The 56,867-nt window shown below is 69.1% G+C and carries 54 protein-coding genes (1 of these 54 running past the window's edge); 23 read left to right on the top strand and 31 right to left on the bottom strand.

What is annotated here, in order from left to right; genetic code table 11:
• A protein-coding gene (locus tag A5760_RS02840; RefSeq protein WP_064877594.1) for a class I SAM-dependent methyltransferase crosses the window boundary here: on the top strand, positions 1-1,355 show its 3' portion. 220 nt of this gene lie to the left of the window's left edge; the window shows 1,355 of its 1,575 coding nt (coding positions 221-1,575); its start codon lies beyond the left edge, outside the window; its stop codon occupies positions 1,353-1,355.
• Complete coding sequence (locus tag A5760_RS02835) at positions 1,352-1,888, top strand: NUDIX hydrolase (protein ID WP_064877593.1); 537 nt, start codon at positions 1,352-1,354, stop codon at positions 1,886-1,888. Before A5760_RS02840 ends, A5760_RS02835 begins: the two co-directional genes overlap by 4 nt.
• Positions 1,889-1,898: 10 nt before the next feature.
• On the opposite strand, the gene A5760_RS02830 is transcribed toward A5760_RS02835, so the two are convergent.
• The 3 genes from A5760_RS02830 to rfbD are packed head-to-tail and all read right to left on the bottom strand — an operon-like array spanning position 1,899 to position 4,768.
• A complete protein-coding gene (locus A5760_RS02830; RefSeq protein ID WP_064877592.1) occupies positions 1,899-2,978 on the bottom strand; it encodes a sugar phosphate nucleotidyltransferase in 1,080 nt (359 codons plus the stop codon).
• Between the two features lies 1 nt (position 2,979).
• Positions 2,980-3,909: a glycosyltransferase family 2 protein gene (locus A5760_RS02825; RefSeq protein WP_155764181.1), complete on the bottom strand. Its 930-nt coding sequence runs from the start codon at positions 3,907-3,909 to the stop codon at positions 2,980-2,982.
• Entirely contained in the window at positions 3,863-4,768 is a 906-nt protein-coding gene (gene rfbD, locus A5760_RS02820) for a dTDP-4-dehydrorhamnose reductase (protein WP_064877590.1), read from the bottom strand. The genes A5760_RS02825 and rfbD overlap by 47 nt, the downstream gene beginning before the upstream one ends.
• Positions 4,769-4,866: 98 nt before the next feature.
• On the opposite strand from rfbD, the gene A5760_RS02815 reads away from it, so the two are divergent.
• The 4 genes from A5760_RS02815 (at position 4,867) to ctpC (ending at position 9,692) form a co-directional block, all read left to right on the top strand.
• Entirely contained in the window at positions 4,867-6,339 is a 1,473-nt protein-coding gene (locus A5760_RS02815) for an LCP family protein (RefSeq protein ID WP_064877589.1), read from the top strand.
• A complete protein-coding gene (locus A5760_RS02810; RefSeq protein WP_196771964.1) occupies positions 6,327-7,055 on the top strand; it encodes a TIGR03089 family protein in 729 nt (242 codons plus the stop codon). Before A5760_RS02815 ends, A5760_RS02810 begins: the two co-directional genes overlap by 13 nt.
• A 113-nt stretch (positions 7,056-7,168) precedes the next feature.
• Positions 7,169-7,450: a DUF1490 family protein gene (locus A5760_RS02805; RefSeq protein WP_064877588.1), complete on the top strand. Its 282-nt coding sequence runs from the start codon at positions 7,169-7,171 to the stop codon at positions 7,448-7,450.
• A 10-nt stretch (positions 7,451-7,460) separates the two neighbouring features.
• Positions 7,461-9,692, top strand: coding sequence for a manganese-exporting P-type ATPase CtpC (gene ctpC / locus A5760_RS02800; protein ID WP_064877587.1), 2,232 nt, complete (start codon positions 7,461-7,463; stop codon positions 9,690-9,692).
• A 4-nt stretch (positions 9,693-9,696) separates the two neighbouring features.
• On the opposite strand, the gene A5760_RS02795 is transcribed toward ctpC, so the two are convergent.
• Positions 9,697-10,353 carry a cation transporter gene (locus A5760_RS02795; RefSeq protein WP_064877586.1) on the bottom strand — a complete coding sequence of 219 codons (657 nt, stop codon included), beginning with the start codon at positions 10,351-10,353 and terminating at the stop codon, positions 9,697-9,699.
• A gap of 137 nt (positions 10,354-10,490) precedes the next feature.
• Between A5760_RS02795 and A5760_RS02790 the strand changes: the two genes are divergently transcribed.
• Both A5760_RS02790 and A5760_RS02785 read left to right on the top strand, forming a co-directional pair.
• Positions 10,491-11,408, top strand: a complete 918-nt coding sequence (locus tag A5760_RS02790) for a class I SAM-dependent methyltransferase (protein WP_064877585.1) — start codon at positions 10,491-10,493, stop codon at positions 11,406-11,408.
• A gap of 14 nt (positions 11,409-11,422) precedes the next feature.
• Positions 11,423-12,628, top strand: a complete 1,206-nt coding sequence (locus A5760_RS02785; RefSeq protein WP_064877584.1) for a CaiB/BaiF CoA transferase family protein — start codon at positions 11,423-11,425, stop codon at positions 12,626-12,628.
• A gap of 3 nt (positions 12,629-12,631) precedes the next feature.
• Here A5760_RS02785 and A5760_RS02780 read toward each other — a convergent pair whose 3' ends face one another.
• From A5760_RS02780 to A5760_RS02745, 8 genes are all read right to left on the bottom strand, one after another.
• Positions 12,632-14,626 carry a serine/threonine-protein kinase PknD gene (locus A5760_RS02780; RefSeq protein WP_064877583.1) on the bottom strand — a complete coding sequence of 665 codons (1,995 nt, stop codon included), beginning with the start codon at positions 14,624-14,626 and terminating at the stop codon, positions 12,632-12,634.
• A gap of 21 nt (positions 14,627-14,647) precedes the next feature.
• The gene (gene pstS / locus A5760_RS02775; protein WP_064877582.1) at positions 14,648-15,751 is read right to left on the bottom strand and encodes a phosphate ABC transporter substrate-binding protein PstS; all 1,104 of its coding nucleotides are present in this window, start codon (positions 15,749-15,751) and stop codon (positions 14,648-14,650) included.
• 322 nt (positions 15,752-16,073) lie between these two features.
• On the bottom strand, positions 16,074-16,523 hold the full coding sequence (locus tag A5760_RS02770; RefSeq protein ID WP_064877581.1) for a response regulator: 450 nt from the start codon (positions 16,521-16,523) through the stop codon (positions 16,074-16,076).
• Positions 16,520-18,121, bottom strand: a complete 1,602-nt coding sequence (locus A5760_RS02765; RefSeq protein ID WP_064877580.1) for a sensor histidine kinase — start codon at positions 18,119-18,121, stop codon at positions 16,520-16,522. Before A5760_RS02765 ends, A5760_RS02770 begins: the two co-directional genes overlap by 4 nt.
• Positions 18,118-19,302: a PP2C family protein-serine/threonine phosphatase gene (locus tag A5760_RS02760; protein ID WP_064877579.1), complete on the bottom strand. Its 1,185-nt coding sequence runs from the start codon at positions 19,300-19,302 to the stop codon at positions 18,118-18,120. The genes A5760_RS02765 and A5760_RS02760 overlap by 4 nt, the downstream gene beginning before the upstream one ends.
• Positions 19,303-19,511: 209 nt before the next feature.
• Positions 19,512-20,681, bottom strand: a complete 1,170-nt coding sequence (locus A5760_RS02755; protein WP_064877578.1) for an acyl-CoA dehydrogenase — start codon at positions 20,679-20,681, stop codon at positions 19,512-19,514.
• A 15-nt stretch (positions 20,682-20,696) separates the two neighbouring features.
• Complete coding sequence (gene purE, locus A5760_RS02750; protein ID WP_064877577.1) at positions 20,697-21,224, bottom strand: 5-(carboxyamino)imidazole ribonucleotide mutase; 528 nt, start codon at positions 21,222-21,224, stop codon at positions 20,697-20,699.
• Positions 21,211-22,536, bottom strand: coding sequence for a 5-(carboxyamino)imidazole ribonucleotide synthase (locus A5760_RS02745; RefSeq protein WP_082279314.1), 1,326 nt, complete (start codon positions 22,534-22,536; stop codon positions 21,211-21,213). The genes purE and A5760_RS02745 overlap by 14 nt, the downstream gene beginning before the upstream one ends.
• Positions 22,537-22,646: 110 nt before the next feature.
• On the opposite strand from A5760_RS02745, the gene A5760_RS02740 reads away from it, so the two are divergent.
• Complete coding sequence (locus tag A5760_RS02740; RefSeq protein ID WP_064877575.1) at positions 22,647-23,306, top strand: GtrA family protein; 660 nt, start codon at positions 22,647-22,649, stop codon at positions 23,304-23,306.
• On the opposite strand, the gene A5760_RS02735 is transcribed toward A5760_RS02740, so the two are convergent.
• From A5760_RS02735 to A5760_RS02725, 3 genes are all read right to left on the bottom strand, one after another.
• Positions 23,261-23,779: a PH domain-containing protein gene (locus A5760_RS02735; RefSeq protein ID WP_064877609.1), complete on the bottom strand. Its 519-nt coding sequence runs from the start codon at positions 23,777-23,779 to the stop codon at positions 23,261-23,263. The two genes, A5760_RS02740 and A5760_RS02735, sit on opposite strands and share 46 nt — an antisense overlap.
• 97 nt (positions 23,780-23,876) lie before the next feature.
• Complete coding sequence (locus A5760_RS02730; protein WP_064877574.1) at positions 23,877-24,701, bottom strand: biotin--[acetyl-CoA-carboxylase] ligase; 825 nt, start codon at positions 24,699-24,701, stop codon at positions 23,877-23,879.
• Positions 24,702-24,718: 17 nt separating this feature from the next.
• A complete protein-coding gene (locus tag A5760_RS02725) occupies positions 24,719-26,617 on the bottom strand; it encodes an FAD-binding protein (RefSeq protein ID WP_196771963.1) in 1,899 nt (632 codons plus the stop codon).
• Between the two features lie 120 nt (positions 26,618-26,737).
• Here A5760_RS02725 and A5760_RS02720 point away from each other — a divergent pair, with 120 nt between their 5' ends.
• From A5760_RS02720 to A5760_RS02690, 7 genes are all read left to right on the top strand, one after another.
• A complete protein-coding gene (locus A5760_RS02720) occupies positions 26,738-28,378 on the top strand; it encodes an acyl-CoA carboxylase subunit beta (RefSeq protein ID WP_064877572.1) in 1,641 nt (546 codons plus the stop codon).
• The gene (locus tag A5760_RS02715) at positions 28,375-28,632 is read left to right on the top strand and encodes an acyl-CoA carboxylase subunit epsilon (protein WP_064877571.1); all 258 of its coding nucleotides are present in this window, start codon (positions 28,375-28,377) and stop codon (positions 28,630-28,632) included. The genes A5760_RS02720 and A5760_RS02715 overlap by 4 nt, the downstream gene beginning before the upstream one ends.
• Positions 28,629-29,261 (top strand): Maf family protein, encoded by a 633-nt coding sequence (locus tag A5760_RS02710; protein WP_064877570.1) that lies wholly within the window; start codon positions 28,629-28,631, stop codon positions 29,259-29,261. The genes A5760_RS02715 and A5760_RS02710 overlap by 4 nt, the downstream gene beginning before the upstream one ends.
• A gap of 22 nt (positions 29,262-29,283) precedes the next feature.
• A complete protein-coding gene (locus tag A5760_RS02705) occupies positions 29,284-30,174 on the top strand; it encodes a sulfurtransferase (RefSeq protein ID WP_064877569.1) in 891 nt (296 codons plus the stop codon).
• A 10-nt stretch (positions 30,175-30,184) separates the two neighbouring features.
• The gene (locus tag A5760_RS02700) at positions 30,185-30,604 is read left to right on the top strand and encodes a SufE family protein (RefSeq protein WP_064877568.1); all 420 of its coding nucleotides are present in this window, start codon (positions 30,185-30,187) and stop codon (positions 30,602-30,604) included.
• 125 nt (positions 30,605-30,729) lie between these two features.
• Positions 30,730-32,526, top strand: a complete 1,797-nt coding sequence (locus tag A5760_RS02695; protein ID WP_064877567.1) for an acetyl/propionyl/methylcrotonyl-CoA carboxylase subunit alpha — start codon at positions 30,730-30,732, stop codon at positions 32,524-32,526.
• A gap of 183 nt (positions 32,527-32,709) precedes the next feature.
• Entirely contained in the window at positions 32,710-33,138 is a 429-nt protein-coding gene (locus A5760_RS02690) for an STAS domain-containing protein (protein WP_064877566.1), read from the top strand.
• Here A5760_RS02690 and A5760_RS02685 read toward each other — a convergent pair.
• The 6 genes from A5760_RS02685 to A5760_RS02660 all read right to left on the bottom strand — a co-directional run bounded on the left by A5760_RS02685 (position 33,109) and on the right by A5760_RS02660 (position 37,508).
• Positions 33,109-33,897, bottom strand: coding sequence for an RNA polymerase sigma factor SigF (locus A5760_RS02685; RefSeq protein ID WP_064877565.1), 789 nt, complete (start codon positions 33,895-33,897; stop codon positions 33,109-33,111). The two genes, A5760_RS02690 and A5760_RS02685, sit on opposite strands and share 30 nt — an antisense overlap.
• Positions 33,894-34,331, bottom strand: coding sequence for an ATP-binding protein (locus A5760_RS02680; RefSeq protein WP_064877564.1), 438 nt, complete (start codon positions 34,329-34,331; stop codon positions 33,894-33,896). Before A5760_RS02680 ends, A5760_RS02685 begins: the two co-directional genes overlap by 4 nt.
• Positions 34,332-34,765: 434 nt before the next feature.
• Entirely contained in the window at positions 34,766-35,077 is a 312-nt protein-coding gene (gene usfY, locus A5760_RS02675; protein WP_064877563.1) for a protein UsfY, read from the bottom strand.
• 47 nt (positions 35,078-35,124) lie between these two features.
• A complete protein-coding gene (locus A5760_RS02670; protein ID WP_064877562.1) occupies positions 35,125-35,508 on the bottom strand; it encodes a hypothetical protein in 384 nt (127 codons plus the stop codon).
• Between the two features lie 157 nt (positions 35,509-35,665).
• A complete protein-coding gene (gene lat, locus A5760_RS02665; RefSeq protein WP_419538211.1) occupies positions 35,666-37,003 on the bottom strand; it encodes an L-lysine 6-transaminase in 1,338 nt (445 codons plus the stop codon).
• Between the two features lie 52 nt (positions 37,004-37,055).
• Entirely contained in the window at positions 37,056-37,508 is a 453-nt protein-coding gene (locus A5760_RS02660) for an Lrp/AsnC family transcriptional regulator (protein WP_064877560.1), read from the bottom strand.
• Positions 37,509-37,538: 30 nt separating this feature from the next.
• Between A5760_RS02660 and A5760_RS02655 the strand changes: the two genes are divergently transcribed.
• The 5 genes from A5760_RS02655 to nei2 all read left to right on the top strand — a co-directional run bounded on the left by A5760_RS02655 (position 37,539) and on the right by nei2 (position 46,558).
• A complete protein-coding gene (locus A5760_RS02655) occupies positions 37,539-38,792 on the top strand; it encodes a VOC family protein (protein ID WP_064877559.1) in 1,254 nt (417 codons plus the stop codon).
• Between the two features lie 155 nt (positions 38,793-38,947).
• The gene (locus tag A5760_RS02650) at positions 38,948-40,420 is read left to right on the top strand and encodes an aldehyde dehydrogenase family protein (protein WP_064877558.1); all 1,473 of its coding nucleotides are present in this window, start codon (positions 38,948-38,950) and stop codon (positions 40,418-40,420) included.
• Between the two features lie 46 nt (positions 40,421-40,466).
• Positions 40,467-41,138, top strand: coding sequence for a TetR/AcrR family transcriptional regulator (locus A5760_RS02645; RefSeq protein WP_064877557.1), 672 nt, complete (start codon positions 40,467-40,469; stop codon positions 41,136-41,138).
• Positions 41,139-41,175: 37 nt separating this feature from the next.
• A complete protein-coding gene (locus tag A5760_RS02640; RefSeq protein ID WP_064877556.1) occupies positions 41,176-45,801 on the top strand; it encodes an ATP-dependent helicase in 4,626 nt (1,541 codons plus the stop codon).
• Between the two features lies 1 nt (position 45,802).
• Positions 45,803-46,558 carry an endonuclease VIII Nei2 gene (nei2, locus tag A5760_RS02635; protein ID WP_064877555.1) on the top strand — a complete coding sequence of 252 codons (756 nt, stop codon included), beginning with the start codon at positions 45,803-45,805 and terminating at the stop codon, positions 46,556-46,558.
• A 72-nt stretch (positions 46,559-46,630) separates the two neighbouring features.
• Here nei2 and A5760_RS02630 read toward each other — a convergent pair whose 3' ends face one another.
• Positions 46,631-47,548 (bottom strand): alpha/beta hydrolase family esterase, encoded by a 918-nt coding sequence (locus A5760_RS02630; RefSeq protein WP_064877554.1) that lies wholly within the window; start codon positions 47,546-47,548, stop codon positions 46,631-46,633.
• A gap of 191 nt (positions 47,549-47,739) precedes the next feature.
• Between A5760_RS02630 and A5760_RS02625 the strand changes: the two genes are divergently transcribed.
• Positions 47,740-48,105 carry a DUF732 domain-containing protein gene (locus A5760_RS02625; RefSeq protein ID WP_064877553.1) on the top strand — a complete coding sequence of 122 codons (366 nt, stop codon included), beginning with the start codon at positions 47,740-47,742 and terminating at the stop codon, positions 48,103-48,105.
• A gap of 3 nt (positions 48,106-48,108) precedes the next feature.
• Here A5760_RS02625 and A5760_RS26510 read toward each other — a convergent pair whose 3' ends face one another.
• Both A5760_RS26510 and A5760_RS02620 read right to left on the bottom strand, forming a co-directional pair.
• Positions 48,109-48,270 (bottom strand): hypothetical protein, encoded by a 162-nt coding sequence (locus tag A5760_RS26510; RefSeq protein ID WP_155764179.1) that lies wholly within the window; start codon positions 48,268-48,270, stop codon positions 48,109-48,111.
• 141 nt (positions 48,271-48,411) lie between these two features.
• Positions 48,412-49,410 (bottom strand): magnesium transporter CorA family protein, encoded by a 999-nt coding sequence (locus tag A5760_RS02620; protein WP_064877552.1) that lies wholly within the window; start codon positions 49,408-49,410, stop codon positions 48,412-48,414.
• 145 nt (positions 49,411-49,555) lie between these two features.
• On the opposite strand from A5760_RS02620, the gene A5760_RS02615 reads away from it, so the two are divergent.
• A complete protein-coding gene (locus tag A5760_RS02615; protein ID WP_064877551.1) occupies positions 49,556-50,215 on the top strand; it encodes a DUF5994 family protein in 660 nt (219 codons plus the stop codon).
• Here A5760_RS02615 and A5760_RS02610 read toward each other — a convergent pair.
• The 7 genes from A5760_RS02610 to A5760_RS02580 form a co-directional block, all read right to left on the bottom strand.
• Complete coding sequence (locus A5760_RS02610; RefSeq protein ID WP_064877550.1) at positions 50,146-51,294, bottom strand: PPE family protein; 1,149 nt, start codon at positions 51,292-51,294, stop codon at positions 50,146-50,148. The genes A5760_RS02615 and A5760_RS02610 overlap by 70 nt on opposite strands.
• Positions 51,295-51,452: 158 nt before the next feature.
• Entirely contained in the window at positions 51,453-52,595 is a 1,143-nt protein-coding gene (locus A5760_RS02605; protein ID WP_064877549.1) for a PPE family protein, read from the bottom strand.
• A gap of 208 nt (positions 52,596-52,803) precedes the next feature.
• The gene (locus A5760_RS02600) at positions 52,804-53,610 is read right to left on the bottom strand and encodes an MBL fold metallo-hydrolase (protein WP_064877548.1); all 807 of its coding nucleotides are present in this window, start codon (positions 53,608-53,610) and stop codon (positions 52,804-52,806) included.
• A gap of 47 nt (positions 53,611-53,657) precedes the next feature.
• The gene (locus A5760_RS02595; RefSeq protein WP_064877547.1) at positions 53,658-54,689 is read right to left on the bottom strand and encodes a methyltransferase; all 1,032 of its coding nucleotides are present in this window, start codon (positions 54,687-54,689) and stop codon (positions 53,658-53,660) included.
• 127 nt (positions 54,690-54,816) lie between these two features.
• Positions 54,817-56,040, bottom strand: coding sequence for a DUF6545 domain-containing protein (locus tag A5760_RS02590; protein ID WP_082279307.1), 1,224 nt, complete (start codon positions 56,038-56,040; stop codon positions 54,817-54,819).
• The gene (locus tag A5760_RS02585) at positions 56,037-56,522 is read right to left on the bottom strand and encodes a hypothetical protein (RefSeq protein WP_064877546.1); all 486 of its coding nucleotides are present in this window, start codon (positions 56,520-56,522) and stop codon (positions 56,037-56,039) included. Before A5760_RS02585 ends, A5760_RS02590 begins: the two co-directional genes overlap by 4 nt.
• On the bottom strand, positions 56,523-56,867 hold a 345-nt coding region (locus A5760_RS02580; RefSeq protein ID WP_064877545.1), incomplete at its 5' end, for a helix-turn-helix domain-containing protein.

The raw sequence follows: 56,867 nt of genomic DNA, 5'->3' as shown, positions 1-56,867 counted from the left end.
GCCGGTTCGCGCCCGTCGACGCCGAGAGCCTGTTCGCCTGGCTCGCCACCGCCGACGCCGGCGGCTGGGACGGCGTCGCCGGCAACCCGCCCTACATCCGCTTCGGCAACTGGTGTGCGCAGCAGCGCGATCCGGCGCTGGACCTGATGCGGCGCGAGGGTCTGCGCCCCACCCGGCTGACCAACGCCTGGGTCCCGTTCGTAGTGGCGAGCACCGTGCTGGCGCGCGACGGCGGACGGGTGGGACTGGTGCTGCCGGCCGAGCTGCTGCAGGTCACCTACGCCGCGCAGCTGCGTGACTTCCTGCTGAGCCGCTTCCACGAGATCACCCTGCTGACCTTCGAGCGCCTCGTGTTCGACGGCATCCTGCAGGAGGTCGTGTTGTTCTGCGGTGTCGTCGGCACCGGCCCCGCGCGCATCCGCACCGTCCACCTCAGGGACGCCGACGCCCTGGCCGAGGCCGAACTCGACGTCGAATCGGCGCCGACGCTGCTGCACGAGGACGAGAAGTGGACCAAGTACTTTCTCGACCCGGCCGCGATCCGGCTGCTGCGCGCGCTCAAAGGCTCGGGCAGCCTGACCCGGCTCGGGTCGGTCGCCGAGGTCGACGTCGGCATCGTGACCGGGCGCAACGCCTTCTTCACGTTCACCGACGCCCAGGCCGACGAGCTGGGATTGCGGCCGCACTGCGTCCCGCTCGTCTCGCGCAGCGCCCAGCTGTCCGGGTTGGTATACGACACCGATTGCCGGGCAAGCGATCTCGCCGCCGGGCAGCGCAGCTGGCTGCTCAACGCGCCGCGGGAACCGGCCGATCCAGCGCTGATCGCCCACGTCCGCGCCGGCGAAGCCGCCGGGGTGCACCGCGGCTACAAGTGCTCGATCCGCAAGCCGTGGTGGGCCACGCCGTCGCTGTGGATGCCCGACCTGTTCCTGCTGCGCCAGATCCACCGGGCGCCGCGGCTGACCGTCAACGCCGCCGCGGCCACGAGCACCGACACCGTGCACCGGGTGCGCCTCACCGCCCGGGTCGAGCCGGCCGCGCTGGCCGCCGCGTTCCACAACAGCGTGACGTTCGCCTTCGCCGAGATCATGGGCCGCAGCTACGGCGGCGGCGTCCTGGAGCTCGAGCCCCGCGAGGCCGAGCAGCTGCCCATCCCCCCGCCGGCGCTCGCCGATGCCGAACTCGCCTGCGATGTGGACCTGCTGCTGAAGGCCAACGAGATCGAGAAGGCGCTCGACGTCGTCGACCGCCGCGTGCTGATCGACGGCCTGGGCTTGCCCGCCGACGCGGTGGCGGACTGCCGCGCGGCGTGGGTGTCGCTGCGGGATCGGCGGAAACGGCGGGGGTCACGATGAGCGTTCGGGAATCGGCGATCGCCGTGCTGTCGGACTGGGAGCCCCCCGACCCGGCCCAGGATTCGTTGCGGCACGCCGTGCTGGCCTTCGTGCACGCCCGCGCCGACGCATGCCTGCGCGAGTGCGTGCCCGGCCACGTCACCGCGTCGGCGCTGGTGCTCGACCACGCCGGCAGGCAGGTGCTGCTGACCCTACATCGCCGCCTGGGCCGGTGGGTGCAGCTGGGCGGCCATTGCGATGATGACGACGCCGACGTCCTCGCGGCGGCGCTGCGCGAGGCCACCGAGGAGTCCGGGATCGACGGGCTGCGCATCGAGCCCCGACTGGCCGCGGTGCACGTGCATCCGGTGACCTGCTCGCTGGGCGTGCCGACCCGCCATCTGGATCTGCAGTTCGTCGCGCACGCGCCGGCCGGCGCGCAGATCGCGATCAGCGACGAGTCGGAGGACCTGCGATGGTGGCCCGCCGACGCCCTGCCGGAGGGGACGGATCACGCGCTGGCCTATCTGGTCGCCCAGGCCACGCGCGCCTAACCCAGTACACCTAGACGTCGGACGAGTAGCGGATGCCGCCGTCGGGAATCGACACACCGGGCCATACCCGGGCGCCGCGCAACAACTCGCAGCGCGCCCCGATGTCGGCGCCGTCGCCGATCACGCCGTCGCGGATCAGCGCCCGCGGGCCGATGCGCACGCCGAAGCCGATGATCGAGCGCTCGATCACGCTGCCGGCCTCGACCTTGACGCCGTCGAAGATCACCGCGCCGTCCAGCCGGACGCCCGGGCCGATCTCGGCGCCGCGCCCGACCACCGTGCCGCCGATCAGCACCGCGCCCGGCGACACCGCGGCGCCGTCGTGCACCAACTTCTCGCCGCGGTGGCCGCGCAGCGCGGGCGACGGGGCGATGCCGCGCACCAGATCCGCCGAGCCGCGGACGAAGTCCTCGGGCGTGCCCATGTCGCGCCAGTAGCTGGCGTCGACGTAGCCGCACACCTTCACGCCGGCGTCGGACAGCAGCGCGGGGAACACCTCACGCTCCACCGAGACCTCCCGGCCGCGCGGAATCCGGTCGACGATCTCGCGCGAGAAGACGTAGGTGCCGGCGTTGATCTGGTCGGTCGGCGGGTCCTGCGTCTTCTCCACGAATGCGGTGACGCGGCCGTTGTCGTCGGTGGTCACACAGCCGTACGCCCGCGGGTCGCCCACCCGCACCAGGTGCAGGGTGACGTCGGACTGCTGGGCGGAGTGGAAGTCGAGCATCTGGCCCAGGTCGGCCCCGGAGAGCACGTCGCCGTTGAACACCATCACGGTGTCGTGCCGCAGGTGCCCGGCGACGTTGGCGATACCGCCGCCGGTGCCCAGCGGGTGCTCCTCGGTGACGTAGTCGATCTGCAGGCCCAGCTTGGAGCCGTCGCCGAACTCCGCCTCGAACACCGCGGCCTGATACGACGTGCTGAGGATGACGTGCTCAATGCCGGCCGCGGCGACGCGCGACAGCAGATGCGTGAGGAACGGTAGCCCCGCGGTGGGCAGCATGGGCTTGGGCGCCGACAGGGTCAGCGGCCGCAGCCGGGTGCCCTTGCCGCCGACCAGGATCACCACATCTACTTGTGGAGTTGCCACCTCAGTGTCGCCCTTCTACCAGTTTCCGCCGTCCGGAGGCGCGCAGCGCGCTGCGCACCATCAGGCGGGACCGCACCGCCAGCGAGGCGCGCAGGGTCCAGCGCAGCGGCGCGCGCAACCAACCGGAATGCCGATCGGCCAGAAACATATATGTGCTCTTGTGGTGGGCGGCCAGATGGTTGGCCGGATCCCCGCCGGTGGAGTGGCCCTTGTGGTGCAGCACCTCCGCCGACGGGACGTAGACGGACAGCCACCCGGCCTTGCCGAGCCGGTCGCCGAGGTCGACGTCTTCCATGTACATGAAGTAGCGCTCGTCGAACCCGCCGATCTGGCCGAACGCCGAGCGGCGCACCAGCAGGCACGACCCCGACAGCCAGCCCACCGGCCGCTCGCTGGGTTCCAGCCGCTCCTGGCGGTACGCCGCCGACCACGGGTTGCGCTTCCAGAACGGCCCGACGACCGCGTGCATGCCGCCGCGGATCAGGCTGGGCAGGTGCCGCGCCGACGGATACACCGAACCGTCGGGATCGCGGACCAGCGGGCCCAGCGCGCCGGCACGCGGCCAGCGCGAGGCGGCGTCCAGCAGTTCGTCGATGCTGCCCGGGCCCCACTGCACGTCCGGGTTCGCGACGATGACCCAGTCGTCGTCGCGGTCCAGCTGTGCGATGGCGCGATTCACCGCGGTCCCGTAGCCCAGGTTGGCTCCGGTGTGGAACAGCCGCACGTTGGGATAGCGCTCGACGGCGGCCTCGGGGGTGCCGTCGGTGGAGCCGTTGTCGGCCAGCAGCACGCACACCTCTCGCTCGGTGGCTAGCGACAGCGAGGCCAGGAAGCGCTCCAGGTGCGGGCCCGGTGAGTAGGTCACCGTCACGACCGGCAGGACGTCAGTCACGCGTAGAGGGTAACGGTCGATCGGCCGCAACAGCGCCATCGGCGGCGGCCAGCGCCGCGTCAAGCGCAGGCCGCCAAGGCCTCAGCGGCCGCATCCCCGCCGCCACGGACTGGCCGCTGGACAGCGCGGAGTAGGCCGGCCGGGGCGCGGGGCGGGGAAAGTGGTCGGTGGTGACCGGTCGCACCCGCTCCGGATCGGCGCCGACCTCTTCGAAGACGGCGCGGGCCTGTTCGAACCGCGAGCAGGCGCCCTCGTTGGCGGCGTGCAGGATCGGACCGGGCACGCGGTCGTCGACGATCTGCAGCAGCGCGGCGGCCAGGTCGCCGACGTAGGTCGGGGAGCCGGTCTGGTCGTCCACCACGTCCACCGGACCGTCCCCGGCGGCCAGCCGGCGCATGACCGCGACGAAGTCCTTGCCGGTGCCGCCGGTGTAGACCCAGGCGGTGCGGACCACCACCGCCTCCGGCAGCGCCGCGAGCACGGCCCGCTCCCCCGCGACCTTGCTGCGGGCGTACACACCCTGCGGCGCGGTTTGATCGGTGGGCTCGTACGGCCTGGGTGCCGCGCCACCGAAGTCCCCGTTGAACACGTAGTCGGTGGAGACGTGGACCAGCTGGGCACCGGCCTGCGCGCAGGCGCGGGCGATGTGCCCGGGCCCGGTCTCGTTGACCGCGAACGCGCCGGCCTCGTCGCTCTCGGCGCCGTCGACGTTGGTGTAGGCCGCGCAGTTGATCACCACGTCGCCGGGCCGCACGATCCGCTCGGCGGCCGCGGGGTCGGTGATGTCCCACTGCGACGACGTGAGCGCCAGGGCGTCGCGGCCCTGACTTGCTGTTAGCGAGGTCAAATAGCCGCCCAGCTGCCCACCGGCGCCGGCGATCACGATCCTGCCTGACATGGTTCGAGTTTGGCATGGCCCGAAAACGCGCGGCCAAGCCCGGGGCGCGCGGGGCTTCGCTACCCGTGAAGCTCCTGTGCCGGAAGTAATGTAGTGGGATGCCTGTGCAACGTGTGGTTCGTGTGATTGCCACCGCGCTGACGCTCGCGGTCGTCCTCGGCACCGGGATCGCGTGGACCAATGTCCGGTCTTTCGAAGACGGCATCTTTCACATGTCCGCGCCCTCGCTGGGCAAGGGCGGCGACGACGGTGCGATCGACATCCTGCTGGTCGGGCTGGACAGCCGCACCGACGCGCACGGCAACCCGTTGTCGCAGGAGGAACTGGAGGCGCTGAAGGCCGGCGACGAGGAAGCCACCAACACCGACACCATCATCCTGATCCGTATCCCCAACAACGGGAAGTCGGCCACCGCGATCTCGATCCCGCGCGACTCCTACGTCGCCGCCCCGGGCCTGGGCAAGACCAAGATCAACGGGGTCTACGGCCAGACCCGGGAGGCCAAGCGCACGGCCCTGGTCAAGGCAGGCGCCTCCGCCACCGAGGCGGCGGCCCAGGGCACCGAGGCGGGCCGCGAGGCGCTGATCAAGACCGTCGCCGACCTCACCGGTGTCACCGTCGACCACTACGCCGAGATCGGCCTGCTCGGCTTCTCGCTGATCACCGACGCCCTCGGCGGCGTCGACGTCTGCCTCAAGGAGCCGGTGTTCGAACCGCTTTCGGGCGCCGACTTCCCGGCCGGCCAACAACGACTCAGCGGCCCCGAGGCCCTCAGCTTCGTGCGTCAGCGCCACGACCTGCCGCGCGGCGACCTGGACCGGGTGGTGCGCCAGCAGGTGGTGATGGCCTCGCTGGCCCACCGGGTGATCTCCGGCCAGACGCTGTCCAGCCCCACCACGGTGAGGCGGCTGGAGGCCGCCGTCCAGCGCTCCGTGGTGATCTCCGCGGGCTGGGACGTCATGGATTTCGTGCAGCAGATGCAGAAGCTGGCCGGCGGCAACGTCGCCTTCGCCACCATCCCGGTGCTCGACGGCGCCGGCTGGAGCGACGACGGCATGCAGAGTGTGGTGCGGCTGGACCCGCATCAAGTCGCCGATTGGGTCGGTGGCCTGCTGCACGACCAGGAACAGGGCAAGACCGAGGAGATCGCCTACACCCCGGCGAAGACCACCGCCAGCGTGGTCAACGACACCGACATCAACGGCCTGGCCTCGGCCGTGTCAGACGTGTTGAGCTCCAAGGGTTTTGCCACGGGCACAGTCGGCAACAACGAGAGCGGGCACGTCAAGGCCAGCCAGGTGCGCGCCGCCAAGAGCGACGACCTGGGGGCCAAGGAGGTCTCCAAGGAATTGGGTGGGTTGCCGGTGGTCGCCGACACCACGCTGGCCCCGGGTGCGGTGCGGGTGGTGCTGGCCAATGACTACAGCGGTCCGGGCTCGGGCTTGTCCGGCGGCGCGGAGATCATGCCCGCCAAGGTGTCCACCGCCGGCGCGGTGGCGGCCGACCCCAAGGTCCCCGCGCCCTCGCCGATCCTGACTGCCGGCTCCGACAAGCCAGAGTGCATCAACTGATCACGCTGAGCGGGGCCATCCTCGATCCCATGTTGCGGGCCGATCCGGTCGGCCCGCGCATCACCTACTACGACGACGCCACCGGCGAGCGCATCGAGCTGTCCGGTGTGACACTGGCCAACTGGGCCGCCAAGACGGGCAACCTGCTACGCGACGAGCTGGGCGCCGGACCTGCCAGCCGGGTGGCGATCCTGTTGCCCGCGCACTGGCAGACGGCGGCCGTGCTGTTCGGGGTGTGGTGGATCGGCGCCGAGGCGGTGCTGGCCGGCCCGGCCGACCTCGCGCTGTGCACGGCGCAGCGCCTGGACGAGGCCGACGACGCCGTAAGCACGGCGGCATCGGGGGGTGAGGTGGCCGTGCTGTCGCTGGATCCGTTCGGCCGCCCCGCACCCGACCTGCCGATCGGCGTGACGGACTACGCGACCGCGGTGCGGGTGCACGGCGATCAGATCGTGCCCGAACCGAACCCGGGGCCGGCGCTGGACGGGCGATCGGTCGACGCGGTGCTGGCTGATTGCCAAAGCTCCGCGGCCGCAAGGGGATTGACGTCGGGCGACCGGGTGTTGTCCGGCGCGTCGTGGTCGCGACCCGCCGAATTGGTGGACGGGCTGCTGGCGATCATGGCCGTCGGCGGCTCGCTGGTGCAGGTGGCCAACGCCGACCCTGCCGGGCAAGAGCGCCGCATCGCAACCGAAAAAGTCACCAGGGTGCTGTAAGGGACCGCGGGCCGGCGCAAGCCACGTCGCGATACATATTGATATCGCTATATTGCGATGTTAACGTCGTGCAAGCATGGACTTAACGCTGAGACGATAGGAAGGTTGCGGCAATGGCGGTGTACGGGCTCCTGGCGAAGGCGGCAGGCACGGTGGTCACCGGGTTGGTCGGCGTGACCGCCTACGAGGTGGTGCGCAAGGCCGCGGCCAAGGCGCCGCTGCACGAGACCGCGGTCAAGGGCGCCGAGCTCGGACTGCGTGGCACCCGCAAGGCCGAGGAGGCCGCCGAGTCGGCGCGCCTCAAGCTCGCCGATGTCATGGCCGAGGCCCGCGAGCGCATCGGCGAGGAGGCGCCCACCCCCTCGATCGCCGACACCCACGACCACGAGCACTGATCGCAGCGATATGGACCTCGCCCTAGTCCCCGACATCGCAGACGAGGCGCGAACCGAAGACCCTGCGCTACAAGTCATTTCGGATGCGGCCGGGCGCATGCGGGTCGCCGTCGACTGGGTGCGCGCCAACTCCCGGCGCGCGGTCGCGGTCGAAGAGGCCGTCGCCAAGTGCGAGGGCGTGCGCGTGGTGCACGCCTACCCCCGAACCGGTTCGGTCGTCGTCTGGTACTCGCCGCGTCGCTGCGACCGCTCCGCGGTGCTGGCCGCCATCGGCGAGGCGGCCCACGTCGCCGGCGAGCTGATCCCGGCCCGCGCGCCGCACTCCTCGGAGATCCGCAACGCCGACGTGCTGCGCATGGTCATCGGCGGCGCCGCGCTGGCCCTGCTCGGGGTGCGCCGCTACGTCTTCGCGCGGCCCCCGCTGCTGGGAACCAGCGGCCGGCTGTTCGCCACCGGCGTCACCGTGTTCACCGGCTATCCGTTCCTGCGCGGGGCGCTGCGCTCGTTGCGTTCCGGCAAGGCCGGCACCGACGCGCTGGTCTCGGCGGCGACGGTGGCGAGCCTGGTGCTGCGCGAGAACGTCGTCGCGCTCACCGTGCTGTGGTTGCTCAATATCGGTGAGTATCTTCAGGATCTGACGCTGCGCCGGACCCGCCGCGCCATCTCCGAACTGCTGCGCGGCAGCCAGGACACGGCCTGGATCCGGCTGACCGACGGACCCGAGGCGGGAACCGAGGTCCAGGTGCCGATCGACACCGTGCAGATCGGCGACGAGGTGGTGGTCCACGACCACGTCGCCATCCCGGTCGACGGCGAGGTGGTCGACGGCGAGGCGATCGTCAACCAGTCCGCGATCACCGGGGAGAACCTGCCGGTCAGCGTGGTGGTCGGCGCCCACGTGCACGCCGGTTCGGTGGTGGTGCGCGGACGCCTGGTGGTGCGCGCCCGCGCCGTCGGCAGCCAGACCACCATCGGCCGCATCATCACCCGGGTCGAGGAGGCCCAGCACGACCGGGCGCCGATCCAGACCGTCGGCGAAAACTTCTCCCGCCGTTTCGTTCCCACCTCGTTCGTCGTCTCGGCCATCACGCTGGCGGTCACCGGTGACGTCCGTCGCGCGATGACCATGCTGCTGATCGCCTGCCCGTGCGCGGTGGGCCTGGCCACCCCGACCGCGATCAGCGCGGCGATCGGCAACGGCGCGCGGCGCGGCATCCTGATCAAGGGCGGCTCGCACCTCGAGCAGGCCGGCCGGGTGGACGCGATCGTGTTCGACAAGACCGGCACGCTCACCGTCGGACGTCCGGTGGTCACCAATATCATTGCGTTGCACAAAGATTGGCAGCCCGAACAGGTGCTGGCGTATGCGGCCAGCTCGGAGATCCACTCTCGGCACCCGCTGGCCGAGGCGGTGATCCGGTCCACCGAGGAACGCCACATCACCATCCCGCCGCACGAGGAGTGCGAGGTCCTGGTGGGCCTGGGCATGCGGACCTGGGCCGACGGCCGGACCCTGCTGCTGGGCAGCCCCGGGCTGCTGCGCGCCGAAAACGTGCGGGTCTCCAAGAAGGCGTCGGAGTGGGTGGATCGGCTGCGCCGCCAGGCCGAGACCCCGCTGCTGCTCGCCGTCGACGGCAAGCTGGTCGGATTGATCAGTCTGCGCGACGAGGTGCGCCCCGAGGCCGCCGACGTGCTGAACAAGCTGCGCGCCAACGGCATTCGCCGCATCGTCATGCTCACCGGCGATCACCCGGACATCGCCGAGGTGGTGGCCGGCGAGCTCGGGATCGACGAATGGCGCGCCGAGGTGATGCCGGAGGACAAGCTCGCGGCGGTGCGCGACCTGCAGGACGAGGGCTACACCGTCGGCATGGTCGGTGACGGCATCAACGACGCGCCCGCGCTGGCCGCCGCCGACATCGGGATCGCGATGGGCCTGGCCGGAACCGACGTCGCAGTCGAGACCGCCGACGTGGCGCTGGCCAACGACGACCTGCACCGCCTGCTCGACGTGCGCGACCTGGGTGCCCGCGCGGTCGACGTCATCCGGGAGAACTACAGCATGTCCATCGCCGTCAACGCCGCCGGGTTGATCATCGGCGCGGGGGGCGCCCTATCCCCCGTCCTGGCCGCGATCCTGCACAACGCGTCGTCGGTGGCGGTGGTGGCCAACAGCTCGCGGCTGATCCGCTACCGGTTGGACGCGCCGCGCGGCACGACGAACGGCGAGCGCGCCGGCTGAAAAGTCAGCAGCCGCAATCCTCGCCGCGCCACGCGCGCACACCCTGCCAGACCGCGACGCCGGCGATGGCCAGCCCGACGGCCGGGTCGACCCACCACGCGCCGGCCCACAGCGCCGTCATCGCGAGGCCGACCAGCACCCCGGCGGCCTGGGCGGCGCACAGATAGTTCTGGATCCCCTCGGCCTCGGTGGCACCCGACCCCAGCCGGGTGCCCAACCGGTGGTTGGCCCGGCCCAGCACCGGCATGAGCACCAGCGCGAGGGCGGTCAGCCCGATGCCGATCACCGACGTCTCGGCGTGGTGCCCACCCGTCAGGTCGTGCACGGATTCGGCGGCGATGTACGGGGCGGTCAGCCAGAACGACACGGCGACGCCGCGCTGCGCGCGCCGCTCCGCGGTTACGGAGAAGGCACGCGCCCCGCTGAACCGCCACACCACCATGGCGCTGGCCAGCGCCTCCGATGCGCCGCCCAGAGCCCACCCGGTCAGAGCGGCGGAGGAGACCGCGAATCCCTGCCACAGCCCGACGACGCCCTCGACCAGCACCACGGCCAGGCTGACCCAGGCCAGCCGCCGCGCCCACCCGGCGCCGCGCCGCCAGTCGGCGTCGTGCGTCGCGCCGCCCCGGCACTCTTGCTGGATGGCAACCGAAGTGGTCATGGCGCGAGGCTAGCGGCGCCGGGGCGGGGCCCGCGGCCGCAACGCCCGGCCGTGATCGATCCGTGTCGCACCTCGCGCCGAGCCATCCGGCGCTGGTCGTTATTGTGGCTAACCAGTAGATCGGAAGGGATTCCTCGATGGCGCGCACCGACGACGACACCTGGGACCTGGCGACCAGCGTGGGAGCGACCGCCACCATGGTGGCCGCCGGGCGCGCCCGGGCCACCCTGGACGGGCTGATCGACGACCGGTTCGCCGAGCCGCTGGTGCGCGCGGTCGGCGTCGACTTCATGACCCGGTGGGCCGCCGGCGAGCTCGCCTCCGCCGACGTCGACGAGCCGGACGCCCCGTGGGGCATGCAACGCATGACCGACATGCTCGCCGCCCGCACCCGTTACATCGACGCGTTCTTCGCCGAGGCGGGCGCCGCGGGCATCGACCAGGTGGTCATCCTGGCCTCCGGACTGGACGCGCGCGCCTACCGGCTGCCGTGGGCGCCCGGCACCACGGTGTTCGAGATCGACCAGCCGCAGGTTTTGGAGTTCAAGGCTGCCACCATCGCTCAGCTCGGCGCCGAGCCGACCGCCGCGGTGCGCGACGTTCCGATCGACCTGCGCCACGACTGGCCGTCGGCGCTGCGGCAGGCCGGCTTCGACACCGGCCGGCCCGCCGCCTGGGCGGCCGAGGGCCTGGTCGGCTTCCTGCCACCCGAGGCCCAGGATCGGTTGCTGGACAACGTCACCGCCCTGTCCGCCGAGGGCAGTCAGCTGGTGGCCGAGGTCTTCGCGAACACCGGGATCAACGGGGACGCGCTGAATGCCGCGAGCGAGAAGTGGCGGCGCAACGGCCTCGATATCGCCCTGGGCGAGCTGGGCTTCCCCGGCGAACGCAACGACGTGGCGACCTACCTGCAGCAGCGGGGCTGGCAGCCGGTCCGCACCCCCCTGAACCAGATGCTGGCCAACAACGGCCTGCCGCTGCAGTCGACCGAACCCGACGCACCCTTCGCGCAGAATTACTACTGCACCGCGGTGCTGCACCGGTCGGCTTCTTAGGAAGGCCAAACAGGATGCCAAACAGCAAGCCCGCCAAGCCACTTGACGGATTCCGGGTGCTCGACTTCACCCAGAACATCGCCGGGCCGATGGCCGGTCAGGTGCTGGCCGACCTGGGTGCCGAGGTGATCAAGGTCGAGGCGCCCATCGGCGAGGCGGCCCGGCACATCACCGCCGTCCTGCCCGGGCGCCCCCCGCTGGCCACCCTGTTCCTCCCCCACAACCGGGGCAAGAAGTCGGTGATGGCCGACCTGCGCAGCGACGAGGCCAAGCAGCAGATCCTGCGGCTGGTCGATACGGCCGACGTTGTGCTGGAAGGGTTTCGGCCCGGCGTGATGGAACGCATGGGCCTGGGCCCCGACGAGCTGCAGTCCCGCAATCCCAGACTCATCTACGCGCGCCTGTCCGCCTACGGCGGCAACGGCCCGGAGGGCAGCCGCCCGGGCGTCGACCTGATGGTCGCCGCCGAATCGGGCATGACCACCGGAATGCCCACGCCCACCGGCAAACCCCAGATCATCCCGTTCCAGCTCGTCGACGCCGCCAGCGGCCACGTGCTGGCCCAGGCCGTGCTGGCCGCGCTGCTCAACCGAGAACGCCACGGGGTGGCCGACGTCGTCCGGGTCGCCATGTATGACGTCGCGGTCAGCCTGCAGGCCAGCCAGTTGACCATCCACCTCAACAAGCCGAGCGAGGCCCCGAAGCCGGACGCGGCGCCAAAGCCCAAGAAACGCAAGGGTGTTGGGTTCGCCACCCAACCGTCGGACGCCTTCAAGGCGGCCGACGGCTACCTGGTGATCAGCGCGTACGTGCCCAAGCACTGGGACAAACTGTGCGAGATCATCGGCCGGCCCGACATGCGCGATGACGAGCGGTTCGCCGACCAGCGCGCGCGGGCGCTCAACTATCCCGAGCTGACCGTGGAACTCGAGAAGGCCCTGGCCGCCAAGACCGCGGACGAATGGGTGCAGCTGCTCCAGGAGGGCGGCCTGATGGCCTGCCACGCCTACACCTGGAAGCAGGTCGTCGGCACCGCGCTGTTCGCCGAGAACGAGCTCGCCCTCCGGGTCGGCGACGGCGCGGACGAGGTCACCGTAATCCGCACTCCCGCGCGCTATTCCAGCTTCGACGCCTTATCGGCTGGCTGGGCCACCGAACCCCCGCCCGCCCTCGGCCAGCACACCGAGGAGTACCTGGGCGCACCGCAGCCCGCGCCGTAGGGCTCACGGCGTCAGCTTGACCACCCGGTCGTTGCCGCGGTCGGCGACGTAGACGTTCTGGTCCTTGTCGACCGTCACCGCCAGCGGGGTGTTGAGCCCGGTGAACGGCAGGGCGGTCCCGGTGGTCGCGCCCTGCGGGTACTTCACCACGTCGTTCTTGTCGTGCTCGGTGACGTAGATGGTGCCGCTGTTGTCCACCGCGATGCCCCACGGCACAGACAGGTCGTGAAATGGCAACGCCGACGGCGTATTCGACGCGGCATCGAGCTTCACGATCCTGTTGTTGTCGGTGTCGGCGACGTAGACGTTGCCCGCGGGATCGACGGCCACCCCGTCCGGGTTGTTGAGCCCGTTGAACGGCAGCACGGTCTGGTTCTTGGATCCCGCCGCCAGCTTCACCACCCTGCTGTTGCCGCGGTCGGCGACATATACGGCGCCCTGGCTGTCGACCGCGACGCCCTCGGGGTAGTTCAGGCCGGTGAACGGCAGTTCCTTCTGGCTGTTGGATCCCGCGGCCATGCTGATCACCCGGTTGTTGAAATCGGCGACGTACACCGTGCCCGCGCCGTCGACGGCCAGGCCCTGCGGTTCGTAGAGCCCGTTGAAAGGCAGCACCGTCGTGGCGTTCGAACCGCTCGTGAGCTTCACCGCCCGGCCGTACATGCCCTCGCTGGTCACGTACACGTTCCCCGCGCTGTCCAGCGTCACCCCGCCCGGGGACAGGCGAAAGTCAATGCCGTTGAACGGCAACACACTTTGGCCGCTGGCCTGCTTCGACGGCCCTGAGGACTCGGTGGACAGGTAGCCGACGACCGCCACCACGAACGCGACCAGCGCGACGAGGGCGATGGCGCCGACGATGATCCACTGTTTGCGTTTGCTGTCGGGCGGCGCGGCGGGACGCCCGAAGTCCGGCCCGGGTCCGTACACGCGGCCGGAAGTCGTTGGGGCGGCGCGGATCAGCGACGGCCCGGCGCGGGACGGCTCACTCCTGTTCGCACCGCCGCGCCCGGATGGCCACGAACCCGCCACGGTCTCGGCGCTCGGCGACGGGGCGAACGAATCCGGCTCACGCGTCGGGCGTGGATCGCCCGCACCCGCACCCATCGCCGCGCTTTCTCCCTCGCGCAGAATCGTGGTGGCCTTCCGCTGCTCCGACGTGGTCAGCGCGTGGTGTGCGGCGGCGGCGAATTCGCCCGCGGTGCGATAGCGCGCCGCGGGATTCTTGGCCATGCCCTTGGCGATCACCTGATCCAGGGCGGGAGGAAACGCGCCGGGGCGTAACTGGCTGGGCGGTGCGGCCGTCTTCGTCAGATGCGCGGCGACCAGCCGTTCGATGGTCTCGGCCCGGTACGGCGGCGAACCGGTCAAGCACTCGGTCAAAACGCATGCGAGCGAATAGATGTCGACGCTGTGGGTGACGTCATCTTCGGTGAATCGTTCCGGGGCCATGTAGTAGTACGTACCGATGGCGGTCCCGACCTGTGTCAGTCCCGGATCACTCGCGCCCCGCGCGATGCCGAAGTCGGCCAGGTAGGCGAAGTCGCTTGGGGTGACCAGAATGTTCCCCGGTGTGACGTCGCGGTGCGTCACCCCGGCGGCGTGTGCCGCGTCCAGCGCGGCGGCGACCTGGCTGATGATGGCGATCGCGCGCGGCGGTGCCAACGGCCCGTCCCGGCGCAACAGCGTGGCCAGATCGACGCCGTCGACGAGGCGCATGTCGACGTAGAACCGCCCGTCGATCTCGCCGTAATCGTGGATCGGCACCACGTGCGGCTCGGTCAACCGCCCGGCGATATCGGCCTCACGCTGTAGCCGGGCGCGGAACTCCGCGTTGCCCGAGAACTCCGACGAGATCAGCTTCAGGGCCACCATGCGGCGCTTGCGCGCGTCCTCGGCCTCGTACACCTCACCCATGCCACCCTGGCGCAGAAGTCGCACCAGCCGGTAGGGGCCGAACCAGGACCCGACCACCGAGGCCGGCTGGTTATCGGTCACCGTCGAGCCCCTTTCGTCTCGTCAGGAAATCGCATTGACCGCCGTCGACAGCTTTGCCGTGAACGAGCTGGGCAGCGGGATGGAACCGTACTGGTCCAGGCCGTCCTGGCCCGACCCGATGGCGGCCTGCATGAACGCCTTCACCGCGGTGCCGGTGGGCGCGTCCGGGTACTTCGAGCAGACGATTTCGTAGGTCGCCAGCACGATCGGATACGCGCCCTGCTGCGTCGGCTTGTAGAACGACGAGGTATCCAGCACCAGGTCGTTGCCCTGCCCGCTGAAGGTCGCCCCGGCGATCGTCTTGCCGACGGTGTCGGTGGTGATCGGCACCGCGTCCGGACCCGCCGACGTGATGATCGACGCCATGGTCAGCTGCTTGCCCACCGCGAATGACCACTCGTTGTAGGTGATGGAACCCTCGGTGTTCTGCAGGAGGGCCGACGTGCCGTTGTTCCCGCTGGCGCCCTGTCCGACGCCGCCGGTGAACACCTCGCTGGCGCCCTTGCCCCAGGCGCCGTCGGACGCGCCATCGAGGTACTTCTGGAAGTTGGCGGTGGTACCGGATTTGTCACTGCGGAAGATGACCGCGATGGGCGTCGACGGCAGGTTGAGGCCCGGGTTGATGGCCTTCAGCGCCGGGTCGTCCCATTTGGTGATGGCGCCGTTGAAGATCTTCGCGGCCGTGGGCCCGTCCAATTTCAGCCCGTTCACCCCGGTGAGGTGGTATGTGACCGCGATCGGCCCGAACACCGTGGGCAGGTCCCACGCCGGCGAACCGCAGCGCTGCGCCGCCCGATCGTTCTGACCCGTGGACGGGTCGAGGGGGACGTCGGAACCGGCGAGGTCGGTTTGGTTGTTGACGAACTCGGTCACGCCGGCGCCGGAGCCGTTCGCGTTGTAATCCAGCGTGTAGCCCGGGCAAGCGCGAACGTAGGCGTAGACGAACTGCTCGATGGCGTTTTGTTGCGCGGTCGAGCCGCTGTCTTTCAGCACCTTCTTGCCGCCGCAGTCCACCGGCGTCGACTTGGCGCCGGAGCTGGACGAGTTCGAGTGGCCGCACCCCGTCAGCGCCAGGGCGGTGAAGGCCACCAGGCCCAGCGCCGCGCCATATCGAGCGAACCTCACGAAACTCCTTCGCACGTCGCGGCGGCGAATGCGAGGCCTCGCCGCCGGCTGCTGTCCGAGCCGCGAATGACGCATGCGCGTCCACCCGCGACCCGCGGGCTAATGAAAGTTAACCAATCGCGAATATACAAACCCTTGACAAAGAATAAGAGGTGAATAAGCGGTGACTGAACGCGGGAAGCGGGTATCTAGGATCGATGGATACTGAGGCGTCGACCACACCCGCCGGCGTGAGACGGCCGGGCGTCTAGCCGACCGTGTTCTTGCTGCTGATCATGCTCGGGCTGCTGGTCACCCGGCTATCGAGGCGCAAGTCGCGCAGCTACGCCCCGGCGCCCGGCAGCCGCACCACCTGAACGAAGAACTCGTCGATCTGCCGGACGGCCTTCATGAACTGGTCGAGGTCAACGGGTTTGGTGACGTAGGCATTCGCGTGCAGCTTGTAGCTCTTGAGGATGTCTTCCTCCGCCGAGGAGGTGGTGAGCACGACTACCGGGATGCGGGCCAGGTCGGGGTCGGACTTGACCTTCTCCAGCAGCTGGCGACCGTCGTATTTCGGCAGGTTCAAGTCGAGCAGGATGAGGTCGGGCCGCGGCGCCTCCGCGAACTTCCCCCGCCGGTAGAGGTAGTCGAGGCCTTCCTCTCCGTCGTGCGCGACATGTAGCCTGTTCTGGAGCTTGTTGTGCTCGAACGCTTCTCGGGTGATGAGCTCGTCGCCCGGGTCGTCCTCGACGAGCAGGATGTCTATCGCTCTGCCATCTGTTGTCGTCATTGATGCGCTCCTTCCAAAGCGACCGAGTCTGCTTCGTCGACGGGTCTGGGACCGGGCAGGGTGAATTCGAATCGGGTCCCATCGGTGTAGGACGTGTCGATCCGGACGGTGCCGCCGTGGTACTCGATGATCTTCTTGACCAATGCCAGGCCGACTCCGGTTCCGGCGTACACGTCGCGGCCGTGCAGCCGCTGGAAGATCACGAAGACCTTGTCGGAGAATTCCTCCGGGATGCCGATGCCGTTGTCCGCCACGCTCAGCAGCCATTCGCCGTCATGGCTGCCGGTGCCGGGCGCGCATTCGATGACGACGCAGGGCCGACGATCTTTGTGCCGGAACTTGATCGCGTTGCCGATCAGGTTCTGCCACAACATCGTCAGCAGCGTCGGATCCCCGACGATCTGCGGCAGCGGCTGCTCCGGGCGCACGATCTGCGCCTCGGTTTCCTCGATCGCGGTGGCCAGGTTCGCCAGGGCGGCGTCGAGCGTCGCATCGAGCTGCACCTCGGTTTCCGTGGTGCCCAGCCGGCCGACCCGCGAGAAGGTGAGCAAGTCGTTGATCAGCGCCTGCATGCGCTTGGCGCCGTCGACCGCGAATCCGATGTATTCGATGCCGCGCTCGTCGAGCTGGTCGGCGTAACGCTTCTCCAGCAGCTGGCAAAAGGACGCGACCTTGCGCAGCGGTTCCTGCAGATCGTGCGATGCGACGTAGGCGAACTGCTCGAGTTCGGTGTTGGATCGGCGTAATTCGGCGGCCTGTTCATCCAATTGTGCCTGCGCCGCCTGCAACACCTCGAGCTCGTCGACGATGCGCTTGCGCATGTTCTCCACGTCGATGGCCATCTTCCGAATGTCTCTGGGCCGCCGAGGAGGTGGGATCGTCTCCTCGAAGCTGCCCTGGGTGATGCGCCGGCAGGCCGCCGCCAGAGCCGCGATCGGCCGGGTGATCGTGGCGCGACTGAGCAGCCCCAGCACGAGGGCGGTTCCGATCACGATGAACACCGTGGCGCCCAGCACCCAGTCGCGCCAGCCGTTGATCTCGTTGAGCTCGTCGATGGCGGCCGCTGCGGCCACCGTCAGGTGCGTGTTCTGCGTGTCGAAAAGCTCACGGAGACGGTCGAATTTGTTCTTGCCGGTGTCGGCCGTGTTGGGGCTGATGTACCTCGGCGTCTTGGGAGCCACGTTGGAAATCAGTGGCTCTGCATAGTTCGCCCGCCAGTCGGCGGCGGCGGATTCCACCGCGTCCAGATCGGCCATCAGCTCCGCGCGCCCGCCCACCAGACGCCGAATCTCTTCCGCGGCAGCCTGTTCGGCGCGCTGCCCGTCGTAATACGGCGCGAGGAACTGCCGGTCGGCCGAGATCAGGTAGCCGCGCAGGCCCGTCTCCTGGTCGCGCAGTGCCGCCTGCAGGCGCGCCGCCGCGACGCGCGCCGGCTGGATGTTCTGGGCCATCTGGCGCGACATCTCGTCGGTGCGATGCAGCAATGCGGCGCCGACCAACGCCCCGACGAGCACGGTCGCGCCCATGATCCACAGCACCAACGCCAGCCATCCCCGCACGGTGAGCTCGGTGAGCCGAAGCGGACGCCATGGGGTCACGCGCTAGTCCTCTCGACGCGCAGGACGGCGATGTCATCGGTCAAACCGCCGCGGGGCTGGGCGAGTTCCTGGGCACCGTTGATGAGCGCGTCGACGAACGCGGGGCCGGGCTTGCTCGCGTGCTCCCGGGCCAGGGCGAGCAGGCCGTCCTCGCCCAGACGTTGCGTGCCCTGCCCCGAATATCCCTCGAAGAGTCCGTCGGTCAGCAACAGCAGGGCGTGCCCGGCGGGCAGCTCCAGCTGTTCGGACGGCCAGTCGCCGGCGTGCAGGCCCAGCGCCGGGCCGCCCGCCGGCTCCAGCCATTCCACGGTTCCACCGGCCTGCACCAACATTGGCGGGTGGCCGGCGCGGACGGCGTGGACGCGCGGGGTGTCGGGCGAGATCTCGAGGGTGAGCACGGTCGCGAAAATCCCGGTGTCGGTACGTTCCGAATACAGGACCCGTTCGAGTTGGCGCATCAGTTCGACGCCGTGCACACCGGCAAAGGTGAGCGCGCGGAACGCGATCCGCAACGCCGCACCCAGCGCGGCCTCGTGCGGGCCGTGCCCGGCGACGTCGCCGATCAGCACGTGCACCACCCGGTCGGGCGTCTGGACGACGTCGTAGAAGTCTCCGCACAGCAGCGCGTCTTCGCGGCTCGGCCGGTACCGGGCGACGATGTCGACGCCCGGGTTGTCCAGCAGCAGCGGCGAGGGCAGCAGGCCGCGTTCCAGCAGCGCGTTCTCCCGGGCCCGCAGCTGCGTGGCGTGCAGGTCGGCGGCGATCAGTTCGGCGCGCTTGCGCTCGATGGCGTACAGCAGCGCGCGGCGCAGCATCTCCGGCTCGACCCGGCCCTTGACCAGATAGTCCTGGGCTCCGGCGGCCACCGCCGAGGCCCCGAAGTACTCGTCGTTCAACCCGGTCAGCACCACGATCGGCACGGTGGCATCGAGGTTGGCGATCCGGTTCAACGCGTCGATCCCGCTGGCGTCGGGCAGATGCAGATCCAACAGCACGCAGTCGGGGCGGGCGGACTCGAGCTCGCGTTCGGCGTGCGCCATCGACTTCGCCCACACCACCCGGATATCGGTGACCGCATCGGTGATCAGGTCTTCCACCAACACCGCGTCGGCGCGGTCATCCTCGACCAACAGCAACGACAACGACTGCCAACTCGCCGTCGGGGCGGCCGCAGCGCGCATCGGTATCAATTCCCGGCCATCTGTGAACGTGCATCAGAAGTCGCGTGCTGCACCGCAGACCCCCCTTGCCGCGAAGATCCTTTGCTCTGTGACGGTGGTCGGACGTGAGTCGGTGGCTGTTTACCGACTGTCGGTGTGAACTTCACGCACCGATTGGTGATCCTAAGCGGTGCGGCTCGGCTTTTCCCAACAGCATCGCCGGAAAACGATCAGCGCAGCAGCGCCCGCGACATCACCACGCGCTGAATCTGATTGGTGCCCTCGTAGATCTGAGTGATCTTGGCGTCCCGCATCATCCGCTCGACGGGGAAGTCGATGGTGTAGCCGGCGCCGCCGAAGAGCTGCACCGCGTCGGTGGTGACTTCCATCGCGACGTCGGAGGCCAGGCACTTGGATGCCGCGGAGATGAAGCCCAGGTGGGATTCGCCGCGCTCCGCGCGGGCGGCGGCGTGGTACACCATCAGCCGGGCGGACTCGACCTTCATCGCCATGTCGGCGAGCATGAACTGCACACCCTGGTTGTCGCTGACCGGATGGCCGAACTGCTTGCGGTCCTTGGTGTATGCGATGGCCGCGTCCAATGCGCCCTGCGCGATGCCGACGGCCTGCGCCCCGATGGTGGGCCGGGTGTGGTCCAGCGTCGCCAGCGCGGTCTTGAAGCCGGTGCCGGGCTCGCCGATGATCCGGTCGCCCGGGATGCGGCAGTTCTCGAAGTACAGCTCGGTGGTCGGTGAGCCTTTGATGCCGAGCTTCTTTTCCTTCGGCCCCACCGTGAAGCCCTCGTCGTCCTTGTGCACCATGAACGACGAGATGCCGTTGGCACCCTTGTCCGGATCGGTCACGGCCATCACCGTGTACCAGCTCGACTTGCCGCCGTTGGTGATCCAGCACTTGGCGCCGTTGAGAATCCAGTCGTCCCCGTCGGCCTTCGCCCGGGTCCGCATGGACGCCGCGTCGCTGCCGGCCTCGCGCTCGCTCAGCGCGTAGGACGCCATCGCCGTGCCGTCCGCGATCGAGGGCAGCACCTGCTTCTTTAGCTCGTCGGAGCCGCGCAGGATCAGCCCCATGGTGCCCAGCTTGTTCACCGCGGGAATCAGTGACGCCGAGGTGTCGACACGGGCGACCTCCTCGATCACGATGCACGCCGCCACCGAGTCCGCACCCTGCCCGCCGTACTCCTCGGGCACGTGCACCGCGTTGAACCCGGAGGAGTTCAGCGCCTCCAGCGCCTCCTCGGGGAAGCGGGAGTTCTCGTCCACGTCGGCGGCGTGCGGAGCGATCTCCTTCTCCGCCAGCGCACGGATCGCGGCGCGCAACTCCTGGTGCTCTTCGGGCAGTTGGAACAGATCGAAGTCGGGGTTTCCGGCCCATCCAGCCATCTCGGCCTCCTCTTACTACTCGCCGGTAACTTTACCCTGACGCTGCTGCAGCGCTTCATCCTTGGCCCGCACACTGCGCGCCAGCTCCTCTTGGAACTCGACGATCCGCGCGCGCAGCGCCGGGTCCGACGACCCGAGGATGCGCACCGCGAGCAACCCGGCGTTGCGGGCTCCCCCGATCGAGACCGTCGCCACCGGGACGCCGGCGGGCATCTGCACGATCGACAGCAACGAGTCCAGACCGTCCAGGCGCGCCAGCGGCACCGGCACCCCGATCACCGGCAGTGGCGTCGCCGACGCGACCATCCCGGGCAGGTGCGCGGCTCCCCCGGCCCCCGCGATGATCACCTCGATGCCGCGCCCGGCCGCGTCGCGCGCGTAGTCGAACATCACCTGCGGGGTGCGGTGCGCGGAGACGACCCGGACCTCGGCCGGCACGTCGAACTCGGCCAGCGCCGCCGCGGCGTCCTGCATCACCGACCAGTCGCTGTCGCTGCCCATGATCACACCGACCTTGGCGTGCTGATCGCTACTCATGGTCATTTACGCCGCTGCTCCCGCCTTTTCCGATCGCACTGCTCTGATTATCGTCGCCGGCGTGTGGATCCCATCCGTCCGTCCACTGCCCGTGCGACAACCAGTGTGCCGCCAGCTCGGCGCGTTCCCGCAGCTTCGCCACCTTTTCCCGATCCGCCGGGCCGGGGCCGGCGAAGTTGATGTGGCCCACCTTGCGGCCGGGACGTTCTTCCTTGCCGTAGAGGTGGACGCGGGCGTCGGGCATCCGCGCGAACAGGTGGTGCAGCCGCTCGTCGACGCTCATCTCCGGGACTTCGGGGGCGCCCAGCACGTTGGCCATCACGGTCACCGGCGCGATGGCGTCGGTGTCGCCGAGCGGGTAGTCCAGCACCGCGCGCACATGCTGCTCGAACTGACTGGTGCGCGACCCGTCCATGGTCCAGTGCCCGGAGTTGTGCGGCCGCATCGCGAGCTCGTTGACCAGCAGTTCGCCGTCGACCGTCTCGAAGAGCTCGACCGCGAGCACCCCGACCACGCCGAGTTCGGCGGCCAGCCGCAACGCCAGCTGCTGCGCGGCGGCGGCCCGTTCGCCGGACAGCTCCGGTGCGGGCGCGATCACCTGCACGCAGATCCCGTCTCGTTGCACGGTTTCGACCACCGGCCACGCCGCGCCCTGACCGAACGGTGACCGGGCCACCAGGGCCGACAGTTCGCGGCTCAGGTTCACCTGCTCCTCGGCCATCACCGGCACGTCGTCGGCCAGGAAGGCGGTCGCGATCTCGCGGGCGTGCGACGGGTCGCGCGCCATCCGCACCCCGCGCCCGTCGTAACCGCCGCGGACCGCTTTGACCACCACGGGCCCGGCGATGCGCCGCGCGAAGGCGTCGAGTTCGTCGACGCTGCGGATCTCGGCGTAGCGGGGCACCGGGACGCCGAGGGCCTCGAGCCGGCGGCGCATGACGAGCTTGTCCTGCGCGTGCACCAGGGCCTGCGGCGGCGGCGCCACGTTGACGCCCTCGGCGACCAGCTTCTCCAGCAATTCGTTCGGCACGTGTTCGTGGTCGAAGGTCAGCACGTCCGCGCCCGCGGCCACCCGGCGCAGGGCATCGAGATCGGTGTGCGACCCGATGACGACGTCGGGCGCGACCAGCGCCGCCGGTTCGTCGGCGGCGGTGGCCAGCACCCGCAGCGACTGCCCCAGCGCGATCGCCGCCTGGTGGGTCATCCGGGCGAGCTGACCGCCACCGACCATTGCGACGACAGGAACGGCTCGGGGAGCTGCAGGGGTCGCTCGGAGGCGGGCCGCCCCCGGCGGGCGTGTACTCGGCACGGCCATCATGGTGTCACGGCGAAACACACCGGCGCCAAAGGCGTGTTGACCGGGGCCGACACCGAATTGTTATGTACGATTTTGCGTCGAATTTGTGTGCATACGTAGACTGACGTGTTGTGTCCTTCGCCGAAGCCACGATCGCGCGTCTGCCTGGGGTTATGCAGCCCTATTTGCTACGCCACCACGAACTGATCAAATTCGCCATCGTCGGCGGAACCACATTCGTCATCGACTCGGCGATTTTCTACACGCTGAAGCTGACAATTCTCGAACCCAAACCGGTGACCGCCAAGGTGATCGCCGGCATTGTGGCCGTCATCGCGTCCTACGTGCTGAACCGGGAATGGAGCTTCCGCAATCGCGGTGGGCGCGAGCGCCACCACGAGGCGCTGCTGTTCTTCGCGTTCAGCGGCGTGGGGGTGCTGCTCTCCATGGCGCCGCTGTGGTTCTCCAGCTACGTGTTGCAGCTGCGCGAGCCGACGGTGTCGCTGGCGGTGGAAAACGTCGCCGACTTCGTCTCGGCCTACATCATCGGCAACCTGTTGCAGATGGCGTTCCGGTTCTGGGCGTTCCGGCGCTGGGTGTTCCCCGACCAGTTCGCGCGCGACCCCGAGAAGGCGCTGGAATCCGCGCTTACCGCCGGCGGCATCGCCGAGATCTTCGAGGACGAGATCGAGGGCGGCAACGTCACGCTGCTGCGTGCCTGGCGCAACCGGGCCAGCCGGCTGACTCAGCTGGGCGATTCCTCGGAACCCAGGGTGTCGAAGACCTCGTGATACAGCAGCGCGTGCACCTCGCGCAGCCGCGGAATGTCGTAGAACTCCAACGGATCTTGTGACGCCGATTCGATGATCAGCGTCCCGGTGCGGAACATGCGCTCGGTGATGCGATCCCGGAATTCCACGCTGTTGATCCGGGCCAGCGGGATATCGATGCCGGTGCGGGTCAGCACACCGTGCCGGAACATCACCCGCCGGTTCGTCACCACGAAGTGGGTGGTCAGCCAGCTCAAAAACGGCCACAGCGTCAGCCAGCCCACGATCACCAGCCAGATCCCCCAGATGACGCCGTAGATGATGTTCTTGGCGAGCTGCTCCCAGTGCGTCGAGTTGAGGTACCCGGAGCCGAACGCCGCCAGTCCGGTCACCAGGATGAGGGCCAGCACCGGCCAGATCAGCCGCTTCCAGTGCGGGTGGCGATGCACGATGACGTGTTCGCCGGCGGCCAGAACGTTATCCGGGTAGCCCATGCCCGCCGACATTAGCTGCGCAACGCGACATTCCGCGGCTAACTAGGCCGATGGTGGCGACCCGCTGCGCCCGGCTACGCCGCGCTTGCGATCGCCACTAGCGCAAATGCACCACGTCGCCGGCCGCGACGACGACGGTCTGCCCGCCACTGTCCAGACAGAGCCGGCCCTGGTCATCGATGGCGCTGGCGGTCCCGTCGACCTGCTTGCCGCCGGGCAGGTGCGCGCGCACCCGGGTGCCGATGGTCAGGCTGCGCGCCCGGTAGTCGGCGGCCAGCGCCCAGTCGGCCCCGCGCGCGGCGCGCCAGCCCACGATCCGCCGGCCCAGCTCCCGCAGCAGCGCCGACACCAGCTGGGTCCGGTCGGGCGCGGCCACACCCAGGTCGAGCAGCGACGTCGCGCCGGGGCCGTCGATCTCGTCGGCGGATTGAGTCACGTTGAGCCCCAAGCCGATAACCACGACGGGCTTGGCCACCTCGGCGAGGATGCCGGCCAGCTTGCCCGGCGAATCCGGCGGGCCGGCCAGCACGTCGTTGGGCCACTTGAGACCCGCCTGCGCCCCGGTCCCCGCCAGCAGCGGCGTCACGGTGTCGACCACCGCCACCCCGGTGGCCAGCGGCAGCCAGCCCCATCCGGTGGTGGGGACGTCGACGACGCTCACGCCGACGGACATGGTGATCTGGGCCCGCGGCGTGGCCGACCAGCCGCGGCCGTGGCGGCCCCGTCCGGCGGTCTGGTGCTCGGCGATCAGCACGGCACCGGCGACGTCGTCGCCCGACGCCGCGCGCGCCAACAGGTCGGCGTTGGTGGAGCCGGTCTGCTCGACGACGTCGAGCTTGCGCCAGCCCAGCCCGGTGCCGATCAACTCGGCGCGCAATGCGCTCTCGTCCAGCGGTGCTCGAAGCTGATCTCGTTCTGTCACCGGACCCAGCCTAGAACTCAGGGCCGGCGGTCGCGCATGTCCAGCACGGCCAAATGACTGAACAGCATGCTGGTTCCGATCGGATTGCCGCCGCCGGGATACGCGGTGCCGCTGGGCGCGGCCATCGTGTTGCCCGCCGCGTACACGCCGGCAATGGGGTTGCCGGTTGCGTCGAGCACCCGCGCCGCGGTGTCGGTGCGCAGCCCGCCCTTGGTGCCCAGATCGGAGATGCCGAACGCGGCGGCGTGATAGGGCGGCGCGTCGATGGCCACCAGCGGCGACGCGCCCGCCGAGAAGGCCCGGTCGAAGGCCTCGTCGCCGCGGCCGAAGTCCTCGTCGACGCCGGCGGCGGCGAAGCCGTTGAACCGGGCGACCGTGGCCGCCAACCGCTCCCCCGGCACGCCGATCTTGGCGGCGAGTTCCTCGAGGGTGTCCGCGGTGTGCCACAGGCCGGCGGCGACGTACTTCTCGGTCTCCACGATGGAGACGTTGGCCGCCTTCACCGGAGGGACCTCGCCCTCCTTGTCGTCGTAGATCATCCAGTACGGCAACGTCATGGACCCGTCCTGCAGCTGGGCGATGATCTCGCGGCCGGCCCGGTCGTAGGCCCGCGACTCGTTGACGAACCGGTTGCCGGACTGGTTGACGAAGATGCCGCCGGTGAACCACAGCGCGAACGCCGAGCGCCCGTCGGGATGGGTCATGCCCGGTGACCACCAGGCCTGGTCCAGCAGGTCGGTGTCGGCGCCCGCGGCGATGCCCGCCTGCAGCGCCAGGCCGCGACTTCCCGGGCCGCCCATGCTGTCTCGCGACGTTCCGGGGACCCCGTACTTCTGCCGGAGCTCGTCGTTGGCCTCGAAGCCACCGGCGGCCAGCAGCACGCCCCGGCGGGCGCGGATCGCGCGGCGCTCGCCGGCGGTCTCGACGATCGCTCCCGTTACCCGACCGTCCGCCACCACCAGCTCGACCAGGGCGGTGTCGCGCCGCAGCGACGCCGACGGGTACTGCCCGATGGCCTTGAGGAACCGCGCGATCAGGGCGCGCCCCCCGAGGTAGTAGTCGGACGGCGGTTCGGTGCCGAGCCGGTCGGTGTCCAGCGGACCGCGGATCGCCTCGAGGAATTCAGGGGCGGCGGCCACCGCCAGCGGCTTGGCCGCGATGTGGCGCTGGCCGTCCAGGCGCGCCTTGGGCGCCGCGCCGTAGTAGTCGGGCCAGGGCAACGGCACGAACTTCAGGTTGGCGTCGGCCTCCAGGTACTCGATCAGCCCGGCGCCGCCGCTGACGAAGGTTTCCTGCAGTTCGCGCGGGGTGCGGTCGCCGACCACGGCGCGGTAGTAGGTGAGCGCGTCCTCGATGGTGTCGTCGGTGCCGGCGCGGACCAGGACGGGGTTGCACGGGAACCAGACACCGCCCCCGCCGGAGTATGCGGTGGTGCCACCGAACTTCGACGTCGCCTCGACCAGCACGACGTCGAGGCCCTCGCGCGCCGCGGTGTACGCGCCGGTCACGCCGCCGCCGCCGGACCCCGCCACCAGCACGTCGCATTCGGCCGCCCAGTCCACCATCGCTACTCCTGCGCTGCCGTCAATACGTTTTGAATCGCGGGCGCCAGCCGCGCGATCAGCGTGTCGCTGTCCGCTTCCACGAGGAACTCCCACGATTCGTCGTCCGACGACGATACCGACCAACATCGACGACGCCAGACCGGCGCGCAACGCAGCTTCGTCGGGGTCGCCGCCCGGTCGCGAGCGAATGCCGTCGAGCAGCCGGGCCTGGATGAACTCACGCAGCTGCTCGTTGGCTCCGGCTTTTGCCCCACCTTCCGCCAGAGCTCCACGCAGCATCGCAAGCAACGGCTCCGAGTCCCGCGGGTCGCCCTCCCATACACCGAGAAAGGCGCGGTCTTCGGAAGCCACTCCTGCACACCATGGCCCCGACGGGATAAAACTCAACGACTGTTCACATTCATGAATCGCCGACGACTATTTAAGGGCTGCTTAAGGGAGACCGACAGGGCTGCCGATAACATCGCTCCCATGACGAGCGTTACCGACCACACTGCGGAACCGGCCGCCGAGCACTCCATCGACATCCACACCACCGCGGGCAAGCTCGCCGAGCTGCACAAGCGCCGCGAAGAGTCGCTGCACCCGGTGGGCGAAGAGGCCGTCGAGAAGGTGCACGCCAAGGGCAAGCTGACCGCCCGCGAGCGCATCCTCGCCCTGCTCGACGAGGACTCGTTCGTGGAGCTCGACGCGCTGGCCCGGCACCGCAGCAAGAACTTCGGCCTGGAGAACAACCGCCCGCTGGGCGACGGCGTGATCACCGGCTACGGCACCATCGACGGCCGCGACGTCTGCATCTTCAGCCAGGACGCCACGGTATTCGGCGGCAGCCTCGGCGAGGTGTACGGCGAGAAGATCGTCAAGATCCAGGAGCTGGCGATCAAGACCGGCCGCCCCCTGATCGGCATCAACGACGGCGCCGGCGCGCGGATCCAGGAGGGCGTCGTCTCGCTGGGCCTGTACAGCAAGATCTTCCGCAACAACATCCTGGCGTCGGGCGTCATCCCGCAGATCTCGCTGATCATGGGCGCCGCCGCCGGTGGACACGTCTACTCCCCCGCCCTTACCGACTTCGTGGTGATGGTCGACCAGACCAGCCAGATGTTCATCACCGGGCCCGACGTCATCAAGACCGTCACCGGCGAGGACGTCACCATGGAGGAGCTGGGCGGCGCCCATACCCACATGGCCAAGTCGGGCACCCTGCACTACGTCGCGTCCGGCGAGCAGGACGCCTTCGACTGGGTTCGCGACCTGCTCAGCTACCTGCCGCCCAACAACGCCACCGATGCGCCGCGCTACGCCGAGCCGCATCCGCCGGGCGCCATCGAGGACAACCTCACCGAGGAGGACCTCGAGCTGGACACGCTGATCCCGGACTCGCCCAACCAGCCCTACGACATGCACGAGGTGATCACCCGCATCCTCGACGACGACGAGTTTCTGGAGGTGCAGGGCGGTTACGCGCAGAACATCGTCGTCGGGTTCGGCCGCGTCGAGGGGCGGCCGGTCGGGATCGTCGCCAACCAGCCGACCCAGTTCGCCGGCTGCCTGGACATCAACGCCTCGGAGAAGGCGGCGCGGTTCGTCCGGACCTGCGACTGCTTCAACATCCCGATCATCATGCTGGTGGACGTCCCGGGCTTCCTGCCGGGCACCGGCCAGGAGTACAACGGCATCATCCGCCGCGGCGCCAAGCTGCTGTTCGCCTACGGCGAGGCCACGGTCCCGAAGATCACCGTCATCACCCGCAAGGCCTACGGCGGCGCCTACTGCGTCATGGGATCCAAGGACATGGGCTGCGACGTCAACCTGGCCTGGCCGTCGGCGCAGATCGCGGTGATGGGCGCCTCTGGTGCCGTCGGGTTCGTCTACCGCAAGCAGCTGAGCGAGGCCGCCAAGGAGGGCAAGGACGTCGACGCGCTGCGCCTGCAGCTGCAGCAGGAGTACGAGGACACGCTGGTCAACCCGTACGTCGCCGCCGAGCGCGGCTACGTCGACGCGGTCATCCCGCCGTCGCACACCCGCGGTTACATCGGCACGGCGCTGCGGCTGCTGGAACGCAAGATCTCCCACCTGCCCCCCAAGAAGCACGGAAACATTCCGCTATGACCGACGAAAACGGTTCCGCGACAACCGAAGCCGCGTCCCCGCAGATCCACGAGCCGCACATCCAGATCCTCAAGGGTGGACCCACCGTCGAGGAGGTGGCCGCGCTGGTCGCGGTGCTGGGTTGCGCCGGCGGCGCGCCGGAGCCCGAACAGCCCGAGCGCACCCGCTGGGGCCTACCGGTCGACCGGCTGCGTTTCGCGATGACCAACTATCAGCGGCTCACGTTCCAGCAGATGACCCACATGAGGCATTGACCCGTCTGGTGCTGGCGTCGGCCTCCACCGGCCGGCTCAAGGTGCTGCGCCAGGGCGGCGTCGATCCGCTGGTGGTGGTCTCCGGCGTCGACGAGGACGCCGTCGCCGCCGCGCTGGGCCCGGACGCCTCCCCGGGCGACGTGGTGTGCGCCCTGGCCCGCGCCAAGGCCGACCAGGTGGCCGGCGAGCTCGACGGTGACATAGCGTCCGATTGCGTTGTCATCGGCTGTGATTCGATGCTTTCCATCGACGGCCGACTGTGCGGGAAACCCGGATCGGCCGATGCCGCCGCCAGCCAGTGGCGCCTGATGGGTGGCCGCTCCGGCGAGCTGCACACCGGGCACTGCCTGCTGCGGCTCATCGACGGTGGCATTACCCATCGTGAAGTCGAATCACTAAGCACCACAGTGCATTTCGCTACACCGTCGGAGGCGGACCTGCGGGCGTATGTCGATCACGGCGAGCCATGGCACGTGGCCGGCGGCTTCACCCTGGACGGCCTGGGCGGCTGGTTCGTCGACGGCATCGACGGCGACCCGTCGAACGTGATCGGCATCAGCCTGCCGCTGCTGCGGTCGCTGTTGGGCCGGGTCGGGCTGTCGGTGTCCGGGCTGTGGGCTGCCAACTGACCCTGGCGGTAGGCTCGGCAGTGTGGCATTACCACCCGATCCAAGCCCGACATTGTCGGCCTACGCTCACCCCGAGCGACTGGTCACCGCCGACTGGCTGTCCGCCAACCAAGGCGCCCCCGGCCTGGCGATCGTCGAATCCGACGAGGACGTCCTGCTCTACGACGTCGGGCACATCCCGGGCGCGGTGAAGGTCGACTGGCACACCGACCTCAACGATCCCCGGGTCCGCGATTACATCAACGGCGAACAGTTCGCGGAGCTGATGGACCGCAAGGGCATCGCCCGCGATGACACCGTGGTGATCTACGGCGACAAGAGCAACTGGTGGGCGGCCTACGCGCTGTGGGTGTTCACGCTGTTCGGCCACCCCGACGTGCGGCTGCTCAACGGCGGGCGTGACCTGTGGCTGGCCGAACGCCGGGAGACCACGCTGGACGTGCCCACCAAGACGTCCAGCGGCTACCCCGTCGTCACCCGCAACGACGGGCCCATCCGCGCCTTCAAGGACGAGGTGCTGGGCATTCTCGGCAGCCAGCCGCTGATCGATGTGCGCTCGCCGGACGAGTACACCGGCAAGCGCACACACATGCCCGAATACCCCGAGGAAGGCGTGCTGCGCGGCGGGCACATCCCCACCGCCCGGTCGATTCCGTGGGCCAAGGCCGCCGACGAGAACGGCCGGTTCCGCAGCCGCGAGGAGCTCGAGGAGCTGTACGGCTTCCTGCAGCCGGACGACAAGACCGTCGTGTACTGCCGCATCGGCGAGCGGTCCAGCCACACCTGGTTCGTGCTGACGCATCTGCTGGGCAAGCCCGGGGTGCGCAACTACGACGGGTCGTGGACCGAGTGGGGCAACACCGTGCGTACGCCGATCGTGGCGGGTGAAGAGCCCGGCTCCGTTCCGGTCTGATGGCGCCGCGATGAGCATGCCCGCGCCGCTGGCCGAGGTGGTCTCCGACTTCGCCGAGGTCGAGGGCCAGGACAAGCTGGCGCTGCTGCTGGAGTTCGCCAACGAACTCCCGGCGCTGCCGCCCGACCTCGAACAGGCGGCGATGGAGCCGGTGCCCGAATGCCAGACCCCGCTGTTTTTGCATGTCGACGCCAGCGACCCCGAGCGGGTGCGGCTGCACTTCAGCGCGCCCGCCGAATCGCCCACCACGCGGGGGTTCGCGTCGATTCTGGCCGCCGGTCTCGACGAACAGCCGGCCGAAGAGATTCTGGCGGTGCCCGAGGATTTTTACGCCGACCTCGGGCTGGCGGCTCTGATCAGCCCGCTGCGGCTGCGCGGCCTGTCGGCGATGCTCGCCCGCATCAAGCGCAGGCTGCGCGAGGCGTCCTGAAAAAAGTGGACCGCCTCGTCGGGCCGAACGGCGCGGCGCTTAGACTTCCCGAGAACTCGTTGTAAGAAATTCTCTTAGAGAAGTCCGCAGAAATGCGTCTGCGGATATGCGAAACAGGAGGCGCAGTGGCTAGTCACGCCAGCTCGAGGATCTCCAAGGTGCTCGTCGCCAACCGCGGCGAAATCGCTGTCCGGGTGATCCGCGCGGCCCGCGATGCGGGCCTGTCCAGCGTGGCGGTGTACGCCGAGCCCGACGCCGACGCGCCGCACGTGCGTCTGGCCGACGAGGCGTTCGCTCTGGGTGGTCAGACGTCGGCGGAGTCCTACCTGGACTTCGGCAAAATCCTTGACGCGGCTGCCAAGTCGGGCGCCAACGCGATTCACCCTGGCTACGGCTTCCTGTCCGAGAACGCCGATTTCGCGCAGGCGGTCCTGGACGCGAACCTGATCTGGATCGGGCCCAGCCCGCAGTCCATCCGCGACCTCGGTGACAAGGTCACCGCCCGCCACATCGCCGCCCGCGCGCAGGCCCCGCTGGTGCCCGGCACCCCCGACCCGGTGAAGGACGCCGACGAGGTGGTGGCCTTCGCCAAGGAGTACGGCGTGCCGATCGCCATCAAGGCGGCGTTCGGCGGCGGCGGCCGCGGCATGAAGGTGGCCCGCACCATCGAAGAAATCCCCGAGCTGTTCGAGTCGGCCACCCGTGAGGCCGTCGCGGCGTTCGGCCGCGGAGAGTGCTTCGTCGAGCGCTACCTGGACAAGCCGCGCCACGTCGAGGCGCAGGTGATCGCCGACCAGCACGGCAACGTCATCGTCGCCGGCACCCGCGACTGCTCGCTGCAGCGCCGGTTCCAGAAGCTGGTGGAGGAGGCTCCCGCGCCCTTCCTGACCGACGCGCAGCGCAAGGAGATCCACGAATCGGCCAAGCGGATCTGCAAGGAGGCGCACTACTACGGCGCCGGAACCGTCGAGTACCTGGTGGGCCAGGACGGCCTGATCTCCTTCCTGGAGGTCAACACCCGTCTGCAGGTCGAGCACCCGGTCACCGAGGAGACCGCCGGCATCGACCTGGTGCTGCAGCAGTTCAAGATCGCCAACGGCGAGAAGCTGGACCTCACCGAGGACCCCACGCCGCGCGGGCACGCCATCGAGTTCCGGATCAACGGCGAGGACGCCGGACGCGGCTTCCTGCCCGCGCCCGGCCCGGTCACCCGCTACGACATCCCGACCGGGCCCGGTGTCCGGCTGGACTCGGGCGTCGAGGCCGGTTCGGTCATCGGCGGCCAGTTCGACTCGATGCTGTCCAAGCTGATCGTGTACGGCGCCACCCGTGAGGAGGCGCTCGCCCGTTCCCGCCGGGCCCTGGACGAGTTCCACGTCGAAGGCCTGGCCACGGTCATCCCGTTCCACCGCGCCGTGGTGTCCGACCCGGCGTTCATCGGTGACGGCGACGGCTTCTCGGTGCACACCCGCTGGATCGAGACCGAGTGGGACAACACCATCGAACCGTTCACCGGCGGCGAGCCGCTGGACGACGAGGACGCCCGGCCGCGCCAGAAGGTGGTCGTGGAGGTCGGCGGCCGCCGGCTCGAGGTGTCGCTGCCCGGCGACCTGGCGCTGTCCGGCGGCGGCGCGGCCGACCCGGCCGGTGTCATCCGCAAGAAGCCGAAGGCGCGCAAGCGCGGGGCGCATGCCGGTGCGGCCGCCTCGGGCGACGCGGTGACCGCCCCCATGCAGGGCACCGTCGTCAAGGTCGCGGTCGAAGAAGGCCAGGAGGTTGCCGCGGGCGACCTGGTGGTGGTGCTCGAGGCGATGAAGATGGAGAACCCGGTCACCGCGCACAAGGACGGTGTCATCACCGGACTCGCGGTCGAGCCCGGCGCCGCCATCACTCAGGGCACGGTGCTCGCCGAGATCAAGTAGCGCTGACTGAGAGTTTTGTCAGACATCGTTGTCGGCCCTGGCCATCGCGCGTAATGTTTCGGTCAAGGTTGAGTTCACAGCCGCCCGGGATACGTCGGTGACGTGGGGGTGGGCTGAATTCCCTCCTTCTCCGAACTCTTTGTACGTGGCTGACGTATCCACAGCAGGAATGCTCCTCAACGGATGGAGTCAGCGATGTCTGTGGCGCAATCGTGGCAGCAAAGCCGCACTGCACAATTCACCGCCCGCTGGGGCCCGACGGGCACCCTGATCACGGTGGACGGCGAGCTCGACGCGGCCAACACCGATCAGCTCGTCGCATACGTGCAACAAAGTACCAGCCGCTCCCGGCGGATGGTCCTCGACCTCCGCGGCCTGAAATTCATTGGTACCGCGGGCTTTTCGGCGCTGCACCGGATCAATGTGAAATGCTCGGGCGCCCAGGTGTCCTGGGCCATGGCGCCGAGCCCGGCGGTGGCCAGGTTGCTGCGGGTCTGCGACCCGGACGGCACCCTGCCGGTGACAACGCCGCAAGCCGAACCGCTGCTGGAACCGCTGTGGGTTGAGGACGAGCCCCGGCCGCTACTGCAGCTGGTCACGGAGCCGCGTTAGCGACTTCGCCAGCAACCGCGACACGTGCATCTGGGAGATGCCGACCCGCTCGGCGATCTGCGTCTGCGTCATCGACTCGAAGAATCGCAGCACCAAAACCGTTCGTTCGCGCTCGGGCAGCGCCTCGAGGAGCGGACGCAGCGATTCCTGATCCTCGATCCGGTCCAGGCCGGTGTCGACGTCGCCGAGGGTGTCCGCGATCGCGCGGGCTTCCTCCTCCTCGCCACCACCACCGCTGTCGATGGACAGGGTGTTGTACGAGCTGCCGGCCACCAGGCCCTCGACGACCTCTTCGCGGTCCATGTCGAGTTCCGCGGCGAGCTCGGTCGCGGTGGGCGCCCGGCCCAGCCGCTGCGACAGGTCGGCGGTGGCGGTGCCCAGCCGCAGGTGCAGTTCCTTCAGCCGCCGCGGGACCTTGACCGACCAGCTGTTGTCGCGGAAGTGGCGGCGGACCTCGCCCATGATCGTAGGCACCGCGAAAGAGACGAAGTCCGAGCCGGCGTCGACGTCGAAGCGGACCACCGCGTTGACCAAGCCGACGCGCGCCACCTGAACCAGGTCGTCACGCGGTTCGCCGCGGCCCTCGAAGCGGCGCGCGATGTGGTCGGCAAGCGGCAGGCACCGCTCGACGATCTTGTCCCGTTGACGTTGAAATTCCATCGAGTCCGGCGTGGCAGTCGCCAACTCCCGGAACATGTCCGGAACATCGGCGTATTCGTTCGGACGCGACACCGAACCGCCGGCAGCTCGCGCTGTCACCTGCTGGAGGCCGCCCGTCGCGCCGTCAGTGTGATGCCGAAGACACTGCCGGATTCATTGGGTTCGCGACCGTCATGGAAAGTCTGGACGTCGTCGGCGAGCGACGTCAGCACGTGCCAACTGAAGCTTCCGGGCGCCACCACATCATGGGTGTCGCATGAAGCGGAAGCTTCCACCACCAACTGGTCATCCTGCGGATCGACCACGACGATCAGGGTCGCGTCGGGAGTCGCCGAACGAATCAACCGGGTGCACACTTCGTCGACCGCCAGCCGCAGATCCGCCACCGCATCGAAATCCAGGTCCTCGAAGGTGCCGATGGCACCGACCAGGGTGCGCAGCATCGCGAGGTTCTCCAGTCGTGCAGCAACGTGAAGCTCGACGGCGCGATGGCCGCGCGGACGCTCGTTAGCGTGCAATCCAGCATCCTTCATATGGTCTCCCGGCAATGTTTGACTGACACTACTACTGCTACGCAGCCCGCCGTGGGCCTCGCGTTCGAGCCGGTTAGTCATGTTCGCCGCCGGGTATTCGGCCCGCCGCGGGCGGGCCTGACACGACCGACACAGTCGCGACGCGCCGATAGGGGCGCGTCGCGGTGATCGCCGGGGTCACGCTGGTCATATCGATAGTCGTTGCAGTAGGCATAGATGTCGGTGGCTCCGTGATTCTGTTTCCCACGATGGGGTGACCACGCTAACGCAACCGTTCCGGCACTCATCATGGTGCAAAGCTGATACCCACAAGTCAGCCGCCGTAATCTCGGAATCGCCTTTCATGCGAAATTTCACACCACCGCGCGTCGTGGCAGGTCACCGGCGAAAAACACACGATGAAATCCGGCGCGCCGGCTAGTGGGCGGCGGATGTCAGCTGGCCGGCCACTGCCGGTGCACCTCGGGATGTTCGGTGTACCAGCGATCGGCGATCCGGCGAATCCTGCGGTGCTCCACCGCAAGCCAGGCCAGCCCGAGCACCGCGGCGACGACCGCGACGATCCCCGCGGTCATGCCCTCTTGGTGATGTCCGCTGCCGAAGGCCGCAAGACTGCCGCAGGCCCCGATCACGCCCGCGACGACCAGGAGATACCCGGGCCAGTGCAGGACGTCGATCAGCGACTCGCCGGCGAGCGGCCGCGTGGTCCTCAGATGGTCGACGGGGTCATGGTAGGTGTCTCCCATAGCTGCTCCTCACCGCACCATCAACGTTAGATCGCGGGAGGACAAACCTAAAGAGCCAGTACCGGGCCGGCGATCGGAGCAACACCCATGGCAACCATCAGCGCCATCGCGGTCAGCAGGAACCAGCCCGCGCCGTGCCATCCCCACCACGTGCCCCGGGCCTTCCACACCAGATAGGTGCGCACGAACGCCCAGATCCCGGCGGCCAGCGCGATCAGCGGACCGCCGAACGCCAGCAGAGTGCGCTGCGGCGCGCCACACGCCACGGTGTCCACGCTGACTCCCGGGCAGGTGCTCACCCACACCGCGGCGATCAAGAGGAAGCCGACGGCGGCCAGGGTGGACAGCACGGCAAACCGGATGGCGGCGTGCACCTCGCCGTCCTCCTGACCCAAGCGGTCACCGCCGGATCGAGCGTCTGCTTTCTGCATCGTTGGTCACCTCCCTCAGGGGTCCGCGTTCAGTACATCGCTCGCTACGTCGCATTAGTTACCGGGCATCATCACCGCGCTGGTAGCAGCGGAAGGCGCACGGGATCAAATACCCCGCGGCAAACCGCGGTAAACGGGATCGATGTGAGGTCAAGGCCTAGCGCAGGGCCCGCAAAGCGGCGCGGATGGCGCGCAGGGCGGCGTCGATCTCGGCGCGCGAGACCGTCAGCGCCGGACGGAACCGGACGCCGTGGTGCCCCGAGGGCAGCACGATCACGGCGTGGCGCCACAGCATGCGGATCAGCTCGTCGCGGTCGGCGGTGGTCGGCAGGCTGAACGCACACATCAGGCCGCGGCCGCGGGGGTCGAGCACCAGGCCGGGAAATTCGGCGGCGAGCTCGTCGAGGCGCGCATATAGGTAGGCCCCTCGTTCGGCGGCCCGGTCGAACAGTCCGTCGGCCTCGATGACCTCCAGGATGCGGCGGGCGCGCACCATGTCGGCCAGGTTGCCGCCCCACGTCGAGTTCACCCGGGAGGACACCGCGAACACGTTGTCGGCGACCTCGTCGACCCGGCGGCCGGCCATGATGCCGCACACCTGGGTCTTCTTGCCGAACGCCACCACGTCGGGTTGCACGCCCAATTGCTGGTAGGCCCAAGGCGTTCCGGTCAGGCCGCACCCGGTCTGTACCTCGTCGAAGATCAGCAAGGCGTCGTACTCGTCGCACAGCTCGCGCATGGCCGCGAAGAACTCGGGCCGGAAGTGACGGTCGCCGCCCTCGCCCTGGATGGGTTCGGCGACGAAGCAGGCGATGTCGTGCGGGTGGGCCTCGAAGGCCGCGCGGGCCTGGCGCAGCGACTCGGCCTCCAGCGCCGCCATGGCCGCGCCGTCCAGGCCGGGCCGCAGGAACGGGGCGTCGATGCGGGGCCAGTCGAACTTGGGGAAGCGGTCCACGGTGACCGGCTTGGTGTTGGTCAGCGACAGCGTGTATCCGCTGCGGCCGTGGAACGCGCCGCACAGGTGCAGCACCCGGGTGCCCAGCACGGGATCGATCCCGCGCGCTTCGTTGAACCGGCTCTTCCAGTCGAACGCCACCTTGAGCGCGTTCTCCACCGCGAGCGCGCCGCCATCGACGAAGAACAGGTGCGGCAGCGCCGGGTCGCCCAGCACCCGGGCGAAGGTCTGCACGAAGCGGGCCATCGCCACCGAGTAGACGTCGGAGTTGCTGGGCTTGTTCAGCGCGGCCTGCGCCAACTCGGCGCGAAAGTCCTGGTCATCGGCCAGGGCGGGGTGGTTCATGCCCAGCGCCGACGACGCGAAGAAGGTGAACATGTCCAGGTAGCGCCGGCCGTCGCGGGCGTCGTACAGGTAGGAGCCGGCGGAGCGGGCCAGATCGAGCACGAAGTCGAAACCGTCGACCAGAATGCTGTGCGCGAGCACCTCGTGGACCCGGTCGGGCTCGGTGCGCGTGAAGCGTTCCAGGGTCGCGGTCATGGCGCCCATGGTAACCGATTTTTACGGAATCATGAGCGCTATACCGTATATTTTATGGTATTCGTTGCCTATCAGCGTAAAAAGTATTCAATATGATGGTGCTTCGCGTCCTGACGTTCGCCGTCGTCCGGATCCGCTGCAGCAGGTCCTCCAGCGCCCGGGCCGACGGAACGCGCACCAGCAGGACGTAGCTTTCCTCGCCGGCCACCGAGTGACACGATTCGATCTCCTCGATGTGCTCGAGGCGGGCGGGCGCATCATCGGGTTGAGAAGGATCCAAGGGAGTGATGGCCACGAACGCCGACAGCAGGTGTCCGACCGCCTCCGGGTCGATGCGCGCCGCGTATCCCGAGATGACGCCGCGCGCCTCGAGCCTGCGCACCCGCGACTGCACCGCCGAGACCGACAGCCGTGCGCTGGCGGCCAGCTCCGCCAGCGTCGCACGGCCGTCGGCGACCAGCTCGCGCACCAGAATCCGGTCGACCTCGTCGAGCGTCTCACTCATGGCCGGAGACTATCGCAGGAACGGCCCGTCGTGACCCGCACGAAATGGCTGGAAACCTGGCAGCTTCGGGCGCAGTTCGCCGCGGGCCTGTCGGCGATGTATGCGGCCGAGGTGCCCGCCTACGGCACCCTGGTCGAGGTCAGCGAGCGGGTCAACGCCGATTACGCGGCGCGCCATGCCGATGCCGAACGGTTCGGCTCGCTGCGGCGGGTCACCGCCGAGCGGCACGGCGCCATCCGGGTGGGCAGCCCGGCCGAACTGGCCGCCGTCGCAGACCTTTTCGCCGCATTCGGCATGCTGCCGGTGGGCTACTACGACCTGCGTTGCGCGGCGTCACCCGTCCCCGTGGTCTCGACCGCCTTCCGGCCCGTCGACGCAACCGAGTTGTCGCGCAACCCGTTCCGGGTGTTCACCTCGATGCTGGCCACCCGCGACCCGCGCTACTTCGACCGCGACCTGCGCCGCCGCGTCGACACCTTCCTGGCGCAGCGCCGGCTGTTCGACCCCGCAGTGGCGGCGCGGGCGCGAGTCATCGCCGCCGAGGGTGGCTGCGATGCCGACGAGGCGCGGCCGTTCGTCGCGGCGGCGGTGGCAGCCTTCGCGTTGTCCGGCGACCCGATCGAGCGATCCTGGTACGACGAATTGGCGCGGGTCTCCGCGGTGGCCGCCGACATCGCGGGCGTCGGCTCCACTCACATCAACCACCTGACGCCCCGGGTGCTCGACATCGACGACCTGTACCAGCGGATGACCCGGCGCGGCATCACCATGATCGACGCCATCCAGGGGCCGCCCCGCACCGACGGCCCGGCGGTCCTGTTGCGCCAGACGTCTTTTCGTGCCCTGGCCGAATCGCGCCGCTTCCGCGAGGACGACGGCCGTATCACCGATGCAACGCTGCGGGTGCGCTTCGGCGAGGTGGAGGCGCGCGGTGTCGCGCTGACACCCAAGGGCCGGGAACGCTACGACGCCGCGATGGCCGCCGCCGACCCGGCCGCGGTGTGGGCTGACCATTTCCCGCGTACCGACGCGGAGATGGCCGCCACGGGACTGGCCTACTACCGCGGCGGCGACCCGTCGGCGCCGATCGTCTATGAGGATTTCCTGCCCGCGTCGGCGGCGGGCATTTTTTGGTCGAACCTGGACTCGCCCGCCGGCTTCGGAAACCATTGTGCCGTCGACGATTCCGGCTACGACGCGCAGTGGCTGGCCGGGTCCATCGGCCGCGAGATCTATGACCCCTATCCGCTCTACGAAGCGCTCTCCCAGGAGGCACCGCGATGACTATGTCCACAGCCGATGACCATGCAGAGCGAAGCGATGAGGAAAAACGGCGCATACCCACAGCCGATGACGATGCAGAGCGAAGCGATGAGGAGGAACGGCGCATACCCACAGCCGATGACTTGCGCGCCCGGGCTCGCGACGCCCTGCGGGCGATGGGGGCCGACGTCGCACTCGGCGTGCCGGACGACCACGGGATGCCGGCCAGCACACCGATCACCGGCGAGGTGCTGTTCACCGTCGCGCCCACCCCACCCGAGCAGGCCGAGCGAGTGATCTCCGAAGCCGCGCAAGCGTTTTCGGTGTGGCGCACCACGCCGGCCCCGGTTCGCGGCGCGCTGGTGGCGCGCCTCGGCGAGCTCCTGACCGCACACAAGGACGAGCTGGCCACCCTGGTGACGCTCGAGGTCGGCAAGATCACCTCCGAGGCCGCCGGCGAGGTGCAGGAGATGATCGACATCTGCCAGTTCGCCGTCGGCCTGTCGCGTCAGCTCTACGGCCGCACCATCGCCTCGGAGCGCCCCGGCCATCGGCTGCTGGAGACTTGGCACCCGCTCGGTGTCGTCGGGGTCATCACCGCATTCAACTTCCCGGTCGCGGTCTGGGCCTGGAACGCGGCGCTGGCCCTGGTGTGTGGGGACCCGGTGGTGTGGAAGCCCTCGGAGCTGACGCCGTTGACGGCGCTGGCCAGCCAGGGGCTGATCGCCCGGGCCGCGACCGACGTCGGCGCGCCGCCCGCGGTGAGCTCCCTGGTGCTGGGCGACCGCGACCTCGGCGAGCTGCTGGTGGACGACCCGCGCATCGCGCTGGTATCCGCGACCGGTTCGGTACGGATGGGCCGGGCCGTCGGTCCCCGCGTCGCCGCCCGGTTCGGACGGGTGCTGCTGGAACTGGGCGGCAACAACGCGGCCATCGTGACGCCGTCGGCCGACCTGGACCTCGCGGTGCGGGCGGTGGTGTTCGCGGCGGTCGGCACGGCCGGTCAACGCTGCACCAGCCTGCGCCGGCTGATCGTGCACCGCTCGGTGGCCGGCGAGGTCGTGGCGCGCGTCGCGTCCGCCTTCGGGCAGCTCCGGATCGGCGACCCGTCCGCACCGGGCACGCTGGTGGGGCCGCTGATCCACGAGACCGCCTACCGCGACATGGTGGGGGCGCTGGAACAGTCGCGCGCCGACGGCGGTGAGGTGATCGGCGGCGAGCGCACCCACCCCGGTGTCGCCGAGCATCCGAGTTCCTATTACGTCGCGCCGGCCCTGGTGCGGATGCCCGCGCAGACCGCCATCGTGGCGACCGAGACGTTCGCGCCCATCCTCTACGTGCTGACCTACGACGAACTCGATGACGCGATCGCGCTCAACAATGCCGTTCCGCAAGGTCTTTCGTCGGCCATCTTCACCACTGACTTGCGCGAGGCCGAGCGGTTCCTGGCCGAATCCGACTGCGGAATCGCCAATGTCAACATCGGCACGTCCGGCGCGGAGATCGGCGGCGCTTTCGGCGGCGAGAAGGAAACCGGCGGCGGACGCGAATCCGGCACGGACTCATGGAAGGCCTACATGCGCCAAAGTACCAATACCGTCAATTATTCCGGCGAGTTGCCGCTGGCCCAGGGCGTGAAGTTCGGATGAATCCAATGTGGCCGGCGTCTCATGTCGTATGAGTACTATCTGACACATGCCGACAGCCCGCAGGCGCTTGTCCCCCGAGGATCGACGCGCTGAGCTGCTCGCTTTAGGGGCAGAGGTCTTCGGGAAGCGACCCTACGACGACGTCCGCATCGATGAGATCGCGGAACGTGCCGGGGTGTCGCGGGCCCTGATGTACCACTACTTCCCGGACAAGCGGGCATTTTTCGCGGCGGTGGTCAAAGACGAGGCCGACCGCCTGTACGAGAACACCAACATGGATGACGCCTCCGGCCTGACCATGTACGAAGAAGTCCGGACCGGAGTGATGGCCTACATGGCCTACCACGAGCAGAATCCCGAGGCCGCGTGGGCCGCCTACGTCGGCCTGGGCCGTTCCGATCCGGTTCTGCTGGGTGTCGACGACGAAGCCAAGAACCGTCAGCTCGAACACATCATGAGCCGAATCGCCGACCTCGTCGCCAAGACCCCCGCGAGGAAGCTGGAGCCCGACGTGGAACGGGACCTTCGGGTGATCTGCCACGGCTGGCTGGCGTTCACCTTCGAGCTGTGCCGGCAGCGCATCATCGACCCCACCACCGACGCCGATCGCCTCGCCGACGCGTGCGCGCACTCACTGTTCGACGCCATCGCCCGGGTGCCCGAGATCCCCGAGGAACTCTCCCACGCGATGTCAACCGCTCGTATCGAGCCTCGCTAGCCGACGCCTTGTCGGTGCCCGTTGGCACCATGGATAGGTGAGCACTCGCGCTGATTCCGGGCCGCACGGCCGTTCCGACCCGTTGGGCCGGTTCAGCGCGATCACCCGCGAGTGGTTCACCAGCACCTTCGACAGCCCCACCACCGCCCAGGCCGAGGCCTGGAACGCGATCGCCGACGGCCACAACACCCTGGTGATCGCCCCGACCGGCTCGGGTAAGACGCTGGCGGCGTTCCTGTGGGCGCTGGACAGCCTGGCCGAGTCGACACAGCGCCCGCCCGGCACCCGCGTGCTCTACGTCTCCCCGCTCAAGGCGCTGGCCGTCGACGTCGAACGCAACCTGCGCACTCCCCTGGCCGGCCTCACCCGCATCGCCGAGCGCCAGGGCCTGCCGGCCCCGGACATCAGCGTCGGGGTGCGCTCCGGCGACACCCCGCCCGCCACCCGCCGCCAGCTGATCAACCGCCCGCCCGACGTGCTGATCACCACACCCGAGTCGCTGTTTCTGATGCTCACCTCGGCCGCGCGCGAGACGTTGGCCGGCGTGCAGACGGTGATCGTGGACGAGATCCATGCCATCGCCGCCGGCAAGCGCGGCGCGCACCTGGCCGTGTCGCTGGAGCGCCTCGACGCGCTGCGGGAGGACAAGCCCGCGCAGCGCATCGGGTTGTCGGCGACCGTGCGCCCGCCCGAGGAGCTCGCCCGGTTCCTGTCCGGGCAGGCGCCGACGACCATCGTGGCCCCGCCGTCGGCCAAGACGGTCGAGCTCACGGTGCAGGTGCCGGTGCCCGACATGGCCAACCTGGCCAGCAACACAATCTGGCCCGACGTCGAGAACCGCCTGGTCGACCTGATCGAATCGCACAGCTCGACCATCGTCTTCGCCAACTCGCGCCGGCTGGCCGAGCGACTTACCGCACGCCTCAACGAGATTCACGCCGAACGCAGCGGCGTCGAGCTGTCCACGGACGCCAATCCGAAGGTGGCCGGCGGTGCGCCGGCGCACATCATGGGCAGCGGCCAGACCTACGGCGCGGACCCGATACTGGCCCGTGCCCACCACGGTTCGGTCAGCAAGGAACAGCGCGCCCTGGTCGAAGAGGACCTCAAACGCGGAACGCTCAAGGCGGTGGTGGCCACCTCGAGCCTGGAGCTGGGTATCGACATGGGCGCCGTCGATCTGGTGATCCAGGTGGAGGCGCCGCCGTCGGTGGCCAGCGGTTTGCAGCGCATCGGCCGGGCCGGACACCAGGTGGGCGAGGTCTCGCAGGGGGTGCTGTTCCCCAAGCACCGCACCGACCTGATCGGCTGCGCGGTCAGCGTGCAGCGCATGCTGACCGGCCAGATCGAAACCATGCGGGTGCCCGCCAATCCGCTCGACATCCTGGCGCAGCAGACCGTGGCGGCGGCCGCGCTGGAACCGCTCGACGCCGACCGGTGGTTCGACACCGTCCGGCGGGCCGCGCCGTTCGCGACGCTGCCCCGCAGCGTGTACGAGGCCACCCTGGACCTGTTGAGCGGCAAGTACCCGTCCACCGAATTCGCCGAGCTGCGACCGCGATTGGTCTACGACCGCGACACCGGCACGCTGACCGCCCGGCCCGGCGCGCAGCGGCTGGCCGTGACCTCCGGCGGCGCCATCCCCGATCGCGGGCTGTTCACCGTCTACCTCGCATCCGAAGCCGAAAAGCCGTCGCGGGTAGGCGAACTCGAAGAGGAGATGGTCTACGAGTCGCGTCCCGGCGACGTCATCTCGCTGGGCGCCACCAGCTGGCGGATCACCGAGATCACCCACGACCGGGTACTCGTCATCCCGGCACCCGGCCAGCCGGCCCGGCTGCCGTTCTGGCGCGGCGACGGCCTGGGCCGCCCGGCCGAGCTGGGCGCCGCGCTCGGCGCGTTCACCGGCGAGCTGGCCGGGCTGAAGCGCGAGGCCTTCGACACCCGCTGCGCCGGACTGGGTTTCGACGCGTACGCCACCGACAACCTGTGGGGTCTGCTCGACGAGCAGCGCAGCGCCGCCGGGGTGGTGCCCACCGACACCACCCTGCTGGTCGAGCGGTTCCGCGACGAACTGGGCGACTGGCGGGTGATCCTGCACTCGCCGTACGGGCTTGGAGTGAACGGACCGCTGGCGCTGGCGGTGGCCCGCCGGCTGCGCGAGCGCTACGGCATCGACGAGAAGCCCACCGCCTCCGACGACGGCGTCGTGGTGCGGCTGCCCGACACTATTTCCGATTTCGCGTCCGACACGGGAACTGACGCCCCGCCGGGCGCCGACCTTTTCGTCTTCGATGCCGAGGAGATCGACCCGATCGTCACCGCCGAGGTGGGCGGCTCGGCGCTGTTCGCGTCGCGGTTCCGCGAATGCGCGGCCCGCGCCCTGCTGCTGCCCCGCAGGCACCCCGGCCGCCGCTCACCGCTGTGGCAGCAGCGCCAGCGCGCCGCCCAGCTGCTGGAGGTGGCCCGCAAATACCCCGACTTCCCGGTGGTGCTGGAGACCATCCGCGAATGCCTGCAGGACGTCTACGACGTCCCGGCCCTGACGCTGCTGATGACCGGCATCGCGCAGCGGCGGGTGCGGGTGCTCGAGGTCGAGACGCAGCGCCCGTCGCCGTTCGCGGCGTCGCTGCTGTTCGGCTACGTCGGCGCGTTCATGTACGAAGGCGACAGCCCGCTGGCCGAGCGCCGGGCCGCCGCGCTGTCGCTGGACAGCACCCTGCTGGCCGAGCTGCTGGGCCGGGTGGAGCTGCGCGAGCTGCTCGATCCCGAGATCATCACCGCCACCGGCCGCCAGCTTCAGCACCTCGCGCCGGACCGGGCGGCCCGCGACGCCGAGGGTGTCGCGGACCTGCTGCGGCTGCTGGGCCCGCTGACCGAGGACGAGGTGGCCGCCCGCGCCGGCGGGGCCGATGTGGGCGGCTGGCTGGAAGGGCTGCGCGCGGCCCGTCGCGCGCTGACGGTGTCGTTCGCCGGCCGCAGCTGGTGGGTGGCCATCGAGGACATCGGCCGGCTGCGCGACGGCATCGGCATCGCGGTTCCCCTCGGCGTGCCGGCCGCCTTCACGGAGGAGGTGGCCGACCCGCTGGGCGAATTGCTGGGCCGCTACGCGCGCACCCACACCCCGTTCACCACCGGCGAGGCCGCCGCCCGGTTCGGGCTGGGGCTGCGGGTGACCGCCGACATCTTGGCCCGGCTGGCCGGTGACGGCCGGCTGGTGCGCGGCGACTTCGTCGCCGCGGCCGAAATGCCCGGGGCCCCGCTGGCCGGGGGTGAGCAGTGGTGCGACGCCGACGTGCTGCGCATCTTGCGGCGACGGTCGCTGGCGGCGCTGCGGGCCCAGGTCGAGCCGGTCAGCACGGCCGCCTACGGCCGGTTCCTGCCAGCCTGGCACCGGGTGGGGGCGGCCGAATCATCGCGCTCCCCAAGCCATTCCGGACTGGACGGCCTGATGACGGTGATCGATCAGCTGGCCGGGGTGAAGATGCCCGCGTCGGCGATCGAGCCACTGGTGCTGGCCCCCAGGGTCCGCGACTACTCCCCCGCGCTGCTCGACGAGCTGCTCGCCACCGGCGAGGTCACCTGGTCGGGCGCCGGATCGATATCCAGCGGTGACGGCTGGATCGCGTTGCACCCCAGCGAATCCGCGCCGTTGACGCTGCCCGGGCCGGCCGACATCGAACTGGGCGACGCGCACCGCGCGGTCCTGGACACGCTCGCGCCGGGGGGCGCCTACTTCTTCCGCCAGCTCGCGCAGGACGGGATGCCCGAGTCCGAGCTCAAATCCGCGCTGTGGGAACTGATCTGGGCCGGCTGGATCACCGGCGACACGTTCGCCCCGGTGCGTGCACTGCTTGCGGGCGCCGGCACCCGCAAGCGTTCCGCGCCCGCGCACCGGTCGCATCGCCCGCCGCGGCTGAGCCGATACAGCGTCGCGCACCCGCAGGCGAGGCCCGCCGACCCGACCGTGGCCGGCCGGTGGTCGATCCTGCCGGCCCGGGAACCGGACTCCACGCTGCGCGCCCACTACCAAGCCGAACTCCTGCTGGGCCGCCACGGCGTGCTGACCCGGGGCGCGGTGGCCGCCGAGGGCGTGCCCGGCGGGTTCGCCACCCTGTACAAGGTGCTGAGCACCTTCGAGGACGCCGGCCGGTGCCAGCGCGGCTACTTCATCGAGTCGCTGGGCGGCGCGCAGTTCGCGGTCGCGTCGACGGTCGACCGGCTGCGCGCCTACTCCGACGGGATCGACCCGGAACGGCCCGAGTACCGGGCGATCGCGCTGGCCGCCGCGGACCCGGCCAACCCCTACGGCGCCGCGCTGCCCTGGCCCGCCCCCCGCGCCGAGGGCTCGGGGTCCGGGGGGCCGGGGGCGCGCCCGGGCCGCAAGGCCGGCGCACTGGTGGTGCTGGTGGACGGTGAGCTGGCCTGGTTCCTCGAGCGCGGCGGGCGGTCGCTGCTCACGTTCACGGACGACCCCGCCGCCAATCACGCCGCGGCGACGGCGCTGGCGGACCTGGTCGCGTCCCGGCGCGTCGCGTCGATCCTGGTCGAGCGCATCGACGGGGTGCCGGCCCTGCAGCCCCGCGCGGACGGGCCCGGCCCGGCCGATGCGCTCTCCGACGCCGGCTTCGCCCGCACTCCGCGCGGAATGCGGCTGCGCTGACATGCCCGAAGGCGACACCGTCTGGCACACCGCCGCCGTGCTGCGCGAGCACCTGGTCGGTGGCACCCTGACCCGCTGCGACATCCGGGTGCCGCGGTTCGCCACCGTCGATCTCACCGGGCAGGTGGTCGACGAGGTGCTCAGCCGCGGCAAGCACCTGTTCGTCCGGGTGGGAGCCGCCAGCATTCACTCGCACCTGAAGATGGACGGCAGCTGGCGGGTCGGCAACCGCAAGGTACGGGTCGACCACCGCGCGCGCATCATCCTGGAAACCGACAGCGTCCGCGCCGTCGGGGTCGACCTCGGCGTGCTGGAGGTCCTGGAGCGAGAGCGGGACGGTGACGCCGTCGCACACCTGGGCCCCGATCTGCTGGGCGAGGATTGGGATCCCGTGCTCGCCGCCACCAACCTGACGGCCGACCCGGACCGGCCGATCGCCGAGGCGCTGCTGGACCAGCGGGTGCTGGCCGGGGTCGGCAACGTCTACAGCAACGAATTGTGTTTCCTTTTCGGGCATCTGCCCACCGCACCGGTGCGCGACATCACCGACCCCCATCGCCTGGTCTCCCGCGCGCGGGACATGTTGTGGCTCAATCGCTTCCGCTGGAACCGGTGTACCACCGGCGACACCCGGACCGGACGCCAGCTGTGGGTCTACGGGCGATCCGGGCAGGCGTGCTGCCGCTGCGGCACCCGGATCAACTTCGACGACACCGGCGAACGGGTGACGTACTGGTGCCCGTCCTGCCAGCGCTGAGGCGCGCTTGCGATCGCCGCTAGTCCTGATGGCGGCGACCCGCTGCGCCCGGCTCCGCCGCGCTTGCGACCGCTAGTCGCGGGCGTGCGCGAGGAAGAACTGGGCGATGGCCTCGGATCCGTCGAGCGCGCGGGTGGTGGGGCCGATGACGGCCGCGGGTAGATACTGCTTGCCGCCGGGCCAGGTGTGGCCGCCGCTGTCGATCCTGTAGAACACCACCTCGGTGTTCGCCGCGCATCCCGTGGACTCGTAGCGGTGCACAACGGTGCCGTCGCGGACGTCGGGCAGCGCCTCCATGGCCGGCTCGCCCTGGCACCCATCTGCCGAGCGCCACTTGGCGACCATGCTGTCCACCGAGATGGAGTGGCTGACCCCGCCGCGCCCGCGCACCGCCCCACCCTTGAACGGCACCAGCGGATCGGCCGTCCCGTGGGCTTCCCAGACCGACACCGGCTGCGACGGGTTGCAGGCCACCCCCACGCCCAGGGTGCCCGCCACCGGGGCGACGGCGGCGAACAGGTCGGCGCGGTCGCACGCCAGCCGGTTGGTCATGAACCCGCCGTTGGACATCCCGGTGACGAAGACGTGCCCGGGCGCGATGCCGTAATCGTTCTGCAGCTTGTTCACCAGCCCGACGAGAAAGGCCACATCGTTGATGTGGCGGCGGTCGGCGGGTGAGGCGCCGCGCCCGTCTGCCCAGCTTTTGTCGTAGCCGTCGGGGTAGGCCACCAACAGGTTGTGGGCATCAGCAACGGTGTCGAAGCCCGTCAGGCCGCGCTGCGAGATGCCGGTGCCGCCGCCTCCGTGCAGACTGAGCACCAGTCCGACGGGGTCGCCCGCCGGCACGTGCAACATGTAGGTTCGGTCCATGCCGCCGGATCGAAAAGTGCCGGAAATGTCTCGAGCGCTGGCCGCCGACACGTGCCGCACACCGCAGCCGACCACGCATATCGCCACCACAGCGAGCCACAGCCACCGCGCGTATGCCATTTCGTCAGATCACCGACGGCGCGTCGACGAGGGCTCGCCGGTAACGCGTGTCCGACGGCGGAGCAAACCCTTGTGTGGCACACACCGCATTATCGGCGATCCGGCGCCGGGTGACGCCCCGACATGCAAACATTCGAACTAGTCCCGCCTTCAGCAAGCAACGGCACTTCTGTTCCACGGGAGTATCAGAAATGACGACCACCCAGATACGCAAGCCCATCCGGCCGCTGTCGCTCCTGGGGATAGGCGTGGCGCCGGTGGCCGGGCTGCTCGGCGTGCTGGCCGCGGCCGCCACCGCGCACGCCACCTCTCCCGATGACGCCTTCCTGGCCGCGCTGAAAGCCAAGGGCATCAATTACGAGTCACCCGACGCCGCGGTCAACTCCGGGCACACCGTGTGTCACGAACTCGATATGGGCCAGACGCCGGAACAGGTCGCCAACAGTGTGCTGTCCAGCAGCACCCTGGACAGCTATCACGCCGGCTATTTCGTCGGGGTCAGCATCAAGGCGTACTGCCCGAAGTACGCGGACGCGGCGGCATCGTCCGGGTCCTGAAATTTACAGCCGGTTGACCGGCTCGTGATGCAATCGCGGATAAAATTCGCGGTATCCGAAACGAAGAATTTCAAGGCCGAAAATGATTCCGAAACTTTTGTTCGGTGTCGCGGGTATGGCGATCGCTCTCGGCGTTTCCAGCGCAGCCACGGCATCGGCCAGCACCGACCCCAATCCCTTCAGTCATCTCGGCTGCGCCTGTAAGGATTCCGATCCACCGGGCAGCCCCGCCCTGCGGGACAACATCAATCAGGGTATCCACCAAGGCATTTCGGCGCCGTCCTTCGCCCGGTAACCCGTCGCGGCCTACAGCCAGTCGCGGCGCTTGAACAACACGTAGAGCACCACCATCAAGACGAGTATCACGCCGGTACTGGCCGCGAACCCGGCGTGCGTGCCGAAGCCCGGGTAGGGCACATTCTGGCCGTAGAAGCCCGTGATCGCCGTCGGCACGGCGATGATGGCGGCCCATCCCGTCAGCTTCTTCATGACAATGTTCAACCGGGCGTCCTGCAGCGACAGGTTGGTCTCGAAAATGGTTGTGATCATGTCGCGCAACGATTCCGTCCATTCGGACACCCGCAGCACGTGGTCGTACAGGTCGGCGTACAGCGGGTCCAGTCGGCGATCGGAGCCGTCCGAAACACGGTGATGCGCAATCGCATTGACGACATCGCGCATGGGCAGCGCGACCCGGCGCAGGTTCACCAGATCCCTGCGCAGCCGGAAGGTGCGGCGCTGAAAGACTCCCTTGCGGGGCCTGCCGTCGAACAGCTCGTCCTCGATCTCTTCGATGCAGTCATCGAGGGCCTCCACGGCGGCGAAATGGCTGTCCACCACCACGTCGAGCAGGCCGTGCACCAGCGCGCCGACGCCGTAGCTCTGGCCGCCGATCTCTTGCCACCGCCGGGTCACCTGCGTCATGTCGAAGTTGGGTGTCAGGCGCACGGTGATCAGCCCCTGCGGCAGCACGAATCCCGAAATGCGTTGCATCGACAGCATCCGCTCGCCGGTATCGGCTGTGTCCGTTGCGACGTCGACGGCATAGACGGTGAAGAAGGTGTGGCTTTCGTAGGCGGTGGCCTTGACCCGCTCGGCGGCCGCCACGGCGTCTTCGACGGCCCAGCGATTGAGGCCGATTTCGTCGGCCAGGCCGCACAGCGTGTCGTGGTCCGGTTCGCACAGGTCGGCCCACACCAGGGTGTCGGGTTCGGTGAGGTAGTCCGAGATCTTGTCGAACTCGAAGTCGTCCTGCGCCTTGCCGCCGCGCCACACCCGGCCCTGGACACTCGAAGCGATCTGCATCACAACATCTTCTCAATCGTTGTTCACGATCGGTAAACCCGCCAGCCACTCCCTGGCGCAGCGGCCGCCGACTATCCGTGATGGTCTTGATGTTGCTGGGGGGCCGTCGGGCCAATCCGGGAATTTTGGCGAGCAGGTGGGTGACATGGAGCAATCAAACCGGTTGCAGCTCAAGACATATCGGGCGGTATCCGAGCACATCGACGGCGCCTGGTGGCCTCGGTCGACGAACCTGGCCGGCGAGCTGCCCGCCCTGGTGGCGTCGCTATCCGACCGGCTGGGGCAGATCGTCATGGTGGGCTACCGCCGCAACGCCTGGCACGAGACACCGCCGCTGGTTGAAATCGACGGGCACACAATCGAATTACTGGGCTTTGTCAATGACGAGGAGGCCAGCGTCATCGTGATGGGCGAGAACGGCCGCCACATCACGTTGCATGTCATCCGGCCGGACACCGACGAGGACGTCGCGCGCCGGGCACTCGACGCGGTGCGGGCACCCGCCGAGGCCGTGGTGTCCCGGGCCGTCCGGGTCACCGTTGGGCGGTCGGTGGCGGACGTGGCCGACAAGCTGGCCCGTCACGAGGGGCTCGGTGACGAGCGGCGGACCGCTCAGATCAGGCGCTGGTGCGAGGAGACGGCGCAACGATTCATCGACGCGCCGGTGCAGACCTTCGTTCCCATCCTCGTCGAACACATCGTCCGCAACCGCATGATGGAGTCGCCCAACCAGCGCTATCCCGCCGACGGCGGCCTGTTCATCACGGTGCCCGGCAGCTCCGCACCGTACTCAATATCGTCGTAGTCGCGTCCACCCTTACGCCGGCGACCGTCCGCCGAGCCGCCTCCGGGGCGCATCGGGACCATCGGAAGCATGGGGGTCTGGCCGGTGCCAGGGGGCAGCGCGGAGACGGCTGACACCAGCTGCACCGGCGCCGACGATCCCAGCATTCCCACCGTCGCGGGCGGCATGGTCAGGTTGCCGAGTGAGATACCGACGCCCAGCGCCGCGCGGGGCGCCCAGGCCCCGGCGGCGTTGACCGCGCCGATCAGCTGCGCCTCGGATGACGCAAGCGCGGCCGTGCCCTCGGCCAGGCCGGTGCCGACGTCGGCGCCCAGCGCCTGAAACGCGTTCGCGGTCCCCACTTGCGCCAACACGCCGAGAAGGTTGACCGGGAACCCGGCCGCGGCGATACCCTGCCATCCCCACGTGCTCCAGTATTTGAACCAGCCCGAGTCGGGATCGAACAAGGCGAGGGAGGCGGCCTGGATGGATCCGGCGACCCCGGTGGCGCTCTGCGTCCCGGAGTTACCGGCGGTCACGGCCGGCACCATGGCGGCCTGTGTCGTCACGCCGGAGGGTTTGGCGACCTGCGGCGGCGGCGCGAAGGAGGGCGGTCGGACGGTACTCGCCGAGGTCGCGGCGTAGCGGACCATCGCCGCCGAGTTGTTCACCCACATGGTGTTGTACTCGGCTTCGGTTTCGGCGATCGCCGGGTAGTTGATCCCGAAGAAGTTGGTGGCCAACAACATCGCCAGCCGTGCGCGGTTGGCGGCCACCAGCGAGGGGTGCACCACCGTCCAGTGCGTCAACTCGAACGCCGCGGTCATCACCTGCACCGAGGTGGCGACCTCCTGGCACTGCTGCGCGGTGACGCGCAGCCAGTCCAGATAGGGTTCCAGCGCTTGGGCCATCGCCAAGGCGGACGGGCCGTGCCACGTCGTCATCACCCACGACAGCTCCGCGCTGTAGCCGGCGGCGGATTGCTCGAGCTCCATGCTGAGCTCCTGCCAGGCACCGGCGGCCGCGATCCATGACCAAGCGCCGGGCCCACAGTGGATCAGCGCCGAAGTGACCTCCGGCGGCAGCATCCCGAAATCCATGAACCTTTACCTCGGGAAAGAACGTGGGTGGGGCGAACGCCGCGCGTTGGCCCGTCCGGCAATTCGCGGTCCGGTGGCGATCAGACACCGCGGTGTCCCGCTGCCGGTCGCCGTTGAACGCGGGGTTCGGTGTCCGCAGTCGTGGGGCACCATCGACGTCATCCCGCGGATGGGTTTCGAGGCATCACTTTGCCCTTGACCTCCCGGCCCACGGCGACGTCCTCGTACTTCTGCTGTCTGCGCTTGCGCCAGCCGGTGCCGGCCGAGCCCGTCGTCGGCGGCACCATCATCGGCATCAGAGGCAGCCCCGATTCCGCCGCCGGCAGCGGCGAGGCCGCGGACGCGAGCTGCACCCCGGTCTGCGTGCCCGGCAGCAGCCCCACAACGGCTGGGGGCGCGGTGAGCTTGCCCACCGTCACCCCCACGCCCATCGCCCCCGAGGGCGCCATGCCCGCGCCGAGACCCTTGACCGCGTTGGACAGGCTCGCCGTGGCCGCTCCCAGGCCTTCCGACAGGCCGCTGCCGATGTCACCGCCCACGGACTGAACCCCTTGGGCGGTCGCCAGCTGTGCCCACACGCCGAGCAGGTTGATGGGGAAGCCGGACGATATGAACTGGTTGCCCCAGGTGCTGAAGTAGTTGAACCAGCCGGCGTTGGGGTCGAACCCTCCAGGCATGTTGAGAGAGTTCAGCACCGACCCCACCGACGAGGCCGTATCGCCGGAGCTCAACAGGGAGGCATTGCTCACCGCGAGCTGCTGGTTGGCCGTGCCGGATGGATTGGTGATCGCCAGCGGCGAATTGAACTGCGACAGCTGCGTGGTCGCCTGCGACGAGGTCGCCTGGTAGCGGGTCATCGCCGCCGAGTTGTTCGCCCACATGGTCTGGTATTCCTCTTCGGCCTGGGCGATGGCCGCCGTGTTGGTGCCGAACCGGTTGGTGGCCAGCAGCTGCGCCAGGCGCGTCCGGTTGGCGGTGACCACCGATGGCGGGACGATCGACGAGCGGGCGGCGGTGAACGCCGACGCGGCGCTCTCAGCCGACGTGGCCATCTGGGCGGATTGCTGCGCCGTCTCACGCAGCCACAGCAGGTAGGGCTGAACGGACTGCAGCATCGCCATCGCCGACGGACCGTCCCAGGACTCGATGAGCGACGACAACGTCGAGGCATAGGTGGAGACCGAATTCTCCAGCTCGACGGCAAGCCGTTGCCACGCGCCGGCGGCCTCGATCAGCGAGCCCGCTCCCGGCCCGGTGTGGATGAGCGTCGAGGTGACCTCGGGGGGTGCAAAAAGATCCATCACATCTCACAATGCCCACGCTGAGAACACCTCAGCAAATTTGCGTTAACCAGGCCGCGAAGAACCTCGAAACTCTGCACGTCGAAGCCTGTCACCTGCGGTCGGTACCTCCCAGTTCGACCGCCACGTGTTAGGACACCCTATACCTTTGGCTGAGAGCGATTTGACATTTGCTGGCCAGGGTCTTTTAACCGACACCCGCCGTCCGCTAAACCGTCACCGAGCCGCCGCGGTTCAACGCGATGATCCGGTCCCCCAGGCCGCGCCGCTGCATCTCCCGGGTGAAGTCGGCCAGGGGCGACGCGAAGGCCGCGTAGTCGTCGAAGTGCACCGGGATGGCCTTCGGGAGGGCCAGCATCGCGACCAGTTCGGCGCCCTGCCGGCCGTCCATCGTCACCGTCAGTCCGAACGGAAGCCGGTTTCCGGCCGGCAGCCGGGTGCCGCCGAGGTGCAGCATGCCCGCGTCGATCGGGTCGAACCGCGCGGGGATCTCCTTGAGCTCCTCGATCAGCAGGGTGTCCCCGGAGATGTAGAGCCGGCGCCGCGGCGAGCCATCGTCGGCGGCCACCTCCAGCATGGTGCCCATCACCGGCGGGAGCAGGCGCTGACTCCACCCGGGCGCGTGGCGCCCCGGCAGCGACGTGAGGGTGAGCGTCGTGCCGCCCTTTGTGATCGCGTGCTGCTGCCACGTCTGCAGGCCACGCGCCCGCGCGAAGCCACGCCGGTGCAGCCGTTTGGCGGCGTGTGGGGTGGTGACGACGGGCAGTTCGTGGTCGAGGCCCCGCTGCGCCACCCTGTCCCAGTGATCGCCGTGCATGTGTGACAGCACGATCGCGTCGACCGGCGGCAGGTCGCTGAGGCGCAACGCCGGCTCCTTGAGCCGCTTGGACACCAGCCCGTGCCCGAGGTAGGCGCGTTGCCCCCGGTGCAGGAAGTTGGGGTCGGTCAGCAGCGTCAGCCCGCCCGCGTAAATCAGCGTGGTGGCGTTGCCGACGAACGTGACGGTGATGTCCATAGCCGCGGGCTACCCGGTCCCGCGTCGTCCATGCCGCCCGGCGCGGCTTACGGGGCGATTGCCTCGACCAGCATCGTCGGCCCGAAGTGCCGGATTCGTCCAGGTATGAACCCGACGTCGCGCATCAGAGCGTGCACCTGCCGCGGCGACCGTTCCCGACCGCCCTCGCAGCAAACAAGCATCCATACGTCGATCATCGCTGTGAACCCGGCCAGGTGGCCCGACTCGTGGTGCAGATCGATCACGACCAGCCTCGAACCGGACGGCATGGTGGCGCGGACCCGCTTGAGGATTTCGCGGCAGGCCTCATCACCCCAGTCGTGCAGGATCCACTTCATCGTGTAGACGTCCGCGCGGGCGTCGAGCTGACCGAACAGGTCGGCGGTGCGGCGCTCGATCCGGTCGGCCAACCCTCGCTCGCGTAGAAATGCATCGGCCCGCTCGATGACCTCGGGCGAATCGAGCAGGATCCCGCGAGCGTGAGGTCGATTCTCGAGGATGGCCGCAAGCATGTGCCCAACCCCTCCGGCGATATCGCAGATGGTTCCGCGCCTCGGCCAGGGGTAGGTCCGCGCGATACCGGCGAGGTCGAACTGGCTGAGCTGGCGCATCGCGTCATCGAATGCGCCTCTCATCCCTGGGCGGTCAGCCAGGTAATCCCACATCGACTTGCCGAATTCCAGTTGATATCCCGATCTTTCGGGCCCCGTGCGCAGCTGGGTGTCGAGGTGTGCATACGTGGCCGCCGTCTCGGGGTGCGCGTAGTACGCAACCCAGGAGGCGATCGATCTGGGGTGTTCGCGGCACAGCGGTGCGCCGATCTTCGTCATGCGCGCACAGCCCTGACGGTCCAGTCGCATGAGCCGGGACCCGGTCGCGGCGTTGACGATTCTGACCGTCACGTCCGGGTCCAACGCCAGTTGGTGGGCCAGCTCGACGGGATCAGATGAACCCTTGCCCACGGCATCGGCCAACCCCGAAGAGACAAGCACGCCTGCGATTTTCAGCTTCTGCAGCCCGAACGCAACATCTGAGAATAGGGTGAACTCTCCGGGCACCGCGGCATCCGCGAGATCCACGACACGCCGCCGGACACCGAATACGGCGCGCGCGACCGAAAGCGGTAATGGCAAGGTAGGGAAGCGCATCGCCGATACCTATCGCCGCTCGCCGATCACCGCGGGACCGGCGTTGCGGCGGGCGGGGTCATGGTGTCGAGCTCGCTTTCGTCTCGGCCGCGGATTCGATGTTCTTCTCAGCAGCCGCGTAAGCGGCCGGCCACCATTTCGCCAGCATCGTCAGTTCGGCCGCTTCCTGTCGAAGCGTCGCCGCCCGGGACGCGACGATCGATGTCGAGTCGACGTCGGCGGGCTCCGGCGCGACGCTGGCAGCTTTAGCTCTGGCGGCGTAAGCCAGGCGCAGGGCTGAGATAGCCGCGTGGCGGTCGCGCGCCGGCACCTTATGGGGCTCGGCGAGAAAGCGGCGCAGATCATCGCCGGGTATTGCACGGAAATATGGGCGCAGCCCCAAGATCGCGTCGCGGATCTCGACCACGGTCTGGTGCAGCTGCAACTCCGTCTTCTGGCGCCCCGGCTCGTCATCGCCGCGTTCGAAGACACGTTCTGGGACAACGACTCTCATGGCCTGTCGCAGCGGCTGCAATTCGCACCAACTGCGGCTGACGGGATCCAGCCCGAGGGAATGACGCAGCTTCATCGCAAGAGGGACAGGGGCGATCACGAACAGGCTGAATATCATGTAGAAAAAGCAGGACGCGTGGAATTGCTGCCTGAAGTCGGCGGTCTGAGTCCAGCCAAGTCGATCGGATATCTGCAGAGCGGCTTCATGGAGCGCTGTCACCACGGCCGTCAGCCCCATCGACAGGGTGCTGATGGCGATCAGGCGCTCCCGCCGCCTGTCGGCAATCCGCAACTCGCGCAGGGAATTCCAGATCACGCGCGCCACCAGGACCATCGGCATGGCAATAAAGCAAGTCAAGGTCGTCACGGAGTCCCAGCCAGTTGTGAACTCCAGGGACTGTGCCGCCATTCGGGCACCGGTACCGAAGACGAGCAACCCGACCGCAAGCAGCACACCCGCCAGGCGATAATACTGGTGCCTACGGCGGGTTTCGGCTTCTGACAGCCCCGACCACAACAGGGTGAACCCGATGAATTCGGCGTAGCTGTAGCTCAACACCGCGGTGCCCAATTGCCACGTGCCGGGCATCGTCATGAAGGCCGTTCGGACGAGCGAGTCTTGCACAAGGTGCTCGCGCAACAACTGAGCCAGCAGCATGAGCGCCAATGTGCTGTTGAAATACTTCTCATAGAGGTTGCTGTTGCACCATCGGTAGCGCCCCGCCAGCACCAGCATCATGAAGGCGATCAAAGGCCAGGCGATGATGCCTGGCACAGTGGACGCGCTCACCGGCGGAAGAACACGCTGCTCATCATCGACGGCCGCGCACCGGCCTCGGCGGCAGCGAGCATCACCAACGACGCGAACATCTCAGCATCGCGTTCGCGGTCGTCATCGAAGCTGGTGCGGCCCAATATCACCCCGGTGCCGGCGTCGAATCCGGCCAGTGCGCTCCCAAAGATCATCTTGGGGTAGTGCTCCGCGTCCCCTCGCGACCCGCCATCATGTTCCAACACCATGTGCCCGATTTCGTGGCACACGATCTGGTCGATGTGATATTCCGAGGTACCCGCCTCGTGGATGATGATGTCGTCTTCGTCGCGCTTCAGCCACACCCCGCAGGGGCCCAGTGCGAGCTCGTCTACCGTCGGCACCAGGCGAATCGGCCGGCCCCGCAAGCCGGCGACACCGTCGATGAACGCCGCGCGATCCCAGGGCACGGGAACGGGCAGCGTGCGAACCAACGCGAGCATGTCACCTTTGGATGCCATCTACGCCTCACCGCCTTCGCGAGGTATCACCGGCAGGTCTTGGAGTTTGCGAACCTCGTCGACCATCGCCGCCAAACTCGTTATGGCTTCCGGGGTCAGTCCGGACGTGCGCACCGCCAAATCCCGTACCCCGACGTCGCGCAGCGCTTGGATCAAGGTCAGCTGTGCGTCGATCTTCTGATCTGGGTCGCGATCGATGAGGTAGGACGCCGGCACCCCGAAAAAGTCTGCGATCGCCCGCAAATGCGCGACCGTGGGGTTTCTTTTGACGCCGCTTCTGAGCTGCCAGAGATAGGCCGGACTGATCGATACGCCGGTTTTCTTGGTGATAGCGGCCGCGGCGGC

Origin of the sequence: Mycobacterium colombiense (genome assembly GCF_001665835.1) — a bacterium.
GTDB lineage: Bacteria > Actinomycetota > Actinomycetes > Mycobacteriales > Mycobacteriaceae > Mycobacterium > Mycobacterium colombiense_A.
This window is presented reverse-complemented; position numbering and strand designations above follow the sequence as displayed.

Bases quoted from the DNA above. Each gene is read 5' to 3' on its own strand.
- A5760_RS02835 (WP_064877593.1), top strand. From the start codon at position 1,352: ATGAGCGTTCGGGAATCGGCGATCGCCGTGCTGTCGGACTGGGAGCCC.
- A5760_RS02825 (WP_155764181.1), bottom strand. From the start codon at position 3,909: ATGGCGCTGTTGCGGCCGATCGACCGTTACCCTCTACGCGTGACTGAC.
- rfbD (WP_064877590.1), bottom strand. From the start codon at position 4,768: ATGTCAGGCAGGATCGTGATCGCCGGCGCCGGTGGGCAGCTGGGCGGC.
- A5760_RS02815 (WP_064877589.1), top strand. From the start codon at position 4,867: ATGCCTGTGCAACGTGTGGTTCGTGTGATTGCCACCGCGCTGACGCTC.
- A5760_RS02805 (WP_064877588.1), top strand. From the start codon at position 7,169: ATGGCGGTGTACGGGCTCCTGGCGAAGGCGGCAGGCACGGTGGTCACC.
- ctpC (WP_064877587.1), top strand. From the start codon at position 7,461: ATGGACCTCGCCCTAGTCCCCGACATCGCAGACGAGGCGCGAACCGAA.
- A5760_RS02795 (WP_064877586.1), bottom strand. From the start codon at position 10,353: ATGACCACTTCGGTTGCCATCCAGCAAGAGTGCCGGGGCGGCGCGACG.
- A5760_RS02790 (WP_064877585.1), top strand. From the start codon at position 10,491: ATGGCGCGCACCGACGACGACACCTGGGACCTGGCGACCAGCGTGGGA.
- A5760_RS02785 (WP_064877584.1), top strand. From the start codon at position 11,423: ATGCCAAACAGCAAGCCCGCCAAGCCACTTGACGGATTCCGGGTGCTC.
- A5760_RS02770 (WP_064877581.1), bottom strand. From the start codon at position 16,523: ATGACGACAACAGATGGCAGAGCGATAGACATCCTGCTCGTCGAGGAC.
- A5760_RS02760 (WP_064877579.1), bottom strand. From the start codon at position 19,302: ATGCGCGCTGCGGCCGCCCCGACGGCGAGTTGGCAGTCGTTGTCGTTG.
- A5760_RS02755 (WP_064877578.1), bottom strand. From the start codon at position 20,681: ATGGCTGGATGGGCCGGAAACCCCGACTTCGATCTGTTCCAACTGCCC.
- purE (WP_064877577.1), bottom strand. From the start codon at position 21,224: ATGACCATGAGTAGCGATCAGCACGCCAAGGTCGGTGTGATCATGGGC.
- A5760_RS02745 (WP_082279314.1), bottom strand. From the start codon at position 22,536: ATGATGGCCGTGCCGAGTACACGCCCGCCGGGGGCGGCCCGCCTCCGA.
- A5760_RS02735 (WP_064877609.1), bottom strand. From the start codon at position 23,779: ATGGGCTACCCGGATAACGTTCTGGCCGCCGGCGAACACGTCATCGTG.
- A5760_RS02720 (WP_064877572.1), top strand. From the start codon at position 26,738: ATGACGAGCGTTACCGACCACACTGCGGAACCGGCCGCCGAGCACTCC.
- A5760_RS02715 (WP_064877571.1), top strand. From the start codon at position 28,375: ATGACCGACGAAAACGGTTCCGCGACAACCGAAGCCGCGTCCCCGCAG.
- A5760_RS02700 (WP_064877568.1), top strand. From the start codon at position 30,185: ATGAGCATGCCCGCGCCGCTGGCCGAGGTGGTCTCCGACTTCGCCGAG.
- A5760_RS02690 (WP_064877566.1), top strand. From the start codon at position 32,710: ATGGAGTCAGCGATGTCTGTGGCGCAATCGTGGCAGCAAAGCCGCACT.
- A5760_RS02680 (WP_064877564.1), bottom strand. From the start codon at position 34,331: ATGAAGGATGCTGGATTGCACGCTAACGAGCGTCCGCGCGGCCATCGC.
- usfY (WP_064877563.1), bottom strand. From the start codon at position 35,077: ATGGGAGACACCTACCATGACCCCGTCGACCATCTGAGGACCACGCGG.
- A5760_RS02670 (WP_064877562.1), bottom strand. From the start codon at position 35,508: ATGCAGAAAGCAGACGCTCGATCCGGCGGTGACCGCTTGGGTCAGGAG.
- lat (WP_419538211.1), bottom strand. From the start codon at position 37,003: ATGACCGCGACCCTGGAACGCTTCACGCGCACCGAGCCCGACCGGGTC.
- A5760_RS02660 (WP_064877560.1), bottom strand. From the start codon at position 37,508: ATGAGTGAGACGCTCGACGAGGTCGACCGGATTCTGGTGCGCGAGCTG.
- A5760_RS02650 (WP_064877558.1), top strand. From the start codon at position 38,948: ATGGGGGCCGACGTCGCACTCGGCGTGCCGGACGACCACGGGATGCCG.
- A5760_RS02645 (WP_064877557.1), top strand. From the start codon at position 40,467: ATGCCGACAGCCCGCAGGCGCTTGTCCCCCGAGGATCGACGCGCTGAG.
- nei2 (WP_064877555.1), top strand. From the start codon at position 45,803: ATGCCCGAAGGCGACACCGTCTGGCACACCGCCGCCGTGCTGCGCGAG.
- A5760_RS02630 (WP_064877554.1), bottom strand. From the start codon at position 47,548: ATGGCATACGCGCGGTGGCTGTGGCTCGCTGTGGTGGCGATATGCGTG.
- A5760_RS02625 (WP_064877553.1), top strand. From the start codon at position 47,740: ATGACGACCACCCAGATACGCAAGCCCATCCGGCCGCTGTCGCTCCTG.
- A5760_RS02620 (WP_064877552.1), bottom strand. From the start codon at position 49,410: ATGCAGATCGCTTCGAGTGTCCAGGGCCGGGTGTGGCGCGGCGGCAAG.
- A5760_RS02615 (WP_064877551.1), top strand. From the start codon at position 49,556: ATGGAGCAATCAAACCGGTTGCAGCTCAAGACATATCGGGCGGTATCC.
- A5760_RS02610 (WP_064877550.1), bottom strand. From the start codon at position 51,294: ATGGATTTCGGGATGCTGCCGCCGGAGGTCACTTCGGCGCTGATCCAC.
- A5760_RS02605 (WP_064877549.1), bottom strand. From the start codon at position 52,595: ATGGATCTTTTTGCACCCCCCGAGGTCACCTCGACGCTCATCCACACC.
- A5760_RS02600 (WP_064877548.1), bottom strand. From the start codon at position 53,610: ATGGACATCACCGTCACGTTCGTCGGCAACGCCACCACGCTGATTTAC.
- A5760_RS02585 (WP_064877546.1), bottom strand. From the start codon at position 56,522: ATGGCATCCAAAGGTGACATGCTCGCGTTGGTTCGCACGCTGCCCGTT.